The following is a 54730-nucleotide window of genomic DNA, read 5'->3' on the forward strand; positions in this document are numbered from 1 at the left end:
AGCCCGCGCACACCGTGTCGAGCAGGTCGATGAGCGCCTCGGTGGGGGGCAGATCCAGGTCGACGGTGGCCGCCGCCGTGGTCAGCCGGGCCAGGTGCTCGTCGCGCAGCCACGGCCGGCCCTGACGCAGGTGCATGGACTCGAAGAGCCCGTCTCCGCGTAGGACGCCCAGGTCGTCGCCGCGCAGGACGGGTTCGTCGGCCGGGATGAGACCCCGCCCGAGGACGGCGATCCGGGCGTTGGCGGTGGTCGGGGCCGTACCGACGGATGGCGTCACCATGACCGTCGAGCGTAGCGGCGGACGGTCGCACGCAGGAGGGGCCGCGATTGCCGAACTATGATCGGATGGTGTCCGAATCCTCCCTCGCGGAAATGCTCCGAGCCCGTGGCCTGCGGCTGACAGCGCAACGGCAGCTCGTCCTCCAGGCGGTGCTCGATCTGGGTCACGCCACACCGGAGCAGGTGCACACCGCGGTCCGGGAGGTCGCCGCCGGCGTCAACATCACCACCATCTACCGCACGCTGGAGCTGCTGGAACGGCTCGGCCTGGTGACCCACACCCACCTCTCGCACGGCTCGCCGACGTACCACGCGGCAGGTGAGCACCAGCACGTCCACCTGGTCTGCCGGGAGTGCGGCGCGATCGACGAGGTCGATCCGGAGCTGTTCCGCCCGCTCAGCGACCAACTGGCCGCGCAGCGGGGTTTCCGGGTGGACATCGGGCACGTGTCACTCTTCGGCGTCTGCGCACGCTGCGAGAACGGGGACCAGAAATGATCGACATCGCGGGCGCGGTGGCCGTCGAGAGCATCGACGAGGCCAGCCGCGACCAGCCGGATCCGGCGCACGTCGCGGCCGGGGTGCGGGGCGTCGCCGCGCACTACGGCGATCCACTGCGTGAGCAGCGCGTCCTGGACACGGAGGTCGGCCTCGTCGACCGCTCGCACCGGGGCGTCATCGCTGTGCCGGGGGAGGAGCGGGCCGGCTGGTTGCACACGATCACCTCGCAGCACCTGACGGCGCTTGCCGCCGGTGACGGTACCGAACTGCTCGTGCTCTCCCCCCACGGGCACGTCGAGCAGCACGCGCTGGTGGCCGAGGACGGCGAGACCACCTGGCTGGACACCGAGCCCGGCGCGACCGAGGGCCTGCTGGCCTACCTGGAGAAGATGCGGTTCTTCAGCAAGGTCGACCCACGTGACGCCACCGCCGAACGGGCGCTGTTGTCGCTGGTCGGGCCTGCCGCGCCGGAGGCGCTTGGCACGCTCGGCGTGACCGGTCTGGCCGAACCGGACCTGGTCGCGGTGCCCGGTCCGAAGTTCGCCGCCGGGGCCGTGCCGCCGCGGGCGAGCGTTCGGTACGACGTACGGCCGCTGCCGATCGGCGGATGGGCCCGACGCGGGCCGCTCGGCGTGGACCTGCTGGTGCCCCGTTCGGCGATGGACGAGGTGGTGGCGGAGTTGCGTGGCGCGGGCGTGCCGGTGGCGGGCCTGTGGGCGTACGAGGCGATCCGGGTGGCCGCCCGTCGGCCCCGGCTCGGGGTGGACACCGACCACCGGACCATTCCGGCCGAGGTGGACCTGATCGGCCCGGCGGTGCACCTCGACAAGGGCTGCTACCGGGGGCAGGAGACGGTTGCCCGGGTGCACAACATGGGCCGCCCGCCGCGTCGCCTGGTGCTGCTGCACCTGGACGGCGTGACCACCGACCAGCCGCCGACGGCAGGTACGCCGGTGACCCTGGACGGTCGGGCGGTGGGCTTCGTCGGTACCGCCGTGCTGCACCACGAGCTGGGCCAGATCGCCCTCGCCGTGCTGAAGCGGAACGTTCCGGACGACGCCGCTCTGCTGATCGGTGCGACGGCGGCGGCGATCGACCCGTCCTGAGCCGGCCGTCTAGGATCGCCGGCATGACGACAGGGACGTTGATCACGGTGGCCCCGACCGGCGCGGAGTCGGCCAAGGCGGAGGTGCCGGCACTTCCGGTGACGCTCGACGAGCTGCTGCTCACCGCCAAGGAGTGTGAGGCGCTCGGCGCCGCCGTGATCCACGTCCACATCCGCGACGACGCGGCACGGCCCACCCTCGACCCGGCCCGCCTGGCCGAGACGGTGGCGGCGCTGCGGGACAGCACCGACCTGATCGTGCAGCTCTCCTCGGGCGGCGCGGTTACCGACCCGGAGGCGTCCCGGCTCGCGGTGCTCGACGCCCGCCCCGACATGGCCTCCTGCACGATGGGCACTGTCAACTTCGGCGACGACGTGTTCCTCAACCGCTGGGAGTTCATCGTCGACCTGCACACCCGTATGCAGGAGCGCGGGATCGTGCCGGAGTACGAGATCTTCGACCTAGGGCACCTGTCCGCGTTGCAGCGGCTGCTCGGCAGGTACGGGCTGCCGGCGGGCGGGCACGTGCACGTCGACTTCGTGATGGGTGTGCCGGGCGGTATGCCGGGCACCACCGAGACGCTCGTGGCGGCCCACCGGATGCTGCGGGACCTGCCGGAGGGCACCACCTTCTCGGCCACCGGCATCGGGCGCAGCACCATCCCGGTCATGCTGGCCTCGCTGTCGACGGGTGGGCACCTGCGCGTCGGCATGGAGGACACGGTGACGTACGCGAAGGGCCGCCCGGTGGAGTCCAACATGCAGTTGGTCGCCCGGGCCGTCGGCTTCGCGCAGCTCGCCCAGCGTCCACCGCTGACCACCACCGAGGCCCGCGGGCTGCTCGGGCTGTAAGGCCGCGACCGTCCCCCGCCCCTGTCACCCGGGCGGTGGACGTCCTGGTCACCCCGCCGCCGTTGCCCCCGGGAGCGTCGGTACCGTCCAGCACGTGGGAAAGACGTACGAGGGCGGCGCGCCGCTCGCCGAGGTGGTCCGGTCCGGGTTCGTCGAGGGTGTGCACCGTGGCTCGGTGGTGGTGCTGGACGCCGCCGGAGCGCCGGTGGCCGCCGCCGGGGATGTGACCTCTCCGGTCTTTCCCCGTTCGGCGAGCAAGCCGATGCAGACGATCGGGATGCTCCGCGCCGGCCTGCCGGTGACCGACCCGGCCGACCTGGCGCTGGTGTCGGCCAGCCACGCGGGCGAGGACTTCCACCTGGCCGGGGTCCACGCGCTGCTGGCCCGGGCCGGGCTCGACGACTCGGCCCTGCACTGCCCGCCCGACCTGCCGGCGGGGGCGGCGGCCCGGGAGGCGGTGCTGCGTGCCGGCGGCGGCCCGACCCGGGTGCAGATGAACTGCTCCGGCAAGCACAGCGGCATGTTGCTGACCTGCGAGGCGGCCGGGTGGCCGCTGGACGGCTACTGGCGGCCGGAGCACCAGTTGCAGAAGGGTCTGCGGGCCGCCGTGGAGGAGTTCACTGGTGAGTCGGCGGCGGCCGTGGGGGTGGACGGCTGCGGCGCCCCGGTGCTCGCGGTGTCGCTCACCGGGCTGGCCGGGGCGTACCTGCGGCTTGTCGACGCCGAGCCCGGCTCCGCGCCGCGCGCGGTCGCCGACGCGATGCGCGCCCACCCGGAGATCGTCGGCGGTACCCGGGCCGACGACACCAGGCTCATGCGCGGCGTCCCGGGCCTGCTGGCGAAGGTCGGTGCCGAGGGAGTGATCGCGGTGGGGCTGCCGGGCGTCGGCGCCGTCGCGCTCAAGATCGATGATGGCGCCGACCGGGCCCGGATGCCGGTGCTGGTCTCCGCGCTGCGCCGGCTGGGCGTGGACGCCCCGGTGCTCACCGAGTACGCCGAGGTGCCGCTCTTCGGTGGTGGCGTTCCGGTCGGGGCGGTCCGCCCGCTCTGGTGACGCCACCGGGGCGCTGGCTGTGCGCGTTCGGGCAGGCCGGGTGCACTCCCCGCCGCCTCGCGCGCGTCGCGTCTCGGGCGGCGTCGGCGCGCGGTCAGTTCAGGAAGTCGAGCAGGGCCGCGTTTACCGGCTCGGGGCGCTCCAGCGGCAGCAGGTGCGCGGCGTCCGGCACGTCGGGCAGTCGTACCGCGCCGGGGACCTCCGCGGCGATCCGGTCGGCGAGCCGGCTGATGTCCGGCACGTCCGCCGCGCCGGCGGTGACCAGGACGGGCACCCGCAGCTCGCCGAGGCGGCCGATCGCGGGCGGGGACAGCTCGCCCACCTCTACCGCACCGAGCGCCAGCTCGGCGGCGAGGGCGCGCTGGTCCATCTCCTGCGCGAACGCGACGAGGCCGGGGTCGACGTCGGCCGGCTGGCGGCCCGGGCCGACCACCCAGAAGCGCACCTCGCCGGCCGCCCCGGCGACGAAGTCATCCGGGTCGACCTCGCCGACCAGGGCGTCCCAGAGGTCGTTCGCCTCGTCGGACCACTCGTTGCCGGAGACGGCCGTGTCGAACAGCGCGAGCGCGCTCACCCGGTCGGGGTGGGCCAGGGCGGTGTCGAGGGCCACCGCCCCGCCGAAGGAGCAGCCGACCAGGGCCGCCCGGGGCAGGTCGAGCGCGTCCAGCAGACCCGCCACGTCGTCGTGGTGCGCGAAGGGGGTCGGCGGGAGTTCGGAGTCGCCGTAGCCGCGCAGGTCGGGGACGATCACGCGGTGCCGGGAGGCGAGCGCCGGGACCTGCCCGCGCCACATCCGCCGGTCGGCGATGCCGGCGTGCAGCAGCACGACGGGCGAGCCGATGCCGGCCTCGTCGTACGCGAGAACTGCTCCGTTGACTGTGATCTTGTGCACGGAGGGGACGGTACGGACCGGACGAGTCGGGGCGCAAACGGGATGCTGAGACCTTGCTAACTCTGGTTAGCGTTTTGCTTGCAGGAGCTAGCACTCCCGATTAGCGTCAGCGTCATGGCCACACCGAAGGACCTTCCCGACGTCGGCGGGTTCATCCGCGATCTGCGGCGCAACGCCAAGATCTCGCTCCGGCAGCTCGCCGAGCAGGCGGGGGTCAGCAACCCCTACCTCAGCCAGATCGAACGTGGCCTGCGCAAGCCCAGCGCCGAGGTGCTCCAACAACTGGCCAGCGCGCTGCGGGTCTCGACCCCGGCGATGTACCTGCGGGCCGGGCTGCTCGACGACAAGGAGGGTCACGGTGTGCTCGCCGCCATCGCGGTGGACACCGACCTGACGATGGCCCAGAAGCAGTCCCTCAGCCAGATCTACGAGACGTTCCGCCGGGAGAACACGCGGCTGGCCGAGGCGCAGGCCGCCGCCGACACCTCAGGCGCGAGCACCGCCGCCGATCCGGCCGGGACGACCACCCCGACCGATGTCGCCGACCAGCCGGCCGACGTGGCCAACCTCGCGGCCACCGGCCCCACCACCGCGGGCGGCACGCCGACCGAGGCCGTCCTCGAGTCGGTCGCCGTCACCGAGGCGGGCGCCGCTCCCGCCCCGACCAGCACCAACACCCCCGAGAAGAAGGCCGCCGGTCCGGCGGTCCGGAAGGCCGCCGAGGCGGCCGAAGAGGAGACGTCATGACCGAGCCGAAGACCAACCGCATCCCCGCCCCGATCTACGCCGCCGCCGGCGCCGGGGAGTTGGCCCTGGAGCAGCTGCGCAAGCTGCCGAGCGTGGTAGGCGTCCTCGGCACCCGGGTCGTCGCCGACCTGGGCGGCCGGGCCGTGCTGACCGGCTTCGAGCTGCGCCAGAAGGCCACCGAGACGCTGCGTACCGCCAACGAGACCGCCGAGAGCCTGCGCGGCCGGGCGCAGGCCGAACTGGACCTCGCCAAGCTCCGTGAGTCGGCCGACCTGGCCAAGCTGCGCGAGGTCGCCGACCTCGACAAGCTGCGCGCCGCCGCGACCCGCAACGCCGCCGTGATGGTCGCGAGCGCCCAGGCCGCGCAGGAGCGGGCGTTCGCCGCGTACGGCGCGCTTGTCGCCCGCGGTGAGCGGGTCGTCGGCGCCGGTGTGCTGGAGGCCGCCGAGACGGTGAACGCCGACATCGAGGCCACCCAGGCCGTGACGCCGGACACCACCCCTGCCGTCGAGACCACCACCCCGGCTGCTGCCCCGGCCGAGGTGCCGTCCCCGGCCGAGGTCGCCCAAATCGCCGAGGCCAAGCCGGCCGCCGTCAAGAAGGCCGCCCGCGCGCCGAAGGCCGCCAAGCCCGCCAAGGCCGCCGCCACCCCGTCGGCGAAGCTGCCCCGGGCCACCAAGCGGACCCGTCCGGCGGCCGAGTAGTTCGCCGCGTCGACGACCCCGGCGGCGTCCTTGTCGGACGAAGCCGGGGTCGCCGACATAAGCTTGCCGGCATGGCCAACGCCGCGCCGATCTTCGCCTTTGAAGTCCGCTACGTGATCGAGCTGATCCTGCTCGTCTTCGCGCTGATCATCCAGGGCGTCGCACTGGTGCACGCCGTCACGCAGCGCTCCGACGCCTTCCCCGCCATCGGGACGCTGCCCAAGGGTGGCTGGATCGCCATCCTGGCGGTCTGCCTCGTGCTCACCCTGCTCGGTTTCGGTCCGATCAGTCTCTTCGGACTGATCGGCATCGCCGCCGCGCTCATCTACCTGCTCGATGTCCGGGTCGGCCTGCGCGACCTCAGTGACGGCAAAGGTTTCTGGTGAGAGGTTTCCGCTGGCCGCCCCCACCGGACAGCGGGCCCCGCAGTTGGGGTCCCGGCCCGGGCGGGCCACGCACCGGCCGGCCCGCCCTACCGGAGCCGGAGACCGAACTGGTCACCACCCCGCACGGCGTACGCCTGGAGCGGCTGGTCACCGGCACCGGTGATCCGGTCACCGTGTTCGCGCACGGGCTGGGCAACGGCATCGCCACCACCCGCCCGTTCGGCAGCGGCGTGACCGGCCGGAAGGTGTTCTTCCAGTTCCGCGGGCACGGCCGTTCGGACGCCCCGGACGGCCCATGGACGTATTTGGACCTGGCCCGGGACCTGCGCGCGGTCGCAGATCTCACGGGTGCGGATCGCGCGTTCGGGGCGAGCCTCGGCGCGGGCGCCCTCTGCCGGCTGCTGGCCGAGAGCCCGGAACGCTTCGAGAAGCTTGTCTTCTTCCTGCCCGCCGTGCTCGACGAGCCACGCGGGCCGGTGGCCCGGGAGCGCGTCACCGATCTGATCGAGGCGGTGGAGAGCGGGGACGCCTCGGCGGTGGCCGATGTCGTGTCGCTGGAGCTGCCGGCGGCGGTACGGAACACTCCGGCCGGCTGGGCGTACCTGCGGCAGCGGCTCGACCAGCTGCTCCGCGACGGTCTCGCCGACGGCCTGGCCACCCTGCCGGATCAGGCGCCGCTGCGCGACGCGACGGCCCTGGCGGCGGTCACCGCGCCGGCGCTGGTGATCGGCTGCGCGGGCGACGACCTGCACCCGGTCGAGGTCGCCGAGCGGCTCGCCGCCGCGCTGCCCCAGGCGACCCTGCACGTGTACGACCGCCCCGGCGTGCTCTGGTCGGAACGCGCCGACCTGCGTGAGCGCATCTCCGGCTTCCTCAACGAGTAGCCTGCCCTGTCATGGGCGTCACACAACATGGCCGGACGCACCGGCTGGACCTCGCGGACCCGACCCTGCGCGAGTGGACGTGCACGGTTCTGCACGCCGACCCGGAGCAGGGCATCGTGTTGGACCGTTCGGCGTTCTACCCGGGCGGCGGTGGTCAGCCACCGGACCACGGCGTACTGCTGTGGCAGGGCGTGCAGACCCGGATCGTCGGCACCCGCAAGGGCGACGACCCGTACCTGATCCCCGCCGAGGGTGACCCGCTGCCGCCGGTCGGCACCGAGGTCGTCGGCGCCGTGGAGGACGAGCGCCGGACCCGGTTGATGCGTACCCACTCGGGCCTGCACGTGCTCTGCGGTGTGGTGTTCCGCGACTTCGGCGCTCTCGTGACCGGCAACTCGATGGAACCGGGCGAGGCCCGGATGGACTTCAACCTCCCCGAGGTGCCGCCCGACTTCAAGAGCCGCATCGAGGAGCTGGTCAACGCGGAGGTGGCCGCGGACCGCTCGGTAGCCACCCGGGTGCTGCCGCGCGCCGAGGCCCTGGCCCTGCCGGACATCATCCGTACCCAGTCCAACCTCATCCCGCCGGATGAGCAGGAGGTCCGGATCGTCGACATCGTCGGCCTGGACGTGCAGGCCGACGGTGGCACCCACGTCGCGTCCACCGCCCAGATCGGCAAGGTGCAGGTCGTGAAGGTGGAGAGCAAGGGCCGGGCCAACCGCCGGGTCCGAGTCAGACTGGTGGACTGAGACGCTCCTCGCCATGACGCAGTAGAGCTCGCCGGGCGGCGGGATACCTGCAGTGGTCCTGTAGAGCTGCCTCAGATATGGGGCGCGGTGCGGATGGCGTGCGCTGCCCCGTTTGTGGGGCAGCTCTACAGGGAGCGCCGAGGTCCCCCCCGGTTCGTCAGAGCGGTCCGGGAATTCGGACGGCGGTTGTCAGGTATCGCTGACAACCTCGCTGGTATGACCCAACCGCTCACAGGAAAGATCGCGCTCGTCGCCGGCGCCACCCGGGGTGCCGGTCGGCAGATCGCGGTCCAGCTCGGCGCCGCCGGTGCCACCGTGTACGCCACCGGGCGCAGCAGCCGCGCCGGCCGCTCGGAGATGGACCGGCCGGAGACCATCGAGGAGACAGCCGAGCTGGTGACCGCGGCCGGCGGCACCGGCATCGCCGTCCAGGTCGACCACCTGGTGCCCGAGCAGGTCCGCGACCTCGTCGCCCGGATCGACGCCGAGCACTGCCGACTCGACGTGCTGGTGAACGACATCTGGGGCGGCGACCCGCTTGTCACCTGGAACAAACCGCTCTGGGAGCAGCCGCTGGACGCGGGCTTCCGCACCCTGCGGCTGGCCATCGACACGCACATCATCACCAGCCACTTCGCCCTGCCACTGCTGATCCGCCGGCCCGGCGGCCTGCTCGTGGAGATGGGCGACGGCACCAAGGCGTACAACGACGACAACTACCGGCTGTCGGTCTTCTACGACCTGGCCAAGGTCTCGGTCAACCGGCTCGCCTTCAGTCAGGCGCACGAGCTGAAGCCGCACGGCTGCACGGCTGTCGCGCTCACCCCCGGTTGGATCCGCTCCGAGGCGATGCTCGAGCACTTCGGCGTGACCGAAGAGAACTGGCGCGACGGCGCCGCCACCGACCCGAACTTCCTCATCTCGGAGACCCCGGCCTTCGTCGGGCGCGCGGTGGCCGCGCTCGCCGCCGACGAGGAGAAGGCCCGCTGGAACGGCCAGTCGGTCGACGCGGGCACGCTGTCGAAGGTGTACGGGTTCACCGACCTGGACGGCAGCCAGCCGGAGGGCTTCCGGTACATCGTGGAGGTGGTGGACGCCGGCAAACCGGCCGACGTGACCGGCTACCGGTAGAGGGCCCGGGAACGCTCGGCAGCCTCGGCGAACAACCGCCGCAGCTCGGGCGGTTCGAGGACCTCCACCTCGGGGCCGAGCCCCAGCAACTGGTGGTACGCCACCTCGACGGACTCGACGGGCAGCCGGGCCACCACCCAGCCCTGCCCGTCGGGTTCGTCGGCGGCGGCGAGAATCTCGTCGTACACGAAAGGGGCATTGACCAGGTGCCGGAGCTGGCGCAGGCCGGCGGGGCTGAGCCGGACGGTGACCTCGGCCCGCAGCATGGTCCGCAGGAACGAGCCGGCCTGCTCGCGCCAGTGCCCGGCCAGGTCGAAGCCCTCGTCGCGCTCGAAGCGCTCATCGCCCACCTCGACGCCGGTGACCCGGTCGACCCGGTAGGTGCGCGTGTCGTCACCGACCCGGCCGACCAGGTACCAGACGCCGCTCTTGAGGATCAGCCCGTACGGCTGGACCCGGCGGGTCACCTCCCGGTCGCCGCGCCGGTAGCGCACCTCCACCACCCGGTCGGCCCAGACCGCCCGAGCCAGATCGGCCAACCACGGCGGCGGTCCAGTCTCCCGGAACCAGCCCGGCACGTCCAGGTGGAACCGCTGCCCGGCACGGGCCGGGGCGTCCCGCAGGGCCGGCGGCAGCGCGGCGAGCACCTTCAGTTCGGCGGCGGCCACCGCGTCGGCAAGTCCCATGTCGCCGGCCGGGCCGGGCAGGCCCGCGAGGAAGAGTGCCTCCGCCTCGTCCCGGTTCAGCCCGGTCAGCCTGGTCCGGTAACCACCGAGCAGCCGGTACCCGCCAGCGCGGCCCCTGTCGGCATAGACCGGCACGCCTGCGGCGGACAGCGCCAACACGTCCCGGTAGACGGTCCGCTCGGAGACTTCCAGCTCCCGCGCCAACTCGCCCGCGGTCATCGACCCGCGCGCCTGTAGCAGCAGCAACAGCGAGATCAGTCGGGACGCGCGCACCCGTCCATCCTGCCCGGCCCGGCTCAGCGTCCGCCGGGGGTCAGCAGCCCTCTGTCGTACGCGGTGGCCACCGCGGCGGCCCGGTCGTTGACCCCGAGCTTGGCGTACAGGTGCAGCAGGTGCGTCTTGACGGTGGCCTCGCTGATGAACAGTCGAGCCGCCGCCTCCCGATTGGAGGCGCCGCGAGCCACCAGGGTGAGCACCTCCAGCTCACGCTGGCTGAGCGGCTCCTCGGCGGGTGCGCGCAGTCGGCCCATCAGCCGGCCGGCGACGCTCGGCGCGAGCACCGACTCACCCCGGGCGGCGGAGCGTACGGCGCGGACCAGGTCCGCGCGGGGCGTGTCCTTGAGCAGGTAGCCGGTGGCGCCTGCCTCGATGGCAGGCAGCACGTCGGCGTCCGTGTCGTACGTGGTGAGGACCAGCACCCGGGCGGTGCTGCCGGAGCTGGCCAACCGGCCGATGGCGGTCACGCCGTCCATCCCGGGCATCCGCAGGTCCATCAGCACCACGTCAGGTCGGGCGTGCGCGGCCAGCGCGAGGGCTTCGGCACCGTCGCGGGCCTCGCCGACCACCTCGAAGTCGGGGTCGGCGGTGAACATGCCGCGCAGGCCGTCCCGGACCACCGGGTGGTCGTCGACGATCAACAGCCGGATCGGGGCGGTCACCCGGAACCTCCGGGCAGCGCCGGGACGGACGCCGAGACGGCGGTGCCGCTGCCCGGCTCGGACTCGACCGCCAACTCGCCGCCGACCCGGGTCACCCGCTGCCGCATCACGGTCAGACCGTAGCCGCCGCCCGGGTCGCGGGACGCCGGCTGCCCGACGACGTCGAAGCCCGTCCCGTCGTCGCGGACATCGAGGGTGACCACGTCCGTCATGTACGACAGGGTCAGCCCGACCCGTGTCGCGGCGGCGTGCCGGGCCACGTTGGCCAGCGCCTCCTGGGCGGCCCGAAGCAGCGTCACCTCGATCTCCGGGTGCAGGGGACGGGGCGTACCGGTGGTGGCGACCTCGGCCCGCACCCCGTGCAGGGCCGACCAGCGCCCGCCCAGCTCGACGAGGGCGTCCGGGAGCCGGGCGGTCTCCAGCGACTCCGGGCGAACCGCCCGCACCGAGCGGCGGGCCTCCGTGAGGCTCTCCCTGGCCAGCGCGAGCGCGTTGTCGACGTGCCGGCGCCAGTCGGCGGACCGGTCGCGGGTCTGCTCGGCCGCCTCCAGTTGGGTGATGATGCCGGCCAGCCCCTGGGCCAGGGTGTCGTGGATCTCCCGAGCCATCCGTTGGCGCTCGTCCAGCACGCCGGCCTCCCGTGCCTGGGTGAGCAGTTGGGCGTGCAGCCCCTCGTTCTCCCGCATCGTGTCGGCGAGCCGGCGGTTCGTCTCGGCCAGCTCCTCGACCAACTGTTTGCGGTGGGCGTGCTGCCGGCCGGTGATCATGCCGAACCAGGTCAGTCCACCGGCCACGCCCAGGTTGAAGAGCACCAGCACCGACCAGAGCAACCAGTGCGACAGCGAGGTCGGCGGGCCCGCGCTCTGCGAGGTGGCCGTCAGGACGGCCGTGGCCGCCACTCCGACGAACTGCCAACGGCCGGGCAGCAGGGACGCGTGCAGGAAGCCCGCCCAGGAGAAGAAGCCGTACCACGGGCTGTCGAGCACCAGTACGGCGCTGAGCGAGATCAACCCGACGTAGTAGACGGCCATCAACCCGCGCCGAGCCCCCCAGCCGGGGTGCAGATTGATGAACCAGGCGATCCAGGCCGCCGCCGCGGCGGCGACCAACAGGTCGGGGGCGAACGAGATGCCCCCGGGGGCCGGCGCGGCGGCGGTGAGCAGTGCCCCGACGGTCAGCCCGACATACGGCACTGTTCGGTACAGGCCAGCCTCCCGGCTCTTCCAGGCAGCCAGCTGGTCAACCTGGTCAGGGGTGCTGGTCATCGAACCTCGCTCATTCCCAGCGGAACAGTTTCGCCGCGCCGGCACCTGCCGCCACGGCGATCACCGCCATTATCGCCAGGTGCAGCGGCTGCGGCGACGTGCCGGTCCAGGCGTCGAGCAGCGCCTGCACCCCGGGCGGGGTGTAGTCGCCGATCCGCGCCACGGCGTCCGGTAGCAGGAACCGGGGCAGGTAGACCCCGCCGAAGAACATGGTGAGCAGGAACAGTGGCACGGCCAGGGCCTGAGCCGCCTTCGTCGTCCGGGCCACGGCGGCGACCAGCAGGCCGAGCGCCAGCAGCGCCGCCGTGCCGAGGACGAACGCCAGGGCGAAGCCGAGCGGGTGCTGGGGGAGCGGCACCCCGAACGCCAACCGGCCGACGACGATGAGCAGCAGCGCGCTGGCCAGGATCGCGGCCAGGGCCACCACCAGTTGGGCGGCGAGCAGAGCGCCCGGGTGCGCCGGAGTGGTCGCCAGCCGACGCAGCACGCCGCGTTCCCGGTAGGTGGCCAGCGCAATGGGCATCGTGTTCACCCCCACCATGGCCAGGGTGACCACCAACAGCGACGGGGCGAAGTAATTGACGAAGTTCTGCCCGTCGAAGTTCGGATCCGGCTCGCGTAGCGAGGGAATCAACCCGAGCACCACCAGGATCATTGTGGGCAGCCCGACTATGGTGAGCAGCGTCGGCAGGTCCCGCAGGTAGAGCCGCGCCTCGATCCTCAGGATCTGACGGAAGGCGTGCATGCTTTCCTCTCTTCAGTCGACGGGGCGGTGCCCGGTCAGCTCGACGAAGGCGTCGTCGAGGGTGGACTGCTCCAACCGCAGGTCGGCGGCGACGATCTGGTTGCGGGCGAGCACCGAGGTGACGGCGTGCAGCAGGTCACCGGTGCCGGTCACCACCACCTGACTGCCGGTGCGCTGCACGCCGGAGACCTCGGGCAGGTCGGTGAGGAGCCGGTCATCGACCGGGGCGGACGGCCGGAACCGGATCCGCTGCTCGGGAGCCACCGCCGACACCAGGCCCGCCGGGCTGTCCAGGGCGACGACGCGTCCCCGGTCGATCACCGCGACCCGGTCGCAGAGCCGCTCCGCTTCCTCCATGAAGTGGGTGACCAGCACGATCGTCACCCCGCTGTCCCGGACCTGTTCGATGAGCCCCCAGGTGTCCCGGCGTGCCTGCGGGTCCAGCCCGGTGGTCAGCTCGTCGAGGATCGCGATCTCCGGGTTGCCGACCAGGGCCAGCGCGATGGAGAGCCGCTGCTTCTGACCGCCGGAGAGCTTCTTGTACGCGGTGTTCCGCTTCTCGCCGAGGCCCAGCTTGTCGATCAGCGCCGCCGGGTCGGCCGGGTTGCGGTAGAACGAGGCGTACAGCTCCAGCGCCTCCGCCACCCGCAGCCGGTCCGGCAGTTGGCTCTCCTGGAGTTGCACCCCGACCCGCTGCCGGAGCTGCGCCGCGTCCCGGCGGGGGTCGAGCCCGAGGACCGACACCCCGCCCCCGTCGGGGACACGCAGCCCGGCGACACACTCCACGGTGGTGGTCTTGCCGGCGCCGTTCGGGCCCAGGACGCCGAAGATCTCGCCGGCCTCCACAGTGAACGACACGTCCTCCACGGCGACCAGATCGCCGTACCGCTTTCTCAGGTGGGTCACCTCGATGACCGACATCGTGCCGCCCTTCGCCGCTGTCTTCGTACCCCTCAAGGGTTGTCGGGGTGACCCGGCGGCGAATCGACTGGTAGGCGGTGATCCCCGGCGTTCCCGGTGGATCATCCACGTCCGTCAACCGGTTGATGTGGACGCGAAGAGTCGCTGCTAGGGCTCCACCCGGCGGACCGGATCACCGGTCGATAGGCTGCTCGATCGTGGATGTCAGCAGAGTGGCCAGCCCGGTGACCGGGGTCGTCGGACGCTTCTTCGCCGGTGCGGGGTTACTCCTGCGCGGCCTTGGCCTGTACGTCCGCAGCCCGGGGCTGATGCTGCTCGGCATCGTGCCGGCGCTGATCTCCGGTGCGCTCTTCCTGGCCGCGCTGGCCACCCTCGTGTACTTCGTGGACGACCTCGCCGCCCTGGTCACCCCGTTCGCGGACGACTGGTCGACGACCGGCCGCAGCCTGGTCCGGGTGATCGCCGGGCTGGCCTTCCTGGGGCTCGGTGGCCTGCTCGGCGTGCTCACCTTCACGGCCGTGACCCTGGTCATCGGCGACCCGTTCTACGAGAAGATCTCCGAGCGGGTGGAGGAGCGCCTCGGCGGCACCCCCGAGGCGGTGGAGGTGCCCTTCTGGTCGTCGCTGCGCCGCAGCGTCGCCGACTCGGTACGCCTGGTGGCGCTCACCGCGCTCGTCGGCATCCCGCTCTTCCTGGCCGGTTTCATCCCGGTGGTCGGCCAGACGGTCGTACCGGTGATCGGGGCGGCGGTCGGTGGCTGGTTCCTTGCCGTGGAGCTGGTCGGGGCGCCGTTCTACAGGCGGGGGATGCGGCTGCCGCAGCGCCGGACGATCCTCAAGGCGGACCGGCCGGCGGCGCTGGGCTTCGGGGTGGCGGTCTTCCTCTGCTTCCTGATTCCGCTCGGCGCGGTACTGATCATGCCAGCTGCGGTCGCCGGTGCGACCCTGCTGGCCCGCCGGTCGTTGGGCCAGTCGACCGAGGAGCGCTGACATGCAGATCACCCTGGTCGAGGGGGACATCACCACCGAGCGGGTGGACGCGATCGTGAACGCCGCCAACTCGTCCCTGCTCGGCGGTGGCGGGGTCGACGGCGCCATCCACCGGCGTGGTGGACCGGCCATCCTGGCCGAGTGCCGGGCGCTGCGCGCGTCCCACTACGGCAGGGGTCTGCCAACCGGCCAGGCCGTCGCGACCACCGCGGGGGAGCTGCCGGCCCGCTGGGTCATCCACACCGTCGGACCGGTGTGGTCGGCCAGCGAGGACCGGTCGGCGCTGCTGCGCGACTGCTACGCCAACAGCCTGCGGGTGGCCGACGAGCTGGGCGCGGCCAGCGTGGCGTTTCCGCTGATCTCCGCCGGCATCTACGGCTGGCCGGTCGACGATGCGGTCCGTCAGGCCCTGTCGGTGCTGCGGTCGGCTGGGCCCGCCACTGTCGCCGAGGCTCGCCTGGTGCTGTTCGGGGCGGACACCCACGCCACGGCCCGCCGCGTCCTCGACGCCGCCTGATCACTTCGCCTGCGGCAGGCTCTGCCTCATCGCCGACAACAGGGGTGTGAGCCCCGGGAGCCGTTCGCGTGCGTTCCCGCAGGTGCCGTGTGGCGGGGGCGACAGCTGACGACGTCATGTTTGCCGACATGCTGTTGATAACATGTCGACATGATGTCGATAATCCACGAGGGTGGGCGCTGATGTTCCTCGCGATTCGTGAGCTGAACTTCGCCCGGCTGCGGTTCGTTCTGATGGGCGCGGTGATCGCGCTGATCGCCGTGTTGATGGTGATGCTGTCGGGGCTCTCGGTCGGGCTGGTCCGCGACGGCGTCTCCGGGCTGCAGAACCTGCCGGTCACCTCATTTGCCTTCGCCAAGGACGTCCAGCATGACTCCGCCTTCTCCCGGAGCGTGGTGGACCTGTCGGCTGTCGACACGTGGGCTGCCCAACCGGGCGTCGCGGACGCGACTCCGTTCGGCAACACGCTCGTGAACACGCGTACCGACCGTGGGACGGAGGCCGACCTGGCGCTGTTCGGCGTCCAGCCCGACTCGTTCCTCTCGCCCTCGGTCAGCCAGGGTGAGCGGTTGGGCACCGCGGACGGGATCGTGGTGAGTCCCACGGCGCTTGACGCCGGACTCCAGATGGGCGACATCGTCACCATCGACCGGCTCGGCACGCGGCTGCGGGTGGTAGGCGTCACCGAGCAGCAGGACACCTTCGGGCACGTGGACGTGGCGTACGTGCCGTTGGCGGCGTGGCAGGCCATCAAGTCCGGCACCGCTCCCGGCGCCGACCTGCCCGAGCGTGCCGCAACGGAGATCACTGCGGTGGCGGTCCGCGCCGACGACGGGAAGTCCGTCGACCTGGCGGCGGGCGACGCCGCTGCGGGCACCGAGAGTCTGACCCTGAAGGAGTCGTACGGCGCCTCGCCGGGGTACACCGCCGAGACGACGACCCTGCAGCTGATCCAGGGCTTCCTCTACGCGATCTCGGCACTGGTGGCCGGGGCGTTCTTCGCGGTCTGGGCGATCCAGCGCAAGTCCGAGGTGGCAGTTCTGCGGGCGCTGGGCGCCTCGACCGGCTGGGTGTTGCGGGACGCGCTGACGCAGGCGTTCGTGCTGTTGGCCGCTGCGGTCGCCATCGGCGTGGGGATCGGGGTGGCGCTCGGCGCCCTCATCACCGGAAGCGGTGTCCCGTTCGCGTTGAGCATGCCGAGCATCTCCGCCGCCGGGGTCGGACTGGTGGCTCTCGGCCTCCTCGGGGCGGGCGCTGCGGTCATCCGAATCACCTCTGTCGACCCGGCCACCGCTCTGGGAGGAAACCGATGAGCAGCCGCCCCGCCCCGACCGCCTCGACCACACCCGCCGGCGACGCCTCCGAACTGCTCGGGCTGGTGATGCGCGGTGTGTCCCTGCAACACGGCAACGCCGCCGAGACCGTGCAGGCGCTCGACGACGTCGACCTGACGGTGCGACCCGGTGAACTCGCCGCGGTCGTGGGTCCGTCCGGCGCGGGCAAGTCGAGTCTGCTCGCCGTGGCCGGCGGCCTGGCCCGACCCGATCGGGGGACGGTCACCGTGGCCGGTCAGGACATGACCGTGTCGAGTCGTCGCGCGCGGACCACGCTGCGTCGCCAGCATGTGGGATTCGTGTTCCAGTCGGGCAACCTGCTCCCCGCGTTGACCGCCGCCGACCAGTTGCGGCTGCCCCTACGGTTCGGGCCCCGGAAGGAGCGGTCCGACCGTGACCCGCTGAAGTTGCTCGCGGACGTCGGCATGACGGACAAGGCCGACAGGCGCCCGCACCAGCTTTCGGGCGGCGAACGCCAACGCGTCGGTATCGCCCGGGCGCTGGTCACCGATCCCAGTGTGCTGCTGGTGGACGAACCGACGGCGGCGCTGGACCGGGCACGCAGCCACGACATCGTGCAGCTGCTGGCCCGCGAGGCCCGCCAGCGCTCGGTCGCGGTGGTCATGGTCACTCACGACCACGAGGTGCTGCAATATTGTGACACCGTCTACGAGATGGTCGACGGCAAGCTCGCGGCCAGCAGCTGATCACGACGGCAGGGTGCGGGACGGGGCGTAGGACCGGACCGGTCGCGCCGTCCGGAGCGGAAGGGGACGGCGTGCCGAAAATCCAGGCCCCGACCGTCGCCGAGCACCGGGCGGCGCAGCGCGCCGCGCTGCTCGACGCGGCCCGCACCCTGCTGTCGAAACATCCCGAGCAGATCCCCGGCCTGGCCGAGGTGGCCCAGGCCGCCGGTCTGGCCCGATCCAGCGCCTACTCGTACTTCAAGTCCCGTGCCGACATGTTCGACGCCCTCGTCACCGACACGTTCCCCCGCTGGTCGGCGTACGTCGAGAAGCGCATGGACGCCGCCACCACGCCCGGGCAGAAGATCCAGGCGTACGTGGATTCCAACCTGCAACTGGTTGCCCGGGGCGATCACGCGCTGGCGCGGGCGCTCGCCTCGGTCGGCAACAGTGAGACGCTCGCCAGTTCCAGCCGACTCATGCACGACCGCCTGGAAGCCCCGCTTCGCGCGGCGCTCACCGACCACGGCTCCTCCGATCCGGTCCGGATGGCCGAACTGGTCCAGTCCATCGTCTACGCCCTGAGCCGGATGATCGAGGGCGGTCTTCCCCTGCGTACGGCGACACGTCTCGCCCGTGAACTCCTCAGCCCGTACCTCGACCGCGACGAGGGCTGAGGGCCGGCCGCCCGGGTGGCGGACAAGCCAGGGCGGTCAGCTCAGATCGGCGAGGCAGGACCACTGGGTTGCGACGGGCCGGTAGCCCAGCCGTGCGTTGATCGCCAGCATCGCGGCGTTCGCCTCGTCGTTCGACGTGTACGCCACGCGCACGCCGTCGGCGGCGGCCCGGCTGAGCGCGGCGGTCTTGGCCAGTCGGGCCAGTCCCCGTCCCCGGTACGCCGGCACGGTGCCGGTGTAGTCCGACCACATCCGGTCGCCGTCCCGCTTGACCAGGCTGAAGGCGGCCACCGCACCGTCGACCTCGGCGACGCTGCTGGCCGCCATGTCCAGGCCGAGGTTGTCCCAGACGTCGTTCTGCCAGCTCTGGTAGCTGACCGCGTCGACGGGTACGTCGCCCGGTTCGTCGGCTGCCGACGCCACGTCCGCCGCGTAGAGCAGGTGCGTGTCCACTTCGGCGATCGGGCGTAGGCGTACGCCCTCGGGCGGGGTGGGGAACGCGGGTGCCGGGTCCAGGTCGAGTGCGGAGAACCGCATCTCGCGGCTCGATGCGAAACCGTGTTGGCGGGCGAAGGGCAACGAGTCCGGCTGGGCCCAGGCCCGCACCCGCCGTACGCCCAGCGGGGTGAGATGGCCGGTCGCGGCGGCCAGCAGCGCGGTGCCGATGCCGCGACGCCTGTGCTCCGGGTGCACGTGCAGCAGGTTGATGTCGCCGAAGTTCGCCGTCGAGGTCCGTTCGTTGGGCTCGGCGGACACCCAACCGACCACCCGGTCGTCGACCTCGGCCACGAAGGCCGTCCAGCCCGGGGTGGGAGGGGGGTCGGAGAGCATCTTGCGGGTCGACTCGACCCCACGCACCAGGTACGGGTAGACCTCCGCCCGCAGCGCCACCACGGCCGGCGCGTCGTCGGGCTGCGCCACGCGGATCCGCATGTCAGACCCCCGTCCGTACGGCGGCGACAGCCTCGGCCTCGACGAGCTGGTCGCCGTGGCCGGGCACCACCTCCCACGCGGCCACCGGATCCGCCTTGCGGGACGAGGCGTACGTGGAGAGGACGGGGACGTACGGCGAGACGGCGGCATCCGGCATGCCGGCGACGCTAACGGGGATCGACGGGCTGAGCCACGCATTAACGAGCGGGCCGCGCCGGGCCGAACCGCTCAGGCCGAGTCGCGCACGATCAGCTCGGTGGGGAGCATGACGGCCGGTTCGATGGTCTCCCCGGCGGCCAGCCGGAGCAGTTGCCGGGTCATCCGCCGGCCGATCTCGACGATGGGCTGCCGGACGGTGGTAAGCGGCGGTTCGGTGTACGCGGCGGTCTCGATGTCGTCGAAGCCGACCATCGCCACGTCCTCGGGCACGCGGCGGCCGGCCTCGCGCAGTGTGCGCAGGGCGGCGTGCGCCATCAGGTCGGAGGCGGCGAAGACGCCGTCCAGGTCGGGATGCTCGGCGAGCAGTCGCTGCATCGCCGCGCCCCCGGACTCCCTGGTGAAGTCACCGAAGGCGACCAGTTCGGGCAGCCCGGCGGCGGCCACGGCGGTGCGGTAGCCGGTGAGTCGTTCGATGCCGGCGACCATGTCCTGCGGGCCGGCGATCGTGGCGATCCGTCGGCGACCGCTGTCGATCAGGTGCCGGACGGCTGCGGTCACCCCACCGACGTGGTCGACGTCGACGTACGGCACGGGCACGTCGCCGAGCGGTCGGCCACTGCACACCACAGGGATGCCGAGCCGGGCGAGGGTGCCGGGCAACGGGTCGGCGCCGTGCAGCGACGCGAACAGCACCCCGTCCACGTGCCGGCCCGTGGTGTACCGCTCGACCCGCTGGTGCCCGGCCGGTGAGCCGGCGAGCATCAGCACCAGTTGCTTGTCGGCCGCCTCCAGCTCCTGGCTGACGCCGCGGATGATGCCGGGGAAGACCTGGTCGTCGGAGAAGACGCGGGTGGCCGCCTCCGGCATGACCAGGGCGATCGAGTCGGTGCGCTGGGTGACCAGGCTGCGGGCGGCCAGGTTGGGGACGTACCCCAGCTCGGCGACGGCCCGGTTGACGGCCTCGCGGATCGGCTCGGCCACGGTGGTGGAGCCGTTGACCACGCGGGAGACGGTGGCCCGGGAAACCCCTGCCCGTGCCGCCACCGCCTCAAGCGTCGGCCGGTGTGCCGTCGTCATCGTGACCCTCCCCCCGCTCGTCACAGCCCGTTCCGGGAGATCACCTCCTGGTACCAGCGGGCGCTGGCCTTCGGTGTGCGCCGCTGGGTCAGGTAGTCGACGTGCACGATCCCGAACCGCTTGCGGTAACCCTCCGCCCACTCGAAGTTGTCCAGGAATGACCATACGAGATAACCGCGCAGGTCCACGCCCCGGGCGATCGCCTCGTGCGCCGCACGCAGGTGCCCGTCGAGGTAGGCGATCCGGTCGGTGTCGATCACCTGCGCCGGTCCGTCGGGCGAGTCGGCGCCCGGCTTGTCGGGGAACGCCGCGCCGTTCTCGGTGATCAGCAGCGGCACGCCCGGGTAGTCGGCGGCGATCCGCTCCAGCAGCCGGGTCAGGCCGGCCGGCTCGATCATCCACCCCATGTCGGTGAGCGGTCCGGTGGGCGGCAGGAAGTGCACGACACCCTCGGTGCCCGGGTACGCGGCGTTGCCGGCGCCGTCCGGCCGACCTGCCACGTAGCCGGGTGCGTAGTAGTTGATCCCGAGGAGGTCGATCGGGGCGGCGATCAGCTTCTCGTCGCCGTCCCGGATGAACGTCGGCTCGACGATGCGGGCCACGTGCTCGAGGACGTCGTCGGGGTAGCCGCCGGCCAGCAGCGGGTCGAGGAAGATCCGGTTGTGCAGGCCGTCGACCAGGCGGACCGCTGCGGCGTCCACCGCGCTGTCGGGGTCGGCCGGCCGTACGTCGGCCGGGTTGAGGGTGATGCCCACGCTGCGCGCGCCGGCCGCGCGCAGCGCCCGCGCCGCCAGGCCGTGCCCGAGCAGCAGATGGTGTACGGCCGTGAACGCCGCCGCCGGGTCCTGCTCGCCCGGGGCGTGCACGCCGTTGCCGTACCCCAGGTACGCCGAGCACCACGGCTCGTTGAGGGTGGTCCACACGTCCACCCGGTCGCCGAGGCGGGCGTACACGGCTGTGGCGTACGTGGCGAAGTGCTCGGCGGTGTCCCGGTTGGTCCAGCCGCCCCGGTCGCCGAGGGTCTGCGGCAGGTCCCAGTGGTAGAGCGTGACGATCGGGTCGATGCCCTGCTCGAGGAGCGCGTCGGTGAGCCTGTCGTAGAAGTCCAGACCGCGCGGGTTGGCCGGGCCGGTGCCGTCGGGCTGGATCCGGGGCCAGGAGACCGAGAAGCGGTACGCCCGCAGCCCCAGGTCGGCCATCAGTGCCACGTCGTCGGCGTACCGGTGGTAGTGGTCGCAGGCGACGTCGCCGGTGTGGCCCTGGTACACCTTGCCGGGGGTGCGGCTGAAGGTGTCCCAGATGGACGGACCGCGGCCGTCGTCGTGGGCGGCGCCCTCGATCTGGTACGCGGCGGTGGCCGCCCCCCAGAGGAAATGCTCGGGAAAACGGATCTCGTTCACGCCTTGACCGCACCTTCCATGATCCCGCCGATGATCTGACGGCCGAACAGCACGAAGACCAGTAGCAGGGGCAGCGTCGCGATGGCAGTTCCGGTGAACACCTGCGACATGTCCTGGTAGTAGCCGTCCGACAGCGCCCGCAGGGAGAGCTGCACGGTCGGGTTTGCCGGGTCGTTCAGCACAGCGTACGGCCACAGGAAGTCGTTCCAGGTGGTCATGAACGTGAGCAGACCGAGTACTGCGGCGGCCGGGCGCAGTGCGGGAACCACCACGTGCCACCAGATGCGGGCTGTGCCGCAGCCGTCCATCCGGGCGGCCTCGATCAGTTCGTCGCTGATGGCCTGGCCGGCGTACTGCCGCATCATGAACACCCCGAACCCGGTGACCAGCACCGGGACGATCACCGCGGGCAGCCTGTCGTTCCATTGAAGCTTCGTCATGAGCAGGTAGAGCGGGATCACGCCGAGCTGCGTCGGCACCATCATGGTCGCGATGATCACCAGCAGCAGGGCGTTGCGGCCCCGGAACCTCAGCTTGGCGAAGGCGAACCCGGCCAGGCTGGAGAAGAACACCACGGAGACGGTCACTGTGGTCGCGACGATCGCCGAGTTGATCAGGCCGGTCAGGAAGTACGCGTCGGTGTTGTCGAACAGTCGGGCGATGTTCGCGCCCAGGTTGCCGCCGGGGGTGACCGGTGGTGGCAGTTGGCCCATCGCGTCGTTGCTGCGGCTGGCGACGACGAACATCCACCAGATCGGGAAGATCGACAGGACGGCGGCGAACACCAGGGCCAGGTAGGTGAGCGGGCTGGCCCGCCAGAGCCGGCTCATCGGGTGGATCCCTTCCGGGCGCTGGGGCGCGCTCCGCCGCCGAGTCGGCGCAGGATCAGCACGTTGACCGCCGCCACGATCGCGATGAGCGCGAAGAGCAGCCAGGCCACGGCCGAGCCGTACCCGAAGTTGTAGTGCGGGGCGAATGCGTTCTCGAACATGTACATGGTCAGGGTCTGCGACTCGCGTAGTGGTCCGCCGCGGATCGGGTTGGTGCCGGAGTTGAACATCCGGGGTTCGGTGAAGAGCTGCAGGCCGCCGATGGTGGCGATGATGGTGCAGAAGATGATCGTTGGCTTGAGCATGGGCACGGTGACCGACCAGAACTGCCTCGCCCGGCTGGCGCCGTCGATGGCCGCCGCCTCGTACAGGTCGCGGGGGATGGCCTGCATCGCGGCCAGCAGGATCAGCGCGTTGTAGCCGGTCCACCGCCAGTCGACCATGGCGGAGATCGCCACCCAGGAGGCGATCCGGTTGGACTTCCACTCGATCGCGTCCATCCCGACCAGGTCGAGCAGCCAGTTGACCATGCCGAACTCGCGGCCGAAGAGCACCCCGAAGACGATCGCCACGGCGGCCGTGGAGGTGACGTTCGGGACGAGCACGGCCATCCGCCAGCCGGTGCGGGCCCGCAGCCCCCGGTTCAGGAGGTTGGCCAGCCAGAGCGCGGCGAGCAGTTGCGGCACCGTGGAGATCACGAAGATGCCCATCGTGTTGACAAGCGCGTGCCAGAAGTCGGCGTCGGCGAGCAGCCGGGTGTAGTTCTCCGCGCCGACGAACGGGTGGTCGGTGCCGAGCAGGTCCCAGTCGTGCAGCGACACCCAGAAGGTGTACGCCAGCGGGTACGCCCCGAAGACGCCGAAGATCAGGAAGAACGGGGCGATGTACAGGTACGGCGAGAAGCGGGTGTCGAGGCGGCTGAACCGACCCGAGGACTGGCGGTGGTTACCGGTTGCCTGTGTGACCGGCGGACGGGCGTCGAGCTGGACGGCCATGCCCGAGAACTCCTTTCGTCGCGCGGGCGGGACCCGGCTTCCGAGGCCCGCCCGCACGCTCGCTCGGGCTACTTGGCGGCGGCCTTCTTGGCGTTGTTCACCGCGTCCGTCCAGCCCTGGGCGGGGTTACGCTGGCCCAGCTCCACGGTCCGTACGGCGTTCTCCACCTCGGTGCGGACGGCCTGGTTCTTCGGGCCCATGTAGACCGGCTTGAGGCTCTTCGCGCCGCTGCCGAAGATGGAGCCGACGGGCGCGTCGGAGAAGTACGCGTTCTTCGCGCCGGTGATCGCCGGGTCGTCGAGCGCCTGCGGCGAGGAGGGCAGCGGGCCCTTGGCCTTGAACGCGCCGATCTGACCCTTGGCGCTGGTGAGGAACTTGGCCAGCTCGATCGCCTCGGCCTGGTGCTTGCTCTGCTTCGGCACCGCGAGGTGCGAGCCGCCCCAGTTGCCACCGTTGCCGGGCACCCGGGCGATGTCCCACTTGCCGGTGGCGGCCGGGCCGGAGTTCTGCTCGATGACGCCCGTCATCCAGGCCGGGCAGGCGATGGTGGCGAACTTCGACTGCTTGAACGCCGACACCCACTCCTCGGACCAGGAGCCGTACTTGCCGGAGAGGCCCGAGTCGATGATGTCCATAGTGGTGTCGTACGCCTGCCGCACGGCCGGGTTGCTGTCGACGACCAGCTTCTCGCTCGTGTCGTAGTAGCTGTAGCCGCTGCTGTTGCCGGCGGTCTGCAACAGGATGGTGTTGAACGTGTTGGTGGCCGCGTCGAGGAAGGACGCCCCGGTCCTGGCGGCGGCGAACTTCTCGCCGGTGGCGATGTAGTCCTGCCAGGTGGGCCAGAGCTTGGACACCTCGTCCCGCTCGGTGGGCAGGCCGGCCTTGGAGAAGAGGTCCTTGCGGTAGCACATGGCGATGCCACCGACGTCGGTGCCGAGGCCGATGAGCTGCTTGCCGTCGGCGGTCAGGCCGGCGTTCCACTTCCACTCGAGGAAGTTGCCCTTGAGGTCGGCGGCACCGTGGTCCAGCAGGTTGACGAAGTTGCCGGGGTTGGCCTTGTACTCGACGAGCAGGCCCTCCTCGATGGCGACGACGTCGCCGGCGCCACGGCCGGCGGCGAGCCACTGGGTGAGCTTCGGTGAGTACTCGTCGAGGTTGGTGCCGGTGCCCCGCTCGACGATCTTCACGTCGGGGTGCGCTGCCATGTACTCCTGGTAGAGCTGTTCGTAGCCGAACTGGCCGAAGACGTCGACGGTCAGTGTGACCGGCCCGTCTCCGCCCTGCTCGTCTCCGCTGCCGCAGCCGGCGGTGACGAGCAGGGCGGTGGTGGCGGCGAGGGCCACCGCTGCGAGGCGGCGGCGCGGGAAGACTGCCATGGGGTTCGGACCCCTCTCAAGGTGATCGATGGCGGTATAGGTGAGAGAGCGCTCTCAGAGGAGGGTGATGGCTAGGTCCGAAGCTTGTCAAGAGAGCGCTCTCTCGAAGTTTCGGGAGAGCCCGGAACGCGAACGCGGGCGTCACCCCAAGAGGTGACGCCCGCGCCGTGGCGGTCCGGTCAGTCGGTACGCAGACCGTCGAGCAGCGTGCGGTCCCCGGTGACGTCCAACGTCTCGAAGCTCACCCGACCCCAGAGCGCCAGCAGGAGGTCGCTCGCGGTGCCGGTGACCTGCGCCCGGGCGTGATGGTCGTCGTGGTCGAAGATGGTCGCCGTGTCCAGCAGGGCCACCCCCTGGCCGCGCAGCCGCAGATACCACTCCTGGGCCGCGTCCGTCGCCGCGAGCTGCACCACGCCGTGCCAGTCGCCAGGCACCTGCCGCCGGCCCGCCGGCAGCCAGGTGTCAAGCACCTCGCTCACCCCGTCCGCCGCGAGCTTCGCCTCCACCGGCTCACCGGCGGCGATGGCGAGCTGCGCGTCCCAGCGGTGCACAGCCGTCTCGTGCGCCATCCGGCGCGGCCAGAAACCCGCCCGCTTCGGCTGCGGGGCCCAGTTCCACACCGGCGCCTCCGGGTCGAGACCGTCGAAGACGGTCATCACCTTCTCGTAGCCCTGCTGCCAGAACTGCAACGGGCTCACACCGGGCGCCAACTCGACAGGTTCCCGGCGGGGCGGAGCGCTCGTCACACCGGAACCGGCGAACGAAGAAACCCAATGGTAGATACCGGCGAGGTGCAAGGTGAGATCGTTGACCGTCCAGCCCGGACAGGACAGCACCGGTGTCTCCGGCGGCGCCTCGGCCACCGCCGCGGCGAAGGCGGGCCCCTCCGCCCGGAGCGCACCGATCCAGAAATCCTTGCTGCCCTGCAGTCTGCTCATCGCCATCCTCCCGGGGGTGCCGGGCGACCAGTGGGTGCCACGGCTACTCCTCAGCCTAAGGTGAAAGACGTGTCAGACGCCTACGCCCAGCCGACAACCGAAGCCGATCGTGCCATCCCTGGTCCACTGGCCAGCTACACCACGCTGCGGATGGGTGGGCCGGCCGGGCGGATCGTGACCGCGACCAGCGCCGACGAGATCGTCCGGGCCGTCCGGGCCGCCGAGGAACCGATCCTCGTCCTGGCCGGCGGCAGCAACGTGGTGATCAGCGACACAGGCTTCCCCGGCACCGTCGTGCTGGTGCGCTCCCGGGGCCTGCGGGTCGTCGCCGAGGACGCCGGGTCGGTCACCGTACGCGTCGAGGCCGGCGAACCGTGGGACGACCTGGTCGCCGCCACGGTCGCCAACGGCTGGGCCGGCCTGGAATGCCTCTCCGGCGTCCCCGGCTCGACAGGCGCGACCCCGATCCAGAACGTCGGCGCGTACGGCCAGGAGGTCGCCGAGACGATCACCGGTGTCGAGGTGTACGACAGGGCCGAGGACACCCGCTACCTCATCCCCGCCGCCGACTGCGGATTCGCCTACCGGGGCAGCATCTTCAAGTACCGGGACCGCTGGGTGGTCCTCTCCGTCGACTTCCGGCTCACCAGGTCCCCGCTCTCCGGCCCGGTGCGGTACGCCGAACTGGCCCGGGCGCTCGGCGTCGAGGTCGGCGACCGGGTGGCGCTTGCCGACGCCCGCGCGGCCGTGCTGCGCCTGCGCGCCGGCAAGGGCATGGTGCTCGACGCCGCCGACCCGGACACCCGCTCGGTCGGCTCCTTCTTCACCAACCCGGTGCTCGACCCGGCGACGTACGAGTCGCTGCGGGAACGCGCCGCCGACCTGGGCGACCCGCCGAACTGGCCGGGCGTCGACGGCATGGTCAAGGTGAGCGCCGCCTGGTTGATCGACAAGGCCGGCTTCGCGAAGGGGCACCCCGGCCCGGACGGCGTGGCCATCTCCGGCAAACACACCCTCGCCCTCACCAACCACAGCGGCACCGCCAGCACCGCTGACCTGCTCACCCTGGCCGCCACCATCCGCGACGAGGTGTACGCCCGCTTCGGCGTGACCCTCCACCCCGAACCAGTCCTCATCAACTGCACCCTCTGACCGACCCCGCCCGCCGGGGCCGGTTAGGGGAGGGGCCAGGGGAGGGTCAGCTCGCCTTGACGCCAGCGGGCGGGGGTGTGCAGGACGGGCCAGCCGGTGTTCTTCAGGTGGGTCACCGCCCGCATCCAGCGTTGGCGGGGGCCGAAGGTGGCGTAGGGGGCGGCGGTCTGCCAGGCGTCGTCCAGGGCCCGGATCAGGTCGTGGACCGGTTCGCCTGGGACGTTGCGGTGGATCAGCGCCTTGGGTAGCCGCTCGGCCAGCTCGGCGGGGCTGCCCAGCGTGGTGAGCTTCGCGGCCACTGTCAGCGTCCGGGGGCCGTCCGCGTCGATCAGCAGCCAGCTGGCGAGTCGGCCCAGCTCGTCGCAGGTCCCCTCGACGAGCGCCCCGCCGGGGGCGAGCGCGGCGGTCATCGTCCACCAGGCCTCGGTCACGTCGGTCTCGTCGTACTGGCGCAGGACGTTGAACGCGCGGACCAGCACCGGCCGGAGCCCGGCCAGTTCGAACCCACCGCGGGTGAAGGTCAGCCCGGGTGGGTCGGCGGCCGGCGCGGCGGCGGCCACCCGGGCCGGGTCGATCTCCAGCCCGACCAGGCGTACGTCGGGACGTACCGCCGCGGCCAGCCGGGCCCGCAGCTCCACGGCGGTGACCGGGGTGGCGCCGTAGCCGAGGTCGACCACAAGCGGATCGGCGGCATCCCGCAGCAGGTCGGCGCAGGTCGCGACGATCCAGTTGTCCACTCTGCGGAGCCGGTTCGGGTTTGTCGTCCCCCGGGTGACCACTCCGAGCGGTCGGCGTCGCGCCGCCGGGCTCATCCCATGCCGACCCGGTGCACCTTGTGCTGGGCCGCCTGCGCCCGTGGCCGGACCACAAGCCGGTCCACGTTGACGTGCTGCGGGCGGGTGGCGCACCAGGCGATGCAGTCCGCCACGTCGTCGGCGACGAGCGGGTCGGGCACTCCGGCGTAGACCGCGGCGGCCCGGTCGGCGTCCCCGTCGAAGCGGACCAGCCCGAATTCGTCGGTCTTCACCATGCCCGGGTCGATCTCGACGACCCGCAACGGTCGGCCGCACAACTCCAGCCGGAGCGTGCCCGCGATGGCCGTCTGCGCGTGCTTCGCGGCCGTGTAGCCGCCTCCGCCCTCGTAGACGGTCAGGCCTGCGGTGGAGGAGACCACCACGATGGTGCCGCCGCCGGACGCCTCCAGCGCCGGAAGCAGCGCCTGGGTGACCCGGAGGGTGCCGAGCACGTTCACGTCGTACATCCACTGCCAGTCGCCGATCGAGCCGGACTCCACCGGGTCCAGCCCGCGCGCGCCGCCCGCGTTGTTGACCAGCAGGGTGACCGGGCCGGGCGCCTGCGCGGCGGCCTCAGCCAGCCCGGCGACCGACTCGTCCGAGGTGACGTCGCAGGTCACCGCGGTGGCCTGCCCGCCGGCGGCGGTGATCTCGGTGACGAGGTCGGCGAGCCGGTCGGCGCGGCGGGCGGCGGCGAGTACGTGGAAACCCTCGGCGGCCAGGCGACGGGCGGTGGCCGCGCCGATCCCGCTGGACGCTCCGGTGACGATGGCGACAGAGGTCATCGGGCCATTGTCACAGCGGCCGCGCGGCCGCCTCCGACCGGGCGTGGCGCGCATCGACGGGCGCCCGGTGATGAGGTCCGTCACCCCGGGCGGGCGCGCTGGCGCATTTCCGTAGCCCGATGGGGAAGATGACATCCGGCGTACAGGTTGACCGAGAAGCGCCGGTCGTGCGGGACGGCATCAACCGTGACTAAGGAGCGGACGTGGCGGAAATGCACACCGGCGTCGGTCGTCAGCGAGGTGCCCGACCGTGGCCCCGGCCCCGCCGGATCGCCACCCTGTCGGTGCACACGTCACCGCTGCACCAACCCGGCACGGGTGATGCCGGCGGGATGAACGTCTACATCCTGGAGGTCGCCCGGCGGCTGGCCGAGGCCAACGTCGAGGTGGAGATCTTCACCCGGGCCACCTCCGGCGATCTGCCTCCGGTGGTCGAGATGGCCCCCGGCGTGCAGGTCCGGCACATCACCTCCGGCCCGCTGGAGGGGCTGACCAAGGAGGAGCTGCCCGGCCAGCTCTGCGCCTTCACGGCAGGGGTGCTGCGGGCCGAGGCGTCCCGCCCGCCCGGTCACTATGACCTGATCCACTCCCACTACTGGCTCTCCGGCCAGGTCGGCTGGCTGGCCAAGGAGCGCTGGGGGGTGCCGCTGGTGCACACCGCGCACACCCTGGCGAAGGTCAAGAACGCCCAGCTCGCGGCCGACGACAGGCCGGAGCCGAAGGCCCGGGTGATCGGCGAGGAGCAGGTGGTGGCGGAGGCGGACCGGCTGGTCGCCAACACCCGCGTGGAGGCCGGCGACCTTGTCGATCGGTACGACGCCGACCCGGCCCGCGTGAGTGTGGTGCAGCCGGGCGTCGACCTGGACCGGTTCCGGCCCGCGCCGGGCGAGCGGTCCGCTGCCACCCGCGACGCGCGTCGCCGGCTGGGCCTGCCGGTCGAGGGGTACGTGGTCGCCTTCGTCGGTCGGATCCAGCCGCTCAAGGCTCCCGACGTGCTGATCCGGGCGGTGGCCGCGCTGCGACGGCGCGATCCGGCCCTGGCCGGCCAGGTGACAGTGGTGATCTGCGGTGGTCCCAGTGGCAGCGGCCTGGACCGGCCGACCGCGCTTATCGAGCTGGCCGCCACGCTCGGGGTGGCCGACCGGGTGCGGTTCCTGCCGCCGCGTACCGGGGACGACCTGCCGGCGCTCTACCGGGCCGCCGACGTGGTCGCGGTGCCGTCGCACAACGAATCGTTCGGGCTGGTGGCCTTGGAGGCGCAGGCCTGCGGTACGCCGGTGCTGGCGGCCGCCGTGGGCGGGCTGGTCACCGCCGTACGCGACCAGGTGAGCGGGGTGCTTATCGACGGGCACGACCCGGTCGAGTGGGCGCTCGCGTTGGGCCGTCTGCTGCCCGACCCGGCCCGCCGCGCCGCGCTGGCCCGGGGCGCCGAGCAGCACGCCCGGCACTTCTCCTGGGAACGGACGGTCGCCGGCCTGCTCGACGTGTACGGCGAGGCGATCGCCGCGCACCGCACCCGCCTCGCCGCCGACCTGGTGGCCGATCCGGCGCTCTCCTGCTCCTGGTGACCGGTGCCGCCGGTCGTCGCCGGGTGGGGTGACCGCGTCGGTCGTAGAGTGGGTCCGGTGAGCCCGAAGAGCGATCTTGCGAGTCTTATCGAGTCGGTCTGCGCCGAGCGGGATCTGGCCTGGGAGTCGACAGGCCCCGGCTCGTACGCCGTTACCCTGCCGGGCACCCACAAGCTCAAGACGATCTGCAACCTGATCGTGGGTGAGCACGCGCTGCGGGTCGAGGCGTTCGTGATGCGCCAGCCGGACGAGCGACGCGAGGAGCTGTGGGCCTGGCTGTTGCAGCGCAACGCCCGGATGTACGGCGTCTCGTTCTCCACCGACGCGGTGGGCGACGTGTACCTGACCGGGCGGGTCAATCCGGCCGGGGTGGACGCCGACGAGCTGGACAGGCTGCTCGGGGCGGTGCTCACGTACGCCGACGAGTCGTTCGACACCATGCTGGAGATCGGCTTCGGCAGCTCCATCAGGCGCGAGTACGAGTGGCGGGTCAAGCGCGGCGAGTCGACCGCGAATCTGGCCGCGTTCGCCCATCTCTTCGAGCCCTCCGGGTCCGGTCCCGACCCGACCTGACGCATCAGGCCCGCGGCCTGTGGTTCGGAGTGCTCCTGACGGGTATGCCGCACCGCGCGGTGCGGCAGGGACCCCCGCGCGCCGAGGACGGAGTGTCGAGGAGCGGAGCGTCCCATGGCTCAGCGGAACAGCTCGGGTCGCGGCGGAACTGCGACCAGGACCAAACGACAGGCAGGTAACCAGACGCCTGGTACTCCTGGAGTCTCCGAGTCGGAGATCTCCCGGATGCGGGTGGACGACATCCGTGGGCAACTGCGCAAGCGCGGTGTCTCCGGGATCTCCGCCCTGCGCAAGCCGGAACTGGTGAAACAGTTGGTGCGATCGATGCGCGCCGGCGCGGGCCGGGGCAGCACCGGCCCGGCGGGTCGGGCCGGCGGCACCAGGGCGTCGGCGGGTCGCGCCGCCGCGACGAAGAAGGCGGCGGCACGGCCGGCGTCGAGCCGGGCGAAGGCAGCGCCGGCGAACAAGAGCGCGCCGGCGAAGCGCGCCGCCGCGAAGAAGACCACTGCGGCGAAGAGAACCACGGCGGCCAAGAGAACCACGGCGGCGAAGAAGACCACTGCGGCGAAGAAGACCACTGCGGCCAAGAGGACCACTGCGGCGAAGAAGACCACTGCCGCAACGAAGAGCACCGCCGCGAAGCGGACCACCGCCGCGCGGAAGTCGACGGGGGCCGGGAGGACCACGGCGACGGCCCGTACCGCGCCCGCGCGTAAGGCGCCGGCACGCAAGGCTCCGGCACGTCCGGCGGCGAAGCGGGCGCCCGCGAAGCGCGCGGCGACCCGGTCGACAGGGGGTACGGCCGCCGGTGGGATCCGGACCGGTCGGGGCACCGGCCGCTCGGTCCGCAGTTCGCAGGTGATCTCGTCGATCGCGGATCGGCCGGAGCGGCCGGGGCGGAGTCTGATCACCGCGAACCACGAGGTGATCCAGCGGTGGGCCCGGGAGCGCGGTGCGAAGCCGGCCACCATCGCCGGTACCGAACGGGACGGCCGGGCCGGGGTGCTGACGTTCAACATTCCCGGTTACCGGGAGAGCAGCCGGATCCGTGAAATCACCTGGGATGAGTGGTTCCACACGTTCGACCTGCGGCGGCTGAACCTGATCTACCAGGAGCAGATGCGGGACGGCCGGCAGAGCAATTTCTTCCGGACCGAGTCACCCGATCGTGAGGACGGCTGAGGTGTTTGCGGGAATGCCGCGGGGGTATGCGGCTGTTGCCAGAGAGCGAGGCCCGAACTGGGGATACTCGTCAGTTGTGATCGGCGAAACAGCCGGTCTGGGTTGAATCCAGAATCCGGGCGAACTAACTTTATTGCACCGCGCCACGCTTGGAAACGTTCGGGGGAGCGGCGGATCGATCAGATCCGCGCACCAGGCGAGGCGCGAGGGGACGGGTGGACAAACCGTTGGGGGACGGTGGCCACCTGTTTGGACCGGCGGCGTGAGCGGGCGATGCTTACGGGGGTGAGTGTTGCCCGCCGCCGCCGGCCCCACCGGCGGGCGCCCACCATGACCTTCGGGCCGTGGTGGGCGCTTTGCGTTGTGCGTACCCCCTTGTCGCCTCAGGCGGTCGGGACGCGATCCGCCGGCTCCCGGCCCGCGGCCCTACGCAGCGCGGCGACGTGCCGCTCCCGGGGTGGCCCGGCGAGCAGGTGGCCGAGCGCGGCCAGCAGCCCCAGGCCGCCGACGATGAGCCAGTGCCGGTCACCGAGGTACTGCAGACTCACCCCGCCGAGCGTGGGAGCGACGAACGCGGCGGCCGGGAACGTCAGGTAGAAGACCGACTGGTAGCGCGCCCGCAGCTGCGGCGGCGCGAGGTCGGCGTTGATCTGCGCGTTGGGTGGGGCGGCGAGCATCGACCCGACGGTCCAGACCACGGCGGCGCCGAGGTAGACCGCGAGGTCGTCCGCGACGGCGAGCACGCCGAAACCCAGCGCGAGCAGCGCGGTGGAGACCGCCAGCACCACGTCCTTGCGGTGCCTGTCGATCAGCCGGGGCACGAACAGCTGCCCGATGACGATCAGCGCGCCGCCCAGGGCGACCACCACCCCGTACGCCGACGGGCCCAGGCCGTCGGACCGCATCGCCAGCGGCATGATCGTCGAGGTCTGGAGGGTCAGGACGGCAAGCACGAAGGTGAGCCCGACGAAGACCAGGAAGGTCCGGTCGGTGAGCGCGGTGTGCAGGCCGGGACGCCTGGTCCCGCCGGAGCCGGTCGTCGGCCCGAGGTCGACGGCCGGCGCGGCCCGTCGCAGGGTCTCCGGCACCTTCCAGCCGATCACGACGGCAGCGGTCAGGGTGGCGCCCGCGTCGACGAGGAACAGGGCGGTGAAACTGGCCTCGGCGAGCACCCCGGCGAGCAGTGAGGCGACCGCCATGCCGAGGTTGAACGCCCAGAACTGGAGGTTGAACGCGCGGGAGCGGCGGTGCGCGGGCACCACGTCGACGATCGCCGCGACGAAGGCCGGGCTGGGCATCGAGTGCACGACGCCGACCAGCGCGGACAGCACCGCGATCAGCACCAGCGGTCGGCTGAACGCCAGCGCCACCATCAGGGCCGCGGTGACGAGGTGCGCGGCGAGCAGGGTGTTCCGGCGGCCCCACCGGTCGGCCAGCACCCCGCCGAGCAGCACACCTACCGCCCCACCGGCTCCGTACGCGCCGACGACCGTGCCGGCCAACGCCTCGCTCGCCCCGCGCGCGTCGGTGAGGTAGAGCGACAGGAAGAGCATCGCGAACGCGCCGGCCCGGTTGATGAGCAGGCCGGCCCAGAGGTACCAGAAGGTGGCGGGGAGCCCGCCGGCAGTGTCGTTCCACCAATGGCGCAGCGCCCGCACCCGACCTCCCTACAGTTCGGCTTCCTAACAGTAGTGGGCCGGGCGGTTCAGGCTGCGGCCTCGGTGGGCTGCGCCGCCCGGGTGGTGCCGACCGGTGCCAGCGCCTCGCCGGAGCGGCGCAGCTCGGCGGCCCGCCGCTCCCGGGCCGGCCCGGACACCAGATGGGCCACCGCCGTCAGGGCGCCGATCACGGCGCAGGCGTACCAGAGCGTGTCGTTGCCGGCGTGCTCGCGCACCAGGCCGCCGAGGATCGGCGCGCTGGCACCCGCGATCTGCCAGGAGAGGGAGAAGACGCCCTGGTAGCGGCCCCGCAGCTCGGCCGGCGACAGCTCGGCGATCAGCGTGGAGTTGGACGGCGAGTTCAGCATCTCGCCGACCGTCCAGATCAGCACGGTGAGGCCGTAGAACCAGGCGGTGCCGGCGAACGCGGTAAGCCCGAAACCGACGCCCATCACCACGGCGGCCAGCGCGAGCACGTGGGAGCGGCTGCGGCCCCGGATCAGCCGGGGCACGAAGAGCTGGCCGACCACGATCAGGATGCCGTTGAGCGCGATCACCGAACCGTAGGTGGCCGGGCTGAGGCCGTCGTCGCCCATGGCGATCGGCAGCATGGAGATGTGCTGGAGGAAGACGAGCGCGGCGAACAGGTTCAGCGCCACGAACCCGAGGTAGACGCGGTCGCTGAGGATCGTCCGCAGGGCGCCGCGCGGGGCCCGTGCCGTGACTCCGGCGGCGGGTCCGGCGTCCCTGGTCTCCGGCACCCTGACGAAGATGATCAGCGCGGTGATCAGCATGGTGCCGGCGTCGACCACGAACAGCAGCAGGTAGTCCGCCTGCGCGGCCAGGCCGGCGAGGATCGCCGCGCAGGCGAAGCCGAGGTTGATCGCCCAGTAGTTGAGCGAGAACGCCCGCAGCCGGTCCTTCGCCGGCACCACGTCGATCATCATGGCGCCGAACGCGGGTCGGGCCGCCTCGGCGAACAGGCCGAGCAGCAGGGCACCCAGCGCCACCGCCCAGAGGTCCCGGGCCAGGCCCAGCGCGAGCATCATGGCTGCCGCGCCGACGTGGGCGGTCAGCAGCGTGGGGCGGCGTCCCCACCGGTCGGCGAGCGTCCCGCCGGCGGTGGTGCCTACCGCACCGCCGACGCCCCACAACCCCAGCACCAGGCCGGCCTGGGAGGCGGAGAACCCGCGTTCCTGGGTCAGGTAGATGGCGAGGAAGACGAGGACGAACGAGCCGAGCCGGTTGATCAGAGTCCCGGTCCACAGGTACCAGAAGGTGGTCGGTAGGCCACCTGTGGTGTCCCGGAACCAGCTCCGCATCGTCCGCACGTCGTGCCCCCGCTTGCAATGGTAATGACCGATCTGACTACAGCGCCTTACAACCCTAGTGGCGCGTTGATCGGGAGGTCACCCGCTTTTTCACGTGGTGGTCGTCACGACGGGTGCCCGCGTGTCCCGTACCGGGTTGAGGCAGGATGATCCGCATGACTGCGAGCGAGGGGCCCACCATCGGGACGCTGGTCCTGCTGCGGCACGGCGAGAGTGACTGGAACGCCAAGAACCTCTTCACCGGCTGGGTCGACGTCGACCTGACCGAGAAGGGCGAGGGCGAGGCGAGGCGCGGCGGCGAGCTGCTGCGCGAGCACAACCTGCTGCCGGACGTCGTCCACACCAGCGTGATGCGCCGGGCGATCCGCACCGCCGAGCTGGCGCTGAACGCCGCCGACCGGCACTGGATCGCGGTACGTCGGTCGTGGCGGCTCAACGAGCGGCACTACGGCGCCCTGCAGGGCAAGAACAAGAAGCAGACCCTTGACGAGTACGGCGAGGAGCAGTTCATGCTCTGGCGCCGGTCGTACGACACGCCGCCGCCGCCGATCGACGACAACGACGAGTGGTCGCAGGTCGGCGACCCGCGGTACGCGCTGCTGCCGACCGAGCTGATGCCGCGTACCGAATGCCTCAAGGACGTCGTCGAGCGGATGCTGCCCTACTGGTACGACTCGATCGTACCGGACATCCTGGCCGGCCGGACGGTGCTGGTGGCCGCGCACGGCAACTCGCTACGCGCCCTGGTCAAGCACCTCGACCAGATCTCCGACGAGGCGATCGCCAAGCTGAACATCCCGACCGGCATCCCGCTGCGCTACGACCTCGACCCGCAGCTGCGTCCGCTCAGCCTGGGCGGCACCTACCTGGACCCGACGGCGGCTAAGGAAGCGGCGGCCGCGGTGGCCAACCAGGGCCGCTGACAGCACGGGAAAGGGGGGCCCCGCACCGCGGGGCCCCCCTTTCGCGTCGGCTCAGTTGCCCGCGAGCTTGTTCTCCCCAGTGATCAGGAAGATCACGTGCTCGCCGGCGTTGACGGCGTGGTCGGCGAAGCGCTCGTAGAAGCGGCCCAGCAGAGTGGCGTCGATGGCTGTCTCCACCCCGTACGGCCAGTCGTCGCCGAGCAGCACCGAGAACAGACTCTTGTGCAGCTCGTCCATGGCGTCGTCGTCGCGGTCCAGTTCGCCTGCGAGGTCGGCGTCGGGCTTCGCCAGCACCGAACCGATCTTCGCCGCCATCCGGTCGGCGATCTCGGACATCTCGGTGAAGACAGTGCGCAGCTCCGCCGGCACGGCGGGCGACGGGTGCCGGCGCAGCGCCGTCTTCGCCACGTGGTCGGCGAGGTCACCCATCCGCTCCAGGTCGGCGGCGACGTGCAACGCGGTGATCATCGCCCGCAGGTCGGACGCCACCGGCGCCTGACGGGCGAGCAGGTCGCAGACCCGCTCCTCGACGTGTCGGTAGAGGTCGTCGATCTCGGCGTCCCGCTCGATGACCGTCTCGGCGGCCTGCCGGTCGGCGGTGAGCAGGGCCCGGGTGGCCTGGCGCATGGCGGCGCGGACACCCTCGGCCATGTCCACCAGCAGTTGGCTGACGATCTGGAGGTCGGCCCGGAACTCGTCGCGCATCATCACGTCCTGTGGTCGGTCGCCGCCGACGGGTTGCCGGCGCTGTCTTGAGCAGGTGCGACGCCAACGGTAGGTGGCGCGGACGGACCCCGGATGAACCACGGTGAACGACGCCAGACGCGGGGGTGAACATTCCTCGAAGTGCGGGTGGTTCGTCCCGTTCTGTGTGGTAGCCAGGTTAACAATGACCCTACGATCGCCGGGTGGAGTGGGCGGTGGCGGTCGTGGTGGCCGTGGCGTTGGCGGCCGGGTTGGCCGTCGGATTCATGCTGCCCCGGATTCTGGGGAGGCCCGCGATAGCCGACGAGCAGCAGGCCGGGCTCGGCCGCCGGACGATCGACTCGCTCCGGGCCGGTGTCGTGGTGCTGGACAACGACGACGTACCCGTGCTGATCAACCCGGCCGCCCGCGCGATGGGTCTGCTGCGTGCCGGCGGCACCCCGGGCACGATCGCCGCGCACCCGTTGATCCGTACCCTCGCCGGCCAGGTGCGGCGCACCGGCGTGCGGCGCGAGATCGAGCTGGACCTGCCCCGGGGCCGCGACAGCGCGGGGGAGAACCCGCTCGGCGTGCACCTGCGGGCGATGGGCATCGGCAACGGTTTCATCGCGGTGGAGGCGGTCGACGTGACCGAGTCACACAGGTTGGCCCGGGTGCGACGTGACTTCGTGGCGAACGTGAGCCACGAGCTCAAGACCCCGATCGGCGCGCTCCAACTGCTCGCCGAGGCGTTGCTGGACGCCACCGAACCGGCCGAGGCCGCGGCGCCCGACCTCTCCGAGGACCTGGTCGCCGCCCGGCGGTTCGCCGAGCGCATCCAGCACGAGTCGACCCGGCTGGGTCGGCTGGTGCAGGAGCTGCTGGAGTTGACCCGGTTGCAGGGCGCCGAGCCGCAGCCGCCGGCGGAGCCTGTTGCGCTGGACTGGGTGATCGCGGAGGTGGTCGACAGGACCCGCACCACGGCCTCCGCGCGGGGCGTCGAGGTGACGGTGGACGGCGAGCGTGGCCTCACCGTGTACGGCAGCGACACCCAGCTCGCCACGGCGGTGGCGAACCTGGTGGAGAACGCCATCAACTACTCGGCCGAGGACACCTCGGTACGGGTCACCCTGCGCGGGGGTGACGAGCACGTCGAGATCGCGGTCGCCGACCAGGGCATCGGTATCGCCCCTACCGACGTGGACCGGATCTTCGAACGGTTCTACCGGGCCGACCAGGCCCGCTCACGTTCCACCGGCGGCACCGGGCTCGGCCTGGCCATCGTCAAACACATCGCGAGCAACCATGGCGGGCGGGTCGAGGTGTCGAGCACTCTTGGTGGTGGATCGACGTTCACCCTCCGGTTGCCCGCAAGTCCACCGGACGACCTGCTGGCGACACTGCCGCCGGTTGGGATCGAGACCGGTCCGGCCGAGCTACGGCAGGTCTGACAGCACATGGAAAGGAAATCCCCGTTGAGCCGCGTTCTCGTGGTCGAGGACGAGGAGTCGTTCTCCGACGCCTTGTCGTACATGCTCCGTAAGGAGGGCTTCGAGGTGTCGGTCGCTGCGACCGGCACCGATGCCCTCACCGAGTTCGACCGGACCGGCGCCGACATCGTGTTGCTCGACCTGATGTTGCCCGAGATGTCGGGGACCGAGGTCTGCCGGCAGCTCCGGCAGCGGTCGGCCGTGCCGATCATCATGGTGACCGCCCGGGACAGCGAGATCGACAAGGTGGTCGGGCTGGAGATCGGCGCCGACGACTACGTCACCAAGCCGTACTCGCCCCGGGAACTGGTCGCCCGGATCCGCGCGGTGCTGCGCCGGCAGAGCCCGGAGGTCGCTGACGCCGGCGCTCCGACGCTTGCCGCCGGCCCGGTGCGGATGGACATCGAACGGCACGTGGTGACCGTCGAGGGCGGCGCGGTGCAGTTGCCGCTTAAGGAGTTCGAGCTGCTGGAGCTGCTGCTGCGCAACGCCGGCCGGGTGTTGACCCGTGGGCAGCTCATCGACCGGGTCTGGGGCGCCGACTACGTCGGTGACACCAAGACGCTTGACGTGCACGTCAAGCGCCTCCGCTCGAAGATCGAACCGGAGCCGTCCGCGCCGCGCTTCATCGTCACCGTCCGGGGGCTGGGCTACAAGTTCGAGCCGTGATCGGCGGACTCGAAGGGGGTCCACGCCCGGCGTGGACCCCCTTCGGGCTGTCGGCGTCCGCTCAGCGGACGACCTTGAGGTTGAAGATGGCGGTGTCGAGCCGGCCGTAGAGCCGCAGCCAGAGGGGCATCAGCATCTCGGTGCCACGGGCGGTGGAGAGGTCACCGAGGTCGATCACGTCGGTGTGCCCGAAGCTGACGAGCAGGTCGGTGACGATCCGCTTCGCGTCCGCGTCGTCGCCGGAGACGAAGACGCTGTGGTCGCCGTCGGCGAGCTGGCGCGGGCGCACCATCAGCTCCGCGGTCAGTGTGTTGAGTGACTTGACGACCTTGGCCCGCGGGAACTCCCGCTGGATCCGCTCGGCCAGGGATTCGGTGTCGTCCACCGTCAGACTGGGTGGGAAGCCCGCGCCGAAGTCGAGCGGGTTGGCGATGTCGAGCAGGACCTTGCCGGACAGGTTCGCTGCCCCGGCCGCGGTGAGCGCCGGCAGGGAGCCGGTGCCGCTTGTGGCGTTGACGACCAGCTCGGCGTCGGCCGCCGCCACGGCCATCGTCGCCAGGCCGACCTCGGGATGCTCGGCGGCCCAGGCGGCGTACGCGCCGGCGCGGGTGGCCGCAACGTCCCGGGTGCCGATGGTGACCTGGTGGCCCAGCTCCGCCGTGCGGGCCGCGATGGCCTGCCCCACCGAGCCGGTGCCGAGAACTGCGATACGCATGTCGATCGATCCTCCACTCGGGCGCGGTGGCCCCGCGTCAATTGCGCGCAAACTAACAGACAGGTCTGTCTGCTACTGCCCCGTCGGGAGGCGGCTGGGCGCCTACCTTTCATCGCCTGTCGAGCTGCCCCACGAATGGGGCGCCCAGATCGGCGCCCCGCCCCGCGCCCCGCCGCGCCCCGCCCCGCCCCGCCGCGCCGATGCCGGTGCTGCTGCGATGTGGTGCGGGTGGCATGCGGTGGCGGTGGCGGTGGCATGGTGCGGTGCGGTGCCGGTGGCCTCAGCCCGCCATGCCTCAGCCCCATATCTGGGGCAGCTCGACAGGAGCCGCGGGCATCCCGAGCCCCGGGCCCCCGCGGCGGGCCCGACGAGCTGTCTGTAGACCGAGCTGTCTGTAAGATCATGCCTGCCACCAGCCACAGCGAGGGGGAGGTGCCGATGCCCGAGCGCCGTACGCCGGCAGGCTCGGCCCGGGACCGGATCCTGGACACCGCGTTCCGGCTGTTCTACGCGCACGGGCCACGCGGCGTGGGCGTGGACACGGTCATCGCCGAGTCGGGCGTGGCAAAGGCGACGCTCTACAAGCACTTTCCCCGTAAGGACGACCTCGTGCTGGCGTACCTCGACCGGGTCGACCAGGCGTGGTTCGGCGCGCTACGGGCGGCGGCCAGGGAGGCCGGCGACAACCCGCGTGACCAGTTGGTCGGGATGTTCGACGCCCTGACCGGGGCCTGCCGCCGGGACGGGTACCACGGCTGTGCGTTCATCAACACGGCCGCCGAGTCACCCGCCGGCGGCCCGGTGCACGCCCGGACGGTCGAGCACAAGACAGTCGTCCGGGCCTGGGTGACCGAGCTGGCACGCAGGGCCGCCGCGGCCAATCCGGAACTGCTCGCCCGGCAGCTCACCCTGCTGCTCGACGGCGGGCTCGCCAGCGGGGTGCTGGACGGCGACCCGGCGATCGCCGAGGCCGCCCGGCAGAGCGCCCGCACGCTCGTCGACGCCGCCCTCGGTGCGCCGGGGGTCGGCTAGAGCCCGTCGGCGGGGTGCGGGGCCACCATGCCCTGCCTCACCCGGGCCGCGCACAGCTCGGCCAGCCGCTCGTACGCCGCCGCGCCGATCAACGCGGTCAACTCCGGCCCGTACGACAGGTACATCGGCTCGGCGCCGACGTGCGCGTCTGTCGAGGAGGTGCACCACCAGTCGAGGTCGTGCCCGCCGGCACCCCAGCCGCGCCTGTCGAACTCCGACAGGGTGGAGACCAGCACCTTGGAGTTGTCCGGACGCTTGACCCAGTCCTGGTCCCGCCGGATCGGGAGCTGCCAGCAGACGTCCGGCTTGTACTCCAGCGGGTGCACCCCGTCGCGGAGCGCCTGGGCGTGCAGCGCGCAGCCGCCCCCGCCGGGGAAGTCGGCGTCGTTGAGGAACACGCACGGCCCCTCGGCGCCCTGGGTGGCGGTGCGGCGGGCCGGCGTCTTGCCGTCGATGGTGTCCTCGTCGGTCCAGTTCTTGAACCCGCGCCGGAAGTGTTGCCAGGTCGCGGGGGTGAGCCGCCGGACGGCGCCGCGGACCCGCTTCTCGTCGTCCGAGTCGGTGAAGAACGCCCCGTGCGAACAGCAGCCGTCGGCGGACCGGCCGGCGATGATGCCGTGGCAGCCCCTACCGAAGATGCAGGTCCAGCGGGACAGCAGCCAGGTCAGGTCGGCCCGGATCAGGTGGCTCTCGTCCGCCGGGTCGGCGAACTCGATCCACTCCCGGGGAAAGTCCAGTGGCACCTCTCGGCTGCGCGGGTCGCCCGGATCGTCCACCAGCACGCGGAGCTCCATCGTCACCCGGACCAGCGTACGCGCGGTGCCGTCCGCGGGCCGCCGAGCCGCGCAAACGAGTTGCACCTAGGGTCTTCACCATGCGACTGGGTGTCCTCGACGTCGGATCCAACACGGTGCACCTGCTGGTGGTGGACGCGCACCACGGCGCGCACCCGTGGCCCGCGCACTCCGAGAAGGTGGTGCTCCGGCTGGCCGAGCAGATCGGCCCCGACGGCGCGTTGACCGAGGCGGGCGCGGACGGCCTGGTCAAGGCCGTGGGCATGGCCAGGACGGCGTCCACCGGGCTGGACGCCGACGACCTCATCGCGTTCGCCACCTCCGCGGTGCGCGACGCCACAAACGCCGCCGACGTGCTCGCCCGGGTCCGGGAGGAGACAGGCGTACGTCTCGCGGTGCTTTCCGGCGCGGACGAGGCGCGGATGACCTTCCTTGCCGTGCGGCGCTGGTTCGGCTGGTCGGCTGGTCGGCTGCTGGTGCTGGACATCGGCGGCGGTTCGCTGGAGATCGCCGCCGGCATCGACGAGGACCCGGACGTCGCGGTCTCGCTGCCGCTGGGCGCCGGGCGACTGACCCGGGAGCGGCTGCGGGTCGCACCGGACAGCGCGACGCCGCCGTCCGCCGAGGCCGTCGACAAGCTGCGGGAGTACGTGGACGGCCGGCTGGAAAAGGTCGTCGACCAGATGACCGAGGTGGGTTGGGACCGGGCGGTGGCCACCTCGAAGACGTTCCGCACCCTGGCCCGACTGGCCGGGGCGGCGCCGTCCGGGGCCGGGCTCTGGGTGCGGCGCAGCCTGACCCGGGCCGGGTTGCGGCAGGTCATCGGGTTCATCAGGCACATCCCGCCAGCCCAGTTGATGGAGTTGGAGGGGGTCAGCGCGGGCCGCGCACACCAGTTGCTGGCCGGCGCCGTGGTAGCCGAGGCGGTGATGCGCCGCCTGGATCTGGACTCGCTCGACATCTGCCCGTGGGCGCTGCGCGAGGGCGTCATCCTCCGCCGATTGGATCAACTCGAACCGATCTGATCGCGGCACCGGGCTACGCTGGCTGATGTGACTTCCCGCGTTCCGGTGCTCCTGTCCAGCTCGTCGGTCTTCCCCGAGCCGACCGCGGCGGCGTTCCAACTGGCCGCGGCGCTCGGCTACGACGGCGTCGAGGTGATGGTCTGGACGGACGTCGTCAGCCAGGACGCGGGCGCCCTACGCGGGCTGTCGGCGCACTACGGCGTGCCTGTGCTGTCCGTGCACGCGCCCTGCCTGCTGGTCACCCAGCGGGTGTGGAGCCCGGACCCGTGGGAGCGGCTGCGCAGGGCCGCCGAGCTGGCCGAATCGCTGGGGGCGCCCACGGTTGTGGTGCATCCGCCGTTCACCTGGCAGCGCGACTACGCGCGGCACTTCACCGAGGGTCTGGCCACTGTCGCGGAACGGTTCACCGGGCTGCGCTTCGCCGTGGAGAACATGTACCCGGTGCGGATGGCGGGCAGGCAGTTCGTCCCGTACGTCCCCGGCTGGGACCCGACCGACACCGGCTACCCGTCGTACACCCTTGACCTGTCGCACTGCGCGGCGTCGCACAGCGACCCCCTCGACATGGCCGACCGGATGGGCGCCGGGTTGGCGCACGTGCACCTCGGCGACGGCACCGGCGAGGGCCGCGACGAGCACCTGGTGCCCGGGCGCGGCACCCAGCCCTGCGGCGAGCTGCTCTCCTCGCTGGCCGGGCGGGGTTTCACCGGGTCGGTGGCGGTGGAGGTAGCGACGCGGGGCGCGAAGAGCCGCGCGGTGCGCGAAGCGGACCTGCGCGCCGCGCTGGAGTTCGCCCGCCAGCACCTGACGGCGCCGTCCCCGGTCGACGCCTGACCCGCCCGTCACCCACCGGGCGGTGGGTCAGCTGACCGGAGTGAGGGAGTCGGCGCCGCTTGTGGGCTGGGCGGCGACAGTCACCTGCTCGCCCACGGCCGCCCGCTTGCGGGCCCGGTGCGCCGCCACGTGCGACCGGGTCGCGCAGCGTTCGGAGCAGAACCGCCGGCAGCAGTTCGACGACGTGTCCAGGTAGACGTTGCCGCACCGCTCGTCGGCGCAGACCCCGAACCGGGCACTGCCGTACTCGCAGAGCCAGACCGACAGCCCCCAGACCGCGCCCGCCAGGTACTCGGCGCTGACCGAGGCACCCCGGCTGGTCACGTGCATGTGCCAGTCGCTGGAGTCGTGCCCGGAGATGCGCGGCTGGACCGGGAACGCCTCGAGCAGCGCGTTCAGCTCGGTCACCGCCTGCGCGTCACGCCCCGAGGTGCCGTACTCGAAGACGTCACGCAGTCGCTTCTGGGCCCGTCGGAAGATCGTGACGTCCCGTTCCGCGACCTCGTCGCGCATCCAGGCGTTCTCGTCTGGGAAGAGAGCCCGCAGGTCGTCGAGGTCGTCCAGGCGGGCGTTGACCAGGTCAACGCCGGTCCGGGCGTACGCGTCGAAGTTCACGCCCCCAACGGTAGACGACTCACGGGGTGCGTGGCGCGTCGATGTAGTGCGGCAGGAACCGCGCGTAGCCGTCGGTGATCAGGCTGGCGCTCTCGCGCACCCCCACCCCTGCCGACTCGCCGTCGACGATCCAGCTGCCCAGCACCACCCGATTGCCCTCGAACTGCGGCAACGCCCGGAACTCCTGGTAGCACCAGCCCTCGTCGCCGTAGATGCCCGGGTTGGTGATCTCCTCATCGGCGGTGACGATGCGCACCGAACCGCCCTCCCGGCCCAGGAGCGGCTTGGCCACGTACTCCGTCATGCCGCGCGGCGAGTCGAGGTACGCCGGGAGCAGGTACTCGTGACCGGGGTACAGCTCCCAGAGGACCGCGAGCAGCGCCTTGTTGGACAGCAGCAGCTTCCAGGCCGGCTCGATCCAGGTGGTGGGGGTGCCCGGGGCCAGCGCGGCCGGCCCGTACGGCTCGGCAAGCATCCACTCCCACGGGTAGAGCTTGAAACAGGTGGTCACCGGGCGGTCGTCGGCGTCGACGAAGCGGCGGCCGTCCCAGCCGATGTCCTGGATGGGTTGCAGCTCGGCGCTCAGGCCGGCCTGCCGGGCGGTCTCGGCGAGGTAGCCGGCGGTCATGTGGTCCTCGCCGGACTCCTCCTCGTTCGACCAGAGCACGTGCACCAGCGGGTCGTGCAACCCGGCCCCGATCTTGGCCCAGGCGCCGACCAGCCGCTCGTGCAGGCTGTTCCACTGGTCCAGCTCGGGTCGGGCCTGCTCCAGCCAGTACCACTGGATGATGCTCGCCTCGACCAGCGCGGTGGGGGTGTCCGCGTTGTACTCCAGCATCTTTGGCGGCCAGGTGCCGTCGTACGCCAGGTCGAAGCGCCCGTAGAGGGTGGGTGGCGTCTCACGCAGCGACCGGGCCACCGCCTCGGCCGCCCACTCGGGGATGCCGAACTCGGCGTACCGGCGCTGCGCCACCACGTGCTCGGCGGCCGCCACCGACATCCGGTGCAGCTCCTCGGTGGCCTCCTCCAGCCGCAGCACCTCGTCCAGGTCGAAGGCGTACGCGGCGGTCTCGTCCCAGTACGACATGATGCCGCCGTCGGGCAGCTCGGTGTCGACGTAGACGAGCCCCTGGGACCTGATGGTGGCGTCCCAGTCCTCGCGCGGCGTGACCGTCTCGCGGCGCACCTCAACCCCCGCAGGAGGCGAGGTGGGTGCCGAACCCGCCGCGATCGGGCAGGGCCGCGGTGGTCGGCTCCGGGGCGGCGCGACCGGCGGCCGGGGCGGGCACCCGCATCGCCAGCGCGACGGTTTCGCCGCCCCCTACCGGCCCGAGAGCGCAGTCGTCGTCATCGTCGTCGTCCGAGGTCATGTTGCAGCCGGAGAGGGCGAGCGCGAGAGCGGTGAGCGCGCCGAGCTGCACGGAGGCCGACCGGAGCCGGCGGCGGGGGCGTTGGTCCACGGCATCGTTGTAGCCGATCCGCGCCACCACCGCCGCCCCGCCCCCGCGTCGAGCGGCCCGGCCGCCCCTCGGCGGAGCCCCTGGCAGGGGCGATACGCTCGGCTCATGCTCCGTTCCGTCATCCTCGCCGCGTCCCGGTCATCCCAGGTCGAGCGGCTCGTCGCGACCGCCCCGTACACCCGGGACGTCGTCCGCCGGTTCGTCGCCGGCGCCGCCACCGACGACGCGTTGCGCGCGACCCGCGTGCTCGTCGACGACGGCCTCGCGGTCACCCTCGACCACCTCGGCGAGGACACCGTCACCCCCGAGCAGGCCATCGCCACCCGGGACGAGTACCTGAGGTTGCTCAAGATGCTCGCCGGCGCGGGGCTCACCCCGGCGGCCGAGGTGAGCGTGAAGCTCTCCGCCCTCGGCCAGATGTTCGACGAGCAGTTGGCGTACGACAACGCGCGGGCGATCTGCGCGGCCGCCGACGCGGCGGGCACCACAGTCACCCTGGACATGGAGGACCACACCACCACCGACTCGACCCTTGAGGTGCTGGGCCGGCTTCGCAAGGACTTCCCGTCGACGGGCGCGGTGCTCCAGGCGTACCTGCGGCGGACCGAGTCGGACTGCCGGGAGCTGGCGTACGCCGGGTCGCGGGTCCGGCTGTGCAAGGGCGCCTACAAGGAGCCCGAGTCGGTGGCGTACCAGTCGACCCGCGAGGTGGACAGGTCGTACGTGCGCTGCATGAACATCCTGATGTCGGGCGACGGCTACCCGATGCTGGCGACCCACGACCCGCGGATGATCGCCATCGGTGAGGACCGGGCGCGCTGGTTCGACAGGGGGCCGGAGCGCTTCGAGTTCCAGATGCTCTACGGCATCCGCCCGGAGGAGCAGGCCCGGCTGGCTGGCGAGGGCTACACCGTGCGCACCTACGTCCCGTACGGCGACCAGTGGTACGGCTACCTGATGCGCCGCCTCGCCGAGCGCCCCGCCAACCTGGTGTTCTTCGGCCGCGCCCTGGTCTCCAAGAAGTAGCCCGGGGCTGTGACGACCGGCCGGGTGCGGCGCGACGGCGGGCACATCGCGTACGAGGTGCACGGCGACGGGCCGCTTGTCGTCCTCGCGCACGGCATGGGGGAGACCAGGGCGAGTTTCCGGCACCTCGTGCCACTGCTGGTGGCCGCCGGTCACCGGGTCGCCTCGGTGGACGTGCGGGGGCACGGGGAGTCCAGCGTCGGCTGGCCTTCGTACGCGCCGGCCGAGGTCGGCGGCGACCTGCTGGCCGTGGTCCGCGACCTCGACGGCGGCCCGGCCGTGCTGGTCGGCAGCTCGTCCAGCGCCGCGGCGGTGGTCTTCGCCGCCACCGAGGCGCCCGAACTGGTCTCCGGCCTCGTGCAGATCGGCGCGTTCGTCGGTCAGCCGGCGGTGAACCCGCTGCTGCGCCTGACGCAGCGGGCCGTGCTGCGCAGCCCGCGACTGTTCGGGATGTTCCACAGGACGCTGTTCCCGGTGCACCGGCCCGCCGACGACGCGGCGTACCGGCGGGCGATGGTGGCCACCCTGCGCGAGCCCGGCCGGATGGCTGCGACGCGCGGGGTGATCGCACCTGTCGAGCCGCACTGGACCAGCCGCGCCGCACGGGTGCGGCAACCGGTGCTGGTGCTGATGGGCTCCCGGGACCCCGACTTCCCGGACCCGGGCGCCGAGGCGCGGGCGGCCCGCCGGCTCTACCGCGTCGCCGAGGCCCGGATGATCGCGGAGGCCGGGCACTATCCGCACGCCGACCGGCCACAGCGGACAGCCGAGGAGCTGATCGCCTTCCTTGCGGTGTGTCCCGGTGGCTAGGGCCCGCCGGGGCCGCCCTCGCCCGAGCGGCGCGATGGTCGTACCCTTCGGCGGGTGATTGACGGGGAGCAGCGCCCGGCACCGCAGCGGCTCTGGCCGCTGTGGACGGCGTTTCTGGTGATCGTCCTGGTCCTGGGCTGCGGTCTGCCGGCACTGCTGATCGTCGGGGTGATCCGCGAATCCGCGGGCCGACCGACGATCAGCCGGATCGGCGCCTCGGCGACGGACGACCCGGCGACAGCCGTCGCCCGTGGGCTGTCCGACCGGATGACGGCCCAGCTTCAGCGGCAGTCCACGGCCCTGCTCGGCGGGGACCGCGCCGGTTACCTCTCCATCGCCGACCCGGCCGCGCACGCCGACCTGCGCCGCCGCTTCGCCGCGCTGCGCGCGCTCCAGGTGACCGTCTGGCGTGCCGAACCGAGCGGCCTTCCCGCGCCTGTCGTCGGCAAGCCCGGCGAGTGGCGGCAGTTGGTGCGCTTCCAGTACTGCTTCGTGGCACCGGGCTGCCAGCCCAGCCCGGTGCTGATCGGCACCCGCTGGCGCGAGAACGGCGACCGGCCGCTGCTTGTCGCCATGGAGGAATCCAAGTCGGCGGAGACCGGCACCCGGCCGTGGGAGATCAGCGATCTGGCCGTGGCGGTAGGCGCGCGGACCATCGTCGCCACCACGCCGGCGCTGCGCGGCAAACTGCCAGGCCTGCTCGCCCAGGCCGAGGCGGCGGCCACGGTCGCCGACGGGTACGTGGTCACCGGCACAAGGCCGGACCGCTACCGGATCTTCTACGCCGGCCGCGCCGAGTGGCAGCGCTGGTACGGCGGCGGGCGCCCACAGTGGACCGGCGGGTACGCGGTCACCGTGGGCGGTGGCCACCACGAGGTGGTCCTCAACGCGGACGGGTTGAGCAGCAGCGGCACCGACGACCTGCTCCGGCACGAGCTGACCCACGCGGCGTCCCTGCCGGCGCGCGGCTACCCGGGCAAGTTGACCTGGTGGCTGGTCGAGGGGCTTGCCGAGTACGCGGGCGCCGGCGGTCAGCCCGTCGACAGGTACGAGGGTCTCGCCGAGGTGCGCAAACTGGTCAAGGGCGGCTGGGACGGCAAGTTGGACGGCGTCACCCCGGCCGACGACGCGTCCGCCGAGCGGGTCGGCGGCAGCTACGGGGTCGGCTACCTCGCCGTGCGGCACCTTCTCGACAGGTACGGGCCGCAGCGGCTGCTCGCCTTCTTCAAGGCCGTGGTGCACGACCGCAGGACCCTCGACGCCGCAGCCGAGGAGGCGTTCGGGGAGCAGTGGTCGACGCTGCACGACGAGTGCGTGGCGTCCATCCGCGCCACCGCCGCCTGACGGCTCCCGGTCGCCGTGACGGCGAGCCGTACGATCGATTGGTGCGCAGCTCCCGCCTGCTCGTCGCCCTGACCGCCGTCGTCGTCCTCACCGCCACCACCGCCGCGTCCTGCGGCGACGACGATCCCGACCTCGCGCTGGCGTCCGCCGCCCGCAACCCGGTCACCGAGGTGATCGACGCCCCGGCGACGGTGACGGCCCGGGCCGCCGCCACCCTGACGGCTCCCGCGGACGGCACCCTGTCCAGCCTGCGCGTCCAGCCTGGACAGCAGGTGAAGCGCGGCCAGGTCCTCGCGGTGGTCGACTCGCCGTCCGCTCAGCAGCGCCTGCGCCAGGCGAAGGAGGCGCTGACCGCCGCGAAGCGCGCCGGTCGGGGTGCCTCCACCGGCGACCTGACCGGCAGCCGACGCAGCACCGACAAGGCCGCCGACGAGGCGTTCGACGCCGCCCGCAAGGCCGCCGAGAAGATCGCCGACCCGCAGTTGCGCGACGCGCTGCTGACCCAGGTGACGTCGGCGCAGCGGCAGTACGCGGCCGCCGCGCGCAGCGCCGACCAGGCGGTCCGCGCGGTGCAGCGGGGGATCAACGGGCTGAGTTCCGCGGTCGGCGCGCTCTCCGCGGCCCAGCGGCTCCAGGCCCAGCAGGCGTACGACCTGGCGAAGGCGACGGTCGACGCGTTGACGCTGCGCGCCCCGATCGCCGGGGTGGTGCAGCCGGGCGGCACCCGTGCCGGCGGTGCCGCGGACGCAGGCCTGGCCGGGCTGTTGGAGCGGGCCGGTGGGGCGGGCATCGACCCGTCCGTGCTGGCCCCCAGCCAGGGTGGGCCGCCGGCCGGGGTGGACGACGCGGTAACCGTCGGCGGTCGGGTCACCGCCGGCACGCCGGTGCTGACCGTGGTGGACACCGGGCAGTTGGGGCTGCTCGCCGAGGTGGACGAGACGGACGTGCTGCTGGTCCGCACCGGCGTACCGGCCACCGTCGAGTTGGACGCCGTCACGGGTGCCAGTTACGACGCCACCGTCCGGTCGGTCGACGTGCTTCCGACAAGCTCCGCGCAGGGCGGGGTCACCTACCGGGTACGCCTCACGCTTGGCGCGGGGAAGCTGGCCGAGGACGAGCCCGCCCCGGCGCCCCGCCCCGGCATGAACGCGATCGTGCACCTGCGGGTACGCGAGGCCGCCGACGCGGTGACCGTCCCCGCCTCGGCGGTGTTCTCCGCCGACGGTCGCGACGCGGTCTGGGTGGTCCGCGACGGCAGGGCGGGCCGGGCACCGGTGACCGTCGGCGTCCAGGGGTCCGATCTGGTGCAGATCCTCAACGGCGTGCAGCCCGGCGACCGGATCGTGGTGCGCGGCACCGACCAGGTCCGTGACGGCCAGGAGGTCCGGTGACCGGATCCCCACCGGCCATCGAGGCGGTGGACGTGTCCCGGACGTACCAGCTCGACGGTGTGTCGGTGGAGGCGCTGCGCGGGGTGTCGTTGACAGTGCGGCCGGGTGACTACGTGGCGCTGGTCGGGCCGTCCGGCTCGGGCAAGTCCACACTCATGCACCTGCTGGGTGGGCTGGACCGGCCCACCGGCGGTCGGCTCGTGATCGGTGGGCGGGACGTCAACGCCCTGTCCCCGCCCGAGATGGCCACCCTGCGCAACGAGACCATCGGGTTCGTCTTCCAGGCGTTCCACCTGCTGCCGCGTACCTCGGCTGTGGAGAACGTGGCGTTGCCGCTTGTCTACCGGGGTGTGTCGGCCCGGCAGCGTCGGGAGCGGGCGGCGGCGATGCTGGGCCGCGTCGGTCTCGGCCACCGCCTCGACCACCGGCCCAACCAGATGTCCGGCGGCGAGCAGCAGCGGGTGGCCATCGCCCGCGCGCTCGTCACCGAGCCGACGGTGCTGCTGGCCGACGAGCCCACCGGCAACCTGGACAGCGTCACCGGGGCCGCCGTGCTGGAACTGTTGGAACGCCTGAACGCCGAGTCCGGGGTCGCGTTGGTGATGGTCACCCACGACCAGGAGGTGGCGGCCCGCGCTCAGCGGCGGATCACGATGCGCGACGGCGTGGTCGTGGCGGACAGCGCCGCTCATGATCGGCCGCTGCCCGTCGATCACGGTCGACCTGAGACACTGGTGCCCGCTCCCAGCGCGGAGCCCCGGTCCGTTTCCGGAAGCGGCCCGGGGCACCCGTCCGGTGGCTCCGGTGGCGCCGCCGGAGCCACCGGGCGCCTTCCGCGCGAGCCGGGCCCGAGTCACGCCGGAGCCGACACGCGTGAGGCCGGTCGGGGCGAGCCCGAGGGCGGTGCGGCGTGAGGGTCGCCGAGGCGTGGCGGGTGGCCCTGGACGCGCTGCGGGCCAATCGCCTCCGTAGCGCCCTCACCATGCTCGGCGTGATCATCGGGGTGGCTTCGGTGGTGCTGCTGGTGGCCATCGGCACCGGCACCAAACAGAAGGTGGAGCAGCAGGTCGAGGGGCTCGGCTCCAACCTGCTGCTCGTCGTCCCCGGCAAGATCGAGGTGGGCACCGCGCCTGTCGTCTCACCGTTGACCCTCAAGGACGTGGACGCGGTGACCCGCGTGGTCGGCGATCCCGAGCGGGTGGCGGTCACCGTCGCCTCGGGGGCTACCGCCCGCGCCGGCGCCCGTTCCGACTTCACCACCGTGCAGGGCGTCCTGGAGACCACCCCCGCGGTGTTCACCCGCTCGCTGGCCCGGGGGCGCTACCTCACCGGCACGGACGTGGACACCAGCCGGCGGGTGGCGGTGCTCGGCGACTCGGTGGCCCGCGCCCTGTTCCCCGACCGGGATCCGCTGGGCCAGCAGGTGACGCTGGCCGGGGTGCGGTTCCGCGTCATCGGCGTCTTCGCGCCGCTGGGGCAGAGCCTCGGCGTCGACCGCGACGACGAGGTGCACGTCCCGGTGACCGCCGCGCAGCGGCTCTGGGGCACCCAACGGGTCGACGGCATCGCCGTGAAGGCACCGGACCGGGAGCGGATCGACGAGCTGGGCGAGCGGATCGTCGCCGAACTGAACCGGCGGCACCCGGACACCGAGTTCAGCGCGGTCACCCAGCAGCAGATCCTCGGGGTGCTCGGCGACATCCTCGGTGTCCTCACCGGGGTGCTCGCGGCCATCGCCGGCATCTCACTGCTCGTCGGTGGGGTCGGCGTCTCGAACATCATGCTGGTGAGCGTCCGGGAACGCACCCGGGAGATCGGGCTGCGCAAGGCCGTCGGCGCCCGCCCGAGGGACATCGGCGTGCAGTTCCTGCTGGAGGCCGTGCTGCTCACCACGATCGGCGGGCTGACCGGGATGGCGTTGGGAGTCGGCACCGCGCTGCTGGTGGACGCTCTGTCGCCGATCCCGGCGGCGATCACCTGGTGGTCGCTGGCGCTCGCCTTCGGCGTGTCGGCGGCCGTGGGCATCGTGTTCGGGGTGGTCCCCGCGCAGCGCGCCGGCCGGCTCGACCCGGTGGTCGCGCTGCGCGCCGAGTGACCCAACCGGACGACGGGCGCGGTGGGGGAGGTAACGGCAGGCCGGATCGGGTGAACCGGCGACCAAAACATGATCAGTTGTACGAAGGGATCGCGCCGGTCACAGCGGCCCCGCTACCGTACTGGTAACACGCGCGTCGCCGCCCGGCCCGGAGCATCCGTCGGGTTGGCACGCGCCGGGCATGGGATGGGTCGGTGAGCCATGGCCGGGTCACAGTCCGACGGACGGCTGTCGGAGGTCAAGTTCCTGACCGTCGCCGAGGTGGCAACGGTCATGCGGGTGTCGAAGATGACCGTCTATCGCCTCGTGCACAGCGGTGAGCTCACCGCCGTCCGGGTCGGCCGGTCCTTCCGGGTGCCCGAGCACGCGGTCCACGAATATCTTCGGGGCGCCTTTCAGGAGACCGCCTGAGCCACCGGCGCGCCGATCGAGTGCGACGTGAGCGGCATCGACGGGGGCGCGTTGGTCCTGCTGACGCTCTCCAGCTACCCTGGAGCCCGACCGAGACCCCACCGGTGCTCCCTGCCGCCCAGACTGGTCCGGTCCGTTGTCCGCAAGCGGTCGCCGTCGCCACCTGCGTGGTGTCATCCGGTCCGCCCCGCACGTTGTATCGAAAGGCTGTCGTATGGGCTCGGTGGTCAAGAAGCGCCGTAAGCGCATGGCTAAGAAGAAGCACCGCAAGCTGCTGCGCAAGACCCGCGTCCAGCGTCGCCGTCTCGGCAAGTGATCGCCGCCGGGCTGGGCGGACAGGCCGGCGGCACATGCTGCGCCGGAGTTCCGGCGGCCCGGCGTCCGGCGTCACTTGCCAAACTGTCGACCTCCGGAGGCTCAGGTGATCAGGCCGTGGTCGTCCCGGCTCGATCTCTCCTGCCGGCGTAGGTGCGTCAGATGACCCCCGGTAGCACCTCAGGTGCGCCGGGGGTCGTCGTCGTCACCGGGGTGAGCCGCTACCTGGGTGCCCACGTGGCGGCCCGCCTGGCAGCCGACCCACGGATCGAGCGGGTCATCGGGGTGGACGCCCCGGAGGCCGGCGCCGAGTTCACCGACCTGCTGGACCGGGTCGAACGGATCCGCGTCGACGCCGGCTCGCTCGGCGGAATCCTCGCCGACCTGGACGTCGACGCGGTGGTGCACCTCGCGCTGGTCAGCGCCCCCGACCCGCAGCTCGGCGGCCGGTCGGGCATGAAGGACCAGAACGTCATCGGCACGATGCAGCTGCTCGCCGCCTGTCAACGGGCGCCCCGGCTGCGCAAGCTCGTGGTCCGCTCCTCCACCGCCGCGTACGGGGTGTCGTTCCGGGACCCGGCCGTGTTCACCGAGGAGACCGAGCCGCGTGAGGTGCCGCGCGGCGGCTTCGGCCGCGACATCCTGGACGTCGAGGGGTACGTTCGCGGCTTCCGCCGCCGCCGGCCCGACGTCACGGCGACGGTGCTGCGGTTCGCCCCGTTCATCGGCTCGACCGCCGACACCACGTTGACCCGCTACTTCTCGCAGCCGTTCGTGCCCACCGTCTTCGGCCGCGACCCGCGCCTGCAGTTCCTGCACTTCGACGACGCGTTGGAGGTGCTGCACCGGTCGATCGTGGAGGACCACCCCGGCACGTACAACGTGGCGGGTCCGGGCGTGTTGTCGCTGTCCCAGGCGATCCGGCGGGCCGGTCGGGTGGCCGTACCGGTGCTGGAGCCGGGGCTCTCGGGCGCCGCCGCGCTGGCCCGCAACATGGGCTTCGGCAGGTACGGCCTGGACCAGGTCGACCTCTTCGTGCACGGCCGCGTCGTCGACACGACCCGGTTGGAGCAGGAGTACGGCTTCACGCCCCGCTCCACCGCCGCCGCGTTCGACGACTTCATCCGCGCCCACCACGGCGGGGTGGTGGTCACCCGGGGACAGTTGGCCACCGCCGAGCAGCTCGTCCTGGACGGCATCCGTCAGGTCCGTGACGCGGTGCGGGAGCGGTCGTCGTGAGCGAGGGTGGCAGCGTGACCGGGCCGGGGCAGGAGCCGCAGGGGATCGGCCGGTTCGACGTACCGCAGGGGGTGCCCGCGCTGGACGCGGAACCGGCGCGGCGCAATGGACACCGACCGGCGGCCGAGGTCGCCCCGACCGCGATCCCGAAGCCGGCCGACGAGGTCGACACCGCGGCCACCGACGAGCCGGCGGGTGGTGACCCGGCCACCGACGAGCCGGCGGCCACGGGTGGCGAGCCGGCCACCGGCGGGAGGCCCGGCGGCACCCGGCCGGCCGTCCCGGACCGGCCGGCTGACCAGTGGGACCGTCGGGTCGCCAACGGCCTGGCGTTCCTGCGTCGGCGACTCTCCGGCGACTACGAGGTGGACGAATTCGGCTTCGACCCCGATCTGACCGACGCGGTCTTCCACCCGTTGCTGCGCCTGCTCTACCGGGACTGGTTCCGCACCGAGGTCACAGGCGTGGAGCATGTGCCCGTCGACGGGCCCGCCCTGGTGGTCGGCAACCACTCGGGCACTGTGGCGTTGGACGCGTTGATCCTCTCGGCGGCGCTGCACGACAAGCACCCCGCGCACCGCTACCTGCGGCTGCTCGGTGCCGACCTGGTGTTCCGGATGCCCGTGGTGTCGGAGATCGCCCGCAAGACCGGCGGCACTGTGGCGTGCAACCCGGACGCGGAACGGCTGCTCGGCGGCGGTGAGCTGGTAGGCGTGTTCCCCGAGGGCTTCAAGGGCATCGGGAAGCTCTACGCCGACCGGTACAAGCTGCAACGGTTCGGCCGTGGCGGTTTCGTCTCGGCGGCGCTGCGCACCGGCACCCCGATCGTGCCGGTCGCCATCGTCGGCGGCGAGGAGATCTATCCCATGCTCGCCGACCTCAAGCCCCTCGCGCGGCTGCTCAAGCTCCCGTACTTCCCGGTCACGCCCACCTTCCCGTGGCTCGGGCCGCTGGGCATGGTGCCGCTGCCCAGCAAGTGGCTCATCGAGTTCTGTCCGCCGATCCCCACCGCCCACCTGACCGACTCGGCGGACGACCCGCTTGTGGTGTTCAACCTCGCCGACC

The 54730-nt window shown here is 72.1% G+C and carries 60 protein-coding genes (2 of these 60 cut by a window edge); 35 read left to right on the forward strand and 25 right to left on the reverse strand.

Annotated features, from left to right (window positions below; translation table 11 throughout):
• Positions 1–280, reverse strand: the 5' portion of a protein-coding gene (locus ACZ6N8_RS16550) for an aminotransferase class IV (protein ID WP_466010756.1). It extends 602 nt beyond the left edge of the window; 280 of the gene's 882 nt are visible here — the first part of the coding sequence; its start codon is at positions 278–280; its stop codon lies off the left edge, out of view.
• A 65-nt stretch (positions 281–345) separates the two neighbouring features.
• On the opposite strand from ACZ6N8_RS16550, the gene ACZ6N8_RS16555 reads away from it, so the two are divergent.
• From ACZ6N8_RS16555 to ACZ6N8_RS16570, 4 genes are all read left to right on the forward strand, one after another.
• Complete coding sequence (locus tag ACZ6N8_RS16555) at positions 346–777, forward strand: Fur family transcriptional regulator (RefSeq protein WP_364372926.1); 432 nt, start codon at positions 346–348, stop codon at positions 775–777.
• Positions 774–1886: a CAF17-like 4Fe-4S cluster assembly/insertion protein YgfZ gene (gene ygfZ / locus ACZ6N8_RS16560; protein WP_364372929.1), complete on the forward strand. Its 1113-nt coding sequence runs from the start codon at positions 774–776 to the stop codon at positions 1884–1886. Before ACZ6N8_RS16555 ends, ygfZ begins: the two co-directional genes overlap by 4 nt.
• A gap of 23 nt (positions 1887–1909) precedes the next feature.
• The gene (locus ACZ6N8_RS16565) at positions 1910–2737 is read left to right on the forward strand and encodes a beta-keto acid cleavage family enzyme (protein ID WP_364372932.1); all 828 of its coding nucleotides are present in this window, start codon (positions 1910–1912) and stop codon (positions 2735–2737) included.
• A gap of 94 nt (positions 2738–2831) precedes the next feature.
• Entirely contained in the window at positions 2832–3791 is a 960-nt protein-coding gene (locus tag ACZ6N8_RS16570; protein WP_466010759.1) for an asparaginase, read from the forward strand.
• 94 nt (positions 3792–3885) lie between these two features.
• Here the strand turns inward: ACZ6N8_RS16570 and ACZ6N8_RS16575 are convergent, their stop codons facing one another.
• Positions 3886–4683: an alpha/beta fold hydrolase gene (locus tag ACZ6N8_RS16575; RefSeq protein ID WP_466010761.1), complete on the reverse strand. Its 798-nt coding sequence runs from the start codon at positions 4681–4683 to the stop codon at positions 3886–3888.
• Positions 4684–4797: 114 nt separating this feature from the next.
• On the opposite strand from ACZ6N8_RS16575, the gene ACZ6N8_RS16580 reads away from it, so the two are divergent.
• From ACZ6N8_RS16580 to ACZ6N8_RS16605, 6 genes are all read left to right on the forward strand, one after another.
• A complete protein-coding gene (locus tag ACZ6N8_RS16580) occupies positions 4798–5430 on the forward strand; it encodes a helix-turn-helix domain-containing protein (RefSeq protein ID WP_466010762.1) in 633 nt (210 codons plus the stop codon).
• Positions 5427–6134, forward strand: a complete 708-nt coding sequence (locus tag ACZ6N8_RS16585) for a hypothetical protein (protein ID WP_466010764.1) — start codon at positions 5427–5429, stop codon at positions 6132–6134. Before ACZ6N8_RS16580 ends, ACZ6N8_RS16585 begins: the two co-directional genes overlap by 4 nt.
• Positions 6135–6205: 71 nt before the next feature.
• Positions 6206–6520 (forward strand): DUF2516 family protein, encoded by a 315-nt coding sequence (locus ACZ6N8_RS16590; protein ID WP_030327754.1) that lies wholly within the window; start codon positions 6206–6208, stop codon positions 6518–6520.
• Positions 6517–7404, forward strand: coding sequence for an alpha/beta fold hydrolase (locus ACZ6N8_RS16595; RefSeq protein ID WP_364372948.1), 888 nt, complete (start codon positions 6517–6519; stop codon positions 7402–7404). Before ACZ6N8_RS16590 ends, ACZ6N8_RS16595 begins: the two co-directional genes overlap by 4 nt.
• An 11-nt stretch (positions 7405–7415) precedes the next feature.
• Entirely contained in the window at positions 7416–8153 is a 738-nt protein-coding gene (locus tag ACZ6N8_RS16600) for an alanyl-tRNA editing protein (protein ID WP_466010766.1), read from the forward strand.
• 216 nt (positions 8154–8369) lie between these two features.
• Complete coding sequence (locus tag ACZ6N8_RS16605) at positions 8370–9284, forward strand: SDR family oxidoreductase (RefSeq protein WP_466010768.1); 915 nt, start codon at positions 8370–8372, stop codon at positions 9282–9284.
• Here ACZ6N8_RS16605 and ACZ6N8_RS16610 read toward each other — a convergent pair.
• From ACZ6N8_RS16610 to ACZ6N8_RS16630, 5 genes are read right to left on the reverse strand one after another with little or no spacing between them, the layout of a single operon-like run.
• On the reverse strand, positions 9275–10243 hold the full coding sequence (locus ACZ6N8_RS16610) for a helix-turn-helix transcriptional regulator (RefSeq protein ID WP_466010770.1): 969 nt from the start codon (positions 10241–10243) through the stop codon (positions 9275–9277). The two genes, ACZ6N8_RS16605 and ACZ6N8_RS16610, sit on opposite strands and share 10 nt — an antisense overlap.
• A gap of 23 nt (positions 10244–10266) precedes the next feature.
• Positions 10267–10908 carry a response regulator gene (locus ACZ6N8_RS16615; protein WP_466010772.1) on the reverse strand — a complete coding sequence of 214 codons (642 nt, stop codon included), beginning with the start codon at positions 10906–10908 and terminating at the stop codon, positions 10267–10269.
• Positions 10905–12173, reverse strand: coding sequence for a sensor histidine kinase (locus tag ACZ6N8_RS16620; protein ID WP_466010774.1), 1269 nt, complete (start codon positions 12171–12173; stop codon positions 10905–10907). The genes ACZ6N8_RS16615 and ACZ6N8_RS16620 overlap by 4 nt, the downstream gene beginning before the upstream one ends.
• Positions 12174–12183: 10 nt before the next feature.
• Complete coding sequence (locus tag ACZ6N8_RS16625) at positions 12184–12918, reverse strand: ABC transporter permease (RefSeq protein ID WP_466010775.1); 735 nt, start codon at positions 12916–12918, stop codon at positions 12184–12186.
• Positions 12919–12930: 12 nt separating this feature from the next.
• The gene (locus ACZ6N8_RS16630; protein ID WP_466010777.1) at positions 12931–13839 is read right to left on the reverse strand and encodes an ABC transporter ATP-binding protein; all 909 of its coding nucleotides are present in this window, start codon (positions 13837–13839) and stop codon (positions 12931–12933) included.
• A 197-nt stretch (positions 13840–14036) separates the two neighbouring features.
• Between ACZ6N8_RS16630 and ACZ6N8_RS16635 the strand changes: the two genes are divergently transcribed.
• From ACZ6N8_RS16635 to ACZ6N8_RS16655, 5 genes are all read left to right on the forward strand, one after another.
• Positions 14037–14828 (forward strand): EI24 domain-containing protein, encoded by a 792-nt coding sequence (locus tag ACZ6N8_RS16635; protein ID WP_466010779.1) that lies wholly within the window; start codon positions 14037–14039, stop codon positions 14826–14828.
• A 1-nt stretch (position 14829) separates the two neighbouring features.
• Positions 14830–15345: an O-acetyl-ADP-ribose deacetylase gene (locus tag ACZ6N8_RS16640; protein ID WP_364372974.1), complete on the forward strand. Its 516-nt coding sequence runs from the start codon at positions 14830–14832 to the stop codon at positions 15343–15345.
• A gap of 182 nt (positions 15346–15527) precedes the next feature.
• Entirely contained in the window at positions 15528–16658 is a 1131-nt protein-coding gene (locus tag ACZ6N8_RS16645; RefSeq protein ID WP_466010781.1) for an FtsX-like permease family protein, read from the forward strand.
• Positions 16655–17386, forward strand: a complete 732-nt coding sequence (locus ACZ6N8_RS16650; RefSeq protein WP_466010783.1) for an ABC transporter ATP-binding protein — start codon at positions 16655–16657, stop codon at positions 17384–17386. The genes ACZ6N8_RS16645 and ACZ6N8_RS16650 overlap by 4 nt, the downstream gene beginning before the upstream one ends.
• A 71-nt stretch (positions 17387–17457) precedes the next feature.
• The gene (locus ACZ6N8_RS16655) at positions 17458–18042 is read left to right on the forward strand and encodes a TetR/AcrR family transcriptional regulator (protein ID WP_466010785.1); all 585 of its coding nucleotides are present in this window, start codon (positions 17458–17460) and stop codon (positions 18040–18042) included.
• Between the two features lie 36 nt (positions 18043–18078).
• On the opposite strand, the gene ACZ6N8_RS16660 is transcribed toward ACZ6N8_RS16655, so the two are convergent.
• The 8 genes from ACZ6N8_RS16660 to ACZ6N8_RS16695 form a co-directional block, all read right to left on the reverse strand.
• Complete coding sequence (locus tag ACZ6N8_RS16660; protein WP_466010787.1) at positions 18079–18975, reverse strand: GNAT family N-acetyltransferase; 897 nt, start codon at positions 18973–18975, stop codon at positions 18079–18081.
• A gap of 1 nt (position 18976) precedes the next feature.
• On the reverse strand, positions 18977–19132 hold the full coding sequence (locus ACZ6N8_RS16665) for a hypothetical protein (RefSeq protein ID WP_466010789.1): 156 nt from the start codon (positions 19130–19132) through the stop codon (positions 18977–18979).
• A gap of 71 nt (positions 19133–19203) precedes the next feature.
• Positions 19204–20211 carry a LacI family DNA-binding transcriptional regulator gene (locus ACZ6N8_RS16670; protein WP_466010791.1) on the reverse strand — a complete coding sequence of 336 codons (1008 nt, stop codon included), beginning with the start codon at positions 20209–20211 and terminating at the stop codon, positions 19204–19206.
• A gap of 20 nt (positions 20212–20231) precedes the next feature.
• Positions 20232–21611: a GH1 family beta-glucosidase gene (locus ACZ6N8_RS16675; protein WP_466010793.1), complete on the reverse strand. Its 1380-nt coding sequence runs from the start codon at positions 21609–21611 to the stop codon at positions 20232–20234.
• Positions 21608–22441, reverse strand: coding sequence for a carbohydrate ABC transporter permease (locus tag ACZ6N8_RS16680; protein ID WP_357993537.1), 834 nt, complete (start codon positions 22439–22441; stop codon positions 21608–21610). Before ACZ6N8_RS16680 ends, ACZ6N8_RS16675 begins: the two co-directional genes overlap by 4 nt.
• Complete coding sequence (locus tag ACZ6N8_RS16685) at positions 22438–23436, reverse strand: carbohydrate ABC transporter permease (protein ID WP_466010795.1); 999 nt, start codon at positions 23434–23436, stop codon at positions 22438–22440. Before ACZ6N8_RS16685 ends, ACZ6N8_RS16680 begins: the two co-directional genes overlap by 4 nt.
• A gap of 68 nt (positions 23437–23504) precedes the next feature.
• Entirely contained in the window at positions 23505–24812 is a 1308-nt protein-coding gene (locus tag ACZ6N8_RS16690; RefSeq protein WP_466010797.1) for an ABC transporter substrate-binding protein, read from the reverse strand.
• 179 nt (positions 24813–24991) lie between these two features.
• Entirely contained in the window at positions 24992–25750 is a 759-nt protein-coding gene (locus ACZ6N8_RS16695) for a maleylpyruvate isomerase family mycothiol-dependent enzyme (RefSeq protein ID WP_466010798.1), read from the reverse strand.
• A 69-nt stretch (positions 25751–25819) separates the two neighbouring features.
• On the opposite strand from ACZ6N8_RS16695, the gene ACZ6N8_RS16700 reads away from it, so the two are divergent.
• On the forward strand, positions 25820–26902 hold the full coding sequence (locus tag ACZ6N8_RS16700; RefSeq protein ID WP_466010799.1) for a UDP-N-acetylmuramate dehydrogenase: 1083 nt from the start codon (positions 25820–25822) through the stop codon (positions 26900–26902).
• Between the two features lie 23 nt (positions 26903–26925).
• On the opposite strand, the gene ACZ6N8_RS16705 is transcribed toward ACZ6N8_RS16700, so the two are convergent.
• The gene (locus ACZ6N8_RS16705) at positions 26926–27714 is read right to left on the reverse strand and encodes a class I SAM-dependent methyltransferase (RefSeq protein ID WP_466010801.1); all 789 of its coding nucleotides are present in this window, start codon (positions 27712–27714) and stop codon (positions 26926–26928) included.
• Positions 27711–28481 carry an SDR family oxidoreductase gene (locus ACZ6N8_RS16710; RefSeq protein WP_466010803.1) on the reverse strand — a complete coding sequence of 257 codons (771 nt, stop codon included), beginning with the start codon at positions 28479–28481 and terminating at the stop codon, positions 27711–27713. Before ACZ6N8_RS16710 ends, ACZ6N8_RS16705 begins: the two co-directional genes overlap by 4 nt.
• 203 nt (positions 28482–28684) lie before the next feature.
• Here ACZ6N8_RS16710 and mshA point away from each other — a divergent pair, with 203 nt between their 5' ends.
• The 3 genes from mshA to ACZ6N8_RS16725 all read left to right on the forward strand — a co-directional run bounded on the left by mshA (position 28685) and on the right by ACZ6N8_RS16725 (position 31804).
• A complete protein-coding gene (mshA, locus tag ACZ6N8_RS16715) occupies positions 28685–30049 on the forward strand; it encodes a D-inositol-3-phosphate glycosyltransferase (RefSeq protein WP_466010805.1) in 1365 nt (454 codons plus the stop codon).
• A gap of 57 nt (positions 30050–30106) precedes the next feature.
• Entirely contained in the window at positions 30107–30622 is a 516-nt protein-coding gene (locus ACZ6N8_RS16720) for a type III secretion system chaperone family protein (RefSeq protein WP_139587913.1), read from the forward strand.
• A 225-nt stretch (positions 30623–30847) separates the two neighbouring features.
• Complete coding sequence (locus tag ACZ6N8_RS16725; protein ID WP_466010807.1) at positions 30848–31804, forward strand: hypothetical protein; 957 nt, start codon at positions 30848–30850, stop codon at positions 31802–31804.
• A 383-nt stretch (positions 31805–32187) separates the two neighbouring features.
• On the opposite strand, the gene ACZ6N8_RS16730 is transcribed toward ACZ6N8_RS16725, so the two are convergent.
• A complete protein-coding gene (locus ACZ6N8_RS16730) occupies positions 32188–33462 on the reverse strand; it encodes an MFS transporter (RefSeq protein WP_466010809.1) in 1275 nt (424 codons plus the stop codon).
• A 47-nt stretch (positions 33463–33509) separates the two neighbouring features.
• Positions 33510–34793 carry an MDR family MFS transporter gene (locus ACZ6N8_RS16735; RefSeq protein WP_466010811.1) on the reverse strand — a complete coding sequence of 428 codons (1284 nt, stop codon included), beginning with the start codon at positions 34791–34793 and terminating at the stop codon, positions 33510–33512.
• Between the two features lie 155 nt (positions 34794–34948).
• Here ACZ6N8_RS16735 and ACZ6N8_RS16740 point away from each other — a divergent pair, with 155 nt between their 5' ends.
• Positions 34949–35716: a phosphoglyceromutase gene (locus tag ACZ6N8_RS16740; RefSeq protein WP_466010813.1), complete on the forward strand. Its 768-nt coding sequence runs from the start codon at positions 34949–34951 to the stop codon at positions 35714–35716.
• Positions 35717–35767: 51 nt separating this feature from the next.
• Here ACZ6N8_RS16740 and phoU read toward each other — a convergent pair whose 3' ends face one another.
• A complete protein-coding gene (gene phoU / locus ACZ6N8_RS16745; RefSeq protein WP_466010815.1) occupies positions 35768–36421 on the reverse strand; it encodes a phosphate signaling complex protein PhoU in 654 nt (217 codons plus the stop codon).
• A gap of 266 nt (positions 36422–36687) precedes the next feature.
• Between phoU and ACZ6N8_RS16750 the strand changes: the two genes are divergently transcribed.
• Together ACZ6N8_RS16750 and ACZ6N8_RS16755 are read left to right on the forward strand one after the other, a co-directional pair.
• On the forward strand, positions 36688–37851 hold the full coding sequence (locus tag ACZ6N8_RS16750) for a sensor histidine kinase (protein ID WP_466010914.1): 1164 nt from the start codon (positions 36688–36690) through the stop codon (positions 37849–37851).
• Positions 37852–37875: 24 nt separating this feature from the next.
• Complete coding sequence (locus ACZ6N8_RS16755; protein WP_139587906.1) at positions 37876–38559, forward strand: response regulator transcription factor; 684 nt, start codon at positions 37876–37878, stop codon at positions 38557–38559.
• Between the two features lie 61 nt (positions 38560–38620).
• Here ACZ6N8_RS16755 and ACZ6N8_RS16760 read toward each other — a convergent pair whose 3' ends face one another.
• Positions 38621–39274 carry an NADPH-dependent F420 reductase gene (locus ACZ6N8_RS16760; protein WP_466010817.1) on the reverse strand — a complete coding sequence of 218 codons (654 nt, stop codon included), beginning with the start codon at positions 39272–39274 and terminating at the stop codon, positions 38621–38623.
• A 402-nt stretch (positions 39275–39676) separates the two neighbouring features.
• Here ACZ6N8_RS16760 and ACZ6N8_RS16765 point away from each other — a divergent pair, with 402 nt between their 5' ends.
• Positions 39677–40306 (forward strand): TetR/AcrR family transcriptional regulator, encoded by a 630-nt coding sequence (locus ACZ6N8_RS16765; RefSeq protein WP_466010818.1) that lies wholly within the window; start codon positions 39677–39679, stop codon positions 40304–40306.
• On the opposite strand, the gene ACZ6N8_RS16770 is transcribed toward ACZ6N8_RS16765, so the two are convergent.
• A complete protein-coding gene (locus tag ACZ6N8_RS16770) occupies positions 40303–41100 on the reverse strand; it encodes a DUF3109 family protein (protein ID WP_466010916.1) in 798 nt (265 codons plus the stop codon). The genes ACZ6N8_RS16765 and ACZ6N8_RS16770 overlap by 4 nt on opposite strands.
• A gap of 80 nt (positions 41101–41180) precedes the next feature.
• On the opposite strand from ACZ6N8_RS16770, the gene ACZ6N8_RS16775 reads away from it, so the two are divergent.
• Positions 41181–42125 (forward strand): Ppx/GppA phosphatase family protein, encoded by a 945-nt coding sequence (locus ACZ6N8_RS16775; protein ID WP_466010820.1) that lies wholly within the window; start codon positions 41181–41183, stop codon positions 42123–42125.
• Positions 42126–42152: 27 nt separating this feature from the next.
• Entirely contained in the window at positions 42153–42959 is an 807-nt protein-coding gene (locus ACZ6N8_RS16780) for a sugar phosphate isomerase/epimerase family protein (protein ID WP_387115179.1), read from the forward strand.
• A gap of 27 nt (positions 42960–42986) precedes the next feature.
• Here ACZ6N8_RS16780 and ACZ6N8_RS16785 read toward each other — a convergent pair whose 3' ends face one another.
• The 3 genes from ACZ6N8_RS16785 to ACZ6N8_RS16795 are packed head-to-tail and all read right to left on the reverse strand — an operon-like array spanning position 42987 to position 45034.
• On the reverse strand, positions 42987–43574 hold the full coding sequence (locus tag ACZ6N8_RS16785) for a CGNR zinc finger domain-containing protein (RefSeq protein WP_364373046.1): 588 nt from the start codon (positions 43572–43574) through the stop codon (positions 42987–42989).
• Between the two features lie 19 nt (positions 43575–43593).
• Positions 43594–44760, reverse strand: a complete 1167-nt coding sequence (locus ACZ6N8_RS16790; RefSeq protein WP_466010822.1) for a glutathionylspermidine synthase family protein — start codon at positions 44758–44760, stop codon at positions 43594–43596.
• 1 nt (position 44761) lies between these two features.
• Positions 44762–45034, reverse strand: a complete 273-nt coding sequence (locus ACZ6N8_RS16795) for a hypothetical protein (protein ID WP_466010824.1) — start codon at positions 45032–45034, stop codon at positions 44762–44764.
• Positions 45035–45139: 105 nt separating this feature from the next.
• On the opposite strand from ACZ6N8_RS16795, the gene ACZ6N8_RS16800 reads away from it, so the two are divergent.
• From ACZ6N8_RS16800 to ACZ6N8_RS16845, 10 genes are all read left to right on the forward strand, one after another.
• The gene (locus ACZ6N8_RS16800; protein WP_466010826.1) at positions 45140–46060 is read left to right on the forward strand and encodes a proline dehydrogenase family protein; all 921 of its coding nucleotides are present in this window, start codon (positions 45140–45142) and stop codon (positions 46058–46060) included.
• A gap of 9 nt (positions 46061–46069) precedes the next feature.
• A complete protein-coding gene (locus ACZ6N8_RS16805) occupies positions 46070–46870 on the forward strand; it encodes an alpha/beta fold hydrolase (protein ID WP_466010827.1) in 801 nt (266 codons plus the stop codon).
• Positions 46871–46924: 54 nt separating this feature from the next.
• Positions 46925–48214 (forward strand): hypothetical protein, encoded by a 1290-nt coding sequence (locus tag ACZ6N8_RS16810; protein ID WP_466010829.1) that lies wholly within the window; start codon positions 46925–46927, stop codon positions 48212–48214.
• Positions 48211–49605 carry an efflux RND transporter periplasmic adaptor subunit gene (locus tag ACZ6N8_RS16815; protein WP_466010918.1) on the forward strand — a complete coding sequence of 465 codons (1395 nt, stop codon included), beginning with the start codon at positions 48211–48213 and terminating at the stop codon, positions 49603–49605. Before ACZ6N8_RS16810 ends, ACZ6N8_RS16815 begins: the two co-directional genes overlap by 4 nt.
• Positions 49602–50519, forward strand: coding sequence for an ABC transporter ATP-binding protein (locus ACZ6N8_RS16820; protein WP_466010831.1), 918 nt, complete (start codon positions 49602–49604; stop codon positions 50517–50519). Before ACZ6N8_RS16815 ends, ACZ6N8_RS16820 begins: the two co-directional genes overlap by 4 nt.
• Entirely contained in the window at positions 50516–51700 is a 1185-nt protein-coding gene (locus ACZ6N8_RS16825) for an ABC transporter permease (protein WP_357985371.1), read from the forward strand. The genes ACZ6N8_RS16820 and ACZ6N8_RS16825 overlap by 4 nt, the downstream gene beginning before the upstream one ends.
• A gap of 201 nt (positions 51701–51901) precedes the next feature.
• On the forward strand, positions 51902–52111 hold the full coding sequence (locus ACZ6N8_RS16830; protein ID WP_007465625.1) for a helix-turn-helix domain-containing protein: 210 nt from the start codon (positions 51902–51904) through the stop codon (positions 52109–52111).
• A gap of 214 nt (positions 52112–52325) precedes the next feature.
• Positions 52326–52427 carry a 30S ribosomal protein bS22 gene (locus ACZ6N8_RS16835; RefSeq protein WP_007465623.1) on the forward strand — a complete coding sequence of 34 codons (102 nt, stop codon included), beginning with the start codon at positions 52326–52328 and terminating at the stop codon, positions 52425–52427.
• A gap of 161 nt (positions 52428–52588) precedes the next feature.
• Positions 52589–53665 (forward strand): NAD-dependent epimerase/dehydratase family protein, encoded by a 1077-nt coding sequence (locus ACZ6N8_RS16840; protein ID WP_387115200.1) that lies wholly within the window; start codon positions 52589–52591, stop codon positions 53663–53665.
• Positions 53666–53991: 326 nt separating this feature from the next.
• Positions 53992–54730, forward strand: the 5' portion of a protein-coding gene (locus ACZ6N8_RS16845) for a lysophospholipid acyltransferase family protein (RefSeq protein WP_244296021.1). The gene runs 71 nt beyond the window's last position; the window shows 739 of its 810 coding nt (coding positions 1–739); it begins with the start codon at positions 53992–53994; the stop codon falls past the right edge of the window.

This window comes from Micromonospora sp. NPDC047521, assembly GCF_055587305.1.

What these genes read in the sequence shown, in the direction of transcription:
- ACZ6N8_RS16555 (WP_364372926.1), top strand. Translation starts at nt 346, where the DNA reads ATGGTGTCCGAATCCTCCCTCGCGGAAATGCTCCGAGCCCGTGGCCTG.
- ygfZ (WP_364372929.1), top strand. Translation starts at nt 774, where the DNA reads ATGATCGACATCGCGGGCGCGGTGGCCGTCGAGAGCATCGACGAGGCC.
- ACZ6N8_RS16565 (WP_364372932.1), top strand. Translation starts at nt 1,910, where the DNA reads ATGACGACAGGGACGTTGATCACGGTGGCCCCGACCGGCGCGGAGTCG.
- ACZ6N8_RS16580 (WP_466010762.1), top strand. Translation starts at nt 4,798, where the DNA reads ATGGCCACACCGAAGGACCTTCCCGACGTCGGCGGGTTCATCCGCGAT.
- ACZ6N8_RS16585 (WP_466010764.1), top strand. Translation starts at nt 5,427, where the DNA reads ATGACCGAGCCGAAGACCAACCGCATCCCCGCCCCGATCTACGCCGCC.
- ACZ6N8_RS16590 (WP_030327754.1), top strand. Translation starts at nt 6,206, where the DNA reads ATGGCCAACGCCGCGCCGATCTTCGCCTTTGAAGTCCGCTACGTGATC.
- ACZ6N8_RS16600 (WP_466010766.1), top strand. Translation starts at nt 7,416, where the DNA reads ATGGGCGTCACACAACATGGCCGGACGCACCGGCTGGACCTCGCGGAC.
- ACZ6N8_RS16605 (WP_466010768.1), top strand. Translation starts at nt 8,370, where the DNA reads ATGACCCAACCGCTCACAGGAAAGATCGCGCTCGTCGCCGGCGCCACC.
- ACZ6N8_RS16620 (WP_466010774.1), bottom strand. Translation starts at nt 12,173, where the DNA reads ATGACCAGCACCCCTGACCAGGTTGACCAGCTGGCTGCCTGGAAGAGC.
- ACZ6N8_RS16625 (WP_466010775.1), bottom strand. Translation starts at nt 12,918, where the DNA reads ATGCACGCCTTCCGTCAGATCCTGAGGATCGAGGCGCGGCTCTACCTG.
- ACZ6N8_RS16630 (WP_466010777.1), bottom strand. Translation starts at nt 13,839, where the DNA reads ATGTCGGTCATCGAGGTGACCCACCTGAGAAAGCGGTACGGCGATCTG.
- ACZ6N8_RS16640 (WP_364372974.1), top strand. Translation starts at nt 14,830, where the DNA reads ATGCAGATCACCCTGGTCGAGGGGGACATCACCACCGAGCGGGTGGAC.
- ACZ6N8_RS16645 (WP_466010781.1), top strand. Translation starts at nt 15,528, where the DNA reads ATGTTCCTCGCGATTCGTGAGCTGAACTTCGCCCGGCTGCGGTTCGTT.
- ACZ6N8_RS16650 (WP_466010783.1), top strand. Translation starts at nt 16,655, where the DNA reads ATGAGCAGCCGCCCCGCCCCGACCGCCTCGACCACACCCGCCGGCGAC.
- ACZ6N8_RS16660 (WP_466010787.1), bottom strand. Translation starts at nt 18,975, where the DNA reads ATGCGGATCCGCGTGGCGCAGCCCGACGACGCGCCGGCCGTGGTGGCG.
- ACZ6N8_RS16665 (WP_466010789.1), bottom strand. Translation starts at nt 19,132, where the DNA reads ATGCCGGATGCCGCCGTCTCGCCGTACGTCCCCGTCCTCTCCACGTAC.
- ACZ6N8_RS16670 (WP_466010791.1), bottom strand. Translation starts at nt 20,211, where the DNA reads ATGACGACGGCACACCGGCCGACGCTTGAGGCGGTGGCGGCACGGGCA.
- ACZ6N8_RS16680 (WP_357993537.1), bottom strand. Translation starts at nt 22,441, where the DNA reads ATGAGCCGGCTCTGGCGGGCCAGCCCGCTCACCTACCTGGCCCTGGTG.
- ACZ6N8_RS16685 (WP_466010795.1), bottom strand. Translation starts at nt 23,436, where the DNA reads ATGGCCGTCCAGCTCGACGCCCGTCCGCCGGTCACACAGGCAACCGGT.
- ACZ6N8_RS16690 (WP_466010797.1), bottom strand. Translation starts at nt 24,812, where the DNA reads ATGGCAGTCTTCCCGCGCCGCCGCCTCGCAGCGGTGGCCCTCGCCGCC.
- ACZ6N8_RS16695 (WP_466010798.1), bottom strand. Translation starts at nt 25,750, where the DNA reads ATGAGCAGACTGCAGGGCAGCAAGGATTTCTGGATCGGTGCGCTCCGG.
- ACZ6N8_RS16705 (WP_466010801.1), bottom strand. Translation starts at nt 27,714, where the DNA reads ATGAGCCCGGCGGCGCGACGCCGACCGCTCGGAGTGGTCACCCGGGGG.
- ACZ6N8_RS16710 (WP_466010803.1), bottom strand. Translation starts at nt 28,481, where the DNA reads ATGACCTCTGTCGCCATCGTCACCGGAGCGTCCAGCGGGATCGGCGCG.
- ACZ6N8_RS16725 (WP_466010807.1), top strand. Translation starts at nt 30,848, where the DNA reads ATGCGGGTGGACGACATCCGTGGGCAACTGCGCAAGCGCGGTGTCTCC.
- ACZ6N8_RS16740 (WP_466010813.1), top strand. Translation starts at nt 34,949, where the DNA reads ATGACTGCGAGCGAGGGGCCCACCATCGGGACGCTGGTCCTGCTGCGG.
- phoU (WP_466010815.1), bottom strand. Translation starts at nt 36,421, where the DNA reads ATGCGCGACGAGTTCCGGGCCGACCTCCAGATCGTCAGCCAACTGCTG.
- ACZ6N8_RS16750 (WP_466010914.1), top strand. Translation starts at nt 36,688, where the DNA reads ATGCTGCCCCGGATTCTGGGGAGGCCCGCGATAGCCGACGAGCAGCAG.
- ACZ6N8_RS16760 (WP_466010817.1), bottom strand. Translation starts at nt 39,274, where the DNA reads ATGCGTATCGCAGTTCTCGGCACCGGCTCGGTGGGGCAGGCCATCGCG.
- ACZ6N8_RS16765 (WP_466010818.1), top strand. Translation starts at nt 39,677, where the DNA reads ATGCCTGCCACCAGCCACAGCGAGGGGGAGGTGCCGATGCCCGAGCGC.
- ACZ6N8_RS16770 (WP_466010916.1), bottom strand. Translation starts at nt 41,100, where the DNA reads ATGGAGCTCCGCGTGCTGGTGGACGATCCGGGCGACCCGCGCAGCCGA.
- ACZ6N8_RS16775 (WP_466010820.1), top strand. Translation starts at nt 41,181, where the DNA reads ATGCGACTGGGTGTCCTCGACGTCGGATCCAACACGGTGCACCTGCTG.
- ACZ6N8_RS16800 (WP_466010826.1), top strand. Translation starts at nt 45,140, where the DNA reads ATGCTCCGTTCCGTCATCCTCGCCGCGTCCCGGTCATCCCAGGTCGAG.
- ACZ6N8_RS16830 (WP_007465625.1), top strand. Translation starts at nt 51,902, where the DNA reads ATGGCCGGGTCACAGTCCGACGGACGGCTGTCGGAGGTCAAGTTCCTG.
- ACZ6N8_RS16835 (WP_007465623.1), top strand. Translation starts at nt 52,326, where the DNA reads ATGGGCTCGGTGGTCAAGAAGCGCCGTAAGCGCATGGCTAAGAAGAAG.
- ACZ6N8_RS16840 (WP_387115200.1), top strand. Translation starts at nt 52,589, where the DNA reads ATGACCCCCGGTAGCACCTCAGGTGCGCCGGGGGTCGTCGTCGTCACC.